Here is a 55,552-nt window from a genome sequence, read left to right as displayed (position 1 = left end):
AGCTTGCGCATTGCGGCCACGGCGCCTTACTACATCCTCGACCTGGTGAAGGTCTACCGTGAGCGCCTGCCGCAGGTGGAAGTGGCGGTGGAGATCGGCAACTCGCAGCAGGTGCTGGAGATGCTCGAGGACTACCGCGTGGATCTCGCCGCTTCATCGCAGTTGCTGGAAGATGCACGCTTGGTGCGGCGGGTGCTGGGGGCCGACCCGTTGGTGGTGGCCGTGCACCGCAACCACCCGTTGGCCCATCGCCAGGCGGTATCGATCGACGTCGTGGCTGGGCATTGCCTACTGATGCGCGAGAAGGGCTCAACCACGCGCAAGCTGACCGAGCAAATGATGCAGGAGGCCGGGGTGAAGGCTGGGGCGTTGCTGGAAATTGGCAGCCGCGAGTCGATCCGCGAAGCGGTGCTGCGCAACATTGGCATCAGCGTAATTGCCCGGCACGAGGTGCCGCACAACCCCGAACTGCGGGTGCTGGCGTTGGAGCATGCGCCGGTGATGCATGAGTACCTGTATTGCCTGAAGGAGCGGCGCCAGGCCCGGTTGCCGGCGGCCTTCCTTGGGGTGGCGCAAGAGGTGGCGGGTTCGCACTTCTAACGTTGCGTTGGCTTCTTCGCGGGCAAGCCCGCGCCTACACGTTCTGCGTACACGCAGCCCGTTGTAGGCGCGGGTTTACCCGCGAAGAGGCCACCATAGGCATTACAAAATCTGCCTATACCACTATCACCCGCTTTTGCCTTAAAGCCACAGTACCTTCGCACAGCCTTCCTAGCATGGCCCCATCTCTTCGATGAGGCCCTGCCATGAACCACACCGCCCCCGGCGCACAGATGAAAGTGCGCAATATCCACAAGCGCTTCGGCGCCTTTACGGCGCTTAACGATGTCTCACTGGACATCGCCGCCGGCGAACTGGTGTGCCTGCTCGGCCCATCTGGCTGTGGCAAGACCACGTTGCTGCGCTGCATAGCCGGCTTGGAGCGCCAGGACCGTGGCACGCTGTACATCGGCCAGCGCGATATCTCCGAGCTGCCGCCGCAGGCCCGTGACTACGGCATCCTGTTCCAGTCCTACGCGCTGTTTCCCAATCTCACCGTCGAAGCCAATATCGCCTACGGCCTAACCGGCACTGGCCGTGAGCAGGCCCGCCAGCGGGTGGCCGAAATGCTTGACCTGGTGGGCCTGACTGGCAGCGAGAAAAAATACCCCGGCCAGCTCTCCGGCGGCCAACAGCAGCGGGTGGCCCTGGCCCGCGCACTGGCACCGTCGCCTTCGCTGTTGCTGCTCGATGAGCCGATGTCGGCCCTCGATGCCCGGGTGCGCGAACACCTGTGCACCGAACTGCGCCAGTTGCAGCGCCAGCTGGGTATCACCACGTTGATGGTGACCCACAACCAGGACGAGGCCATGCTGATGGCCGACCGCATTGCGGTGATGAATAACGGCCAGGTCGAGCAGTACGCCACCCCGCGGGATATCTACGACCAGCCAGCCACGCCATTCGTCGCCGAGTTCGTTGGCCAAGGCAACTGGCTGCCGTTCCAGCGCAGCAGTGACAGCCATGCCCAGGTCGGCGCCATGAGCATGCGCCTGGCGCCGGGCTCGGCCATGGGCCGCAGTGGCCGGCTGTTCTGCCGCCCGGAGGCAATCACGGTCAACCCGGCGATGCACGAAGAAAACCTGTTCCCGGCCAGGGTCCGCGAAATCACCTTCCTCGGTAATCGCTGCCGTATGAGCTTCGAGCTCAAAGCCTTGCCAGGCCATGCACTGCTGGCTGAGCTGGCCCCCGAGGCCATGCCGCGCCTGGGCGCGCAGGACATCTGGGTGGCACTGCCGCCGCAGAGTCTGCAGGTGTTCGCCTAAGATGGCCGCGCCAATGCCCCTGCCGTTGAGCCAAGCCAAAGCCGCGCCGCGTGCTGGTGTTGCCCTGGGTGACCGGTTGTTCGTCGTCGGCGGCAAGAGCCTGCTGCTGATCCTTCTGGTGCTGGCAGTGTTGATGCCGCTGCTGGCGATCTTCTGGCGCGGCTTCAGCGCTGAGGCGGGCCAGGGTGGCGGCCTGTTGGCGGCCCGCGAACTGTTCGCCAGCGCCAACTTCCACTGGTTGCTGGGCAACAGCCTGTCGGTGGCCATCACGGTTGCAGTCATGGTGGTCCCACTGGCCTACCTGTTCGCTTATGCCCTGCAACGCACGCTGATCCCGGCCAAAGGCCTGTGGCGGGGGATTTCCCTGCTGCCGCTGCTGGCGCCGTCGATGCTGCCAGCCATCGCCCTGGTCTACCTGTTCGGCAACCAGGGGCTGCTACGTGGATTGCTCAGCGACAACATCTACGGCTTCTGGGGCATCGTGCTGGGCGAGGCCATCTACACCTTCCCGCATGCGCTGATGATCCTGCTGTCGGCGCTGTCGCTGGCTGATGCCCGGCTGTTCGATGCAGCGTCCAGCATGGGCGCTGGCTCATGGCGGGCGTTCACCAGCATCACCTGGCCGGCCACGCGCCAGGCTGTATTCGCAGCATTCTGCCTGGTGTTTACCCTGACCATCACCGATTTCGGTGTACCGGTCGTGGTCGGCGGCGACTATCAGGTGCTGGCACTGGAAGCCTACAAGGCAGTGGTTGGTCAGCAACAGTTTGGCCGTGGCGCCCTGATCGGTATGGTGCTGCTGCTGCCGGCCTTGTTCAGCTTTACCGTCGATGCCTGGCTGCGCCGGCGCCAGGGCGAGACTATGAGCGGCCGTGCGCAAGTGTTCGAGCCCAAGCCATCACGGGGCCGGGATGCCTGTTTCCTGGTCATCGTGCTGCTGGTGTGCGCGGCGTTGCTGCTGGTAATTGGCATGGCGGTTTACTCGTCGCTGATTACCTTCTGGCCCTACAACTTGTCGGTGTCGCTGCGCCACTACCTGTTCGAGGACACCGCCGGGGGCGGTTGGTTGGCCTACCGCAACAGCGTGACCATGGCCATTGGCACCGCGCTGATCGGCAGCGTCGTGATCTTCACCGGCGCTTACCTGATGGAGAAAACCCAGGGCCATCGCCTGCTCAACCAGGCATTGCGTCTGCTCAGCTTCATCCCCATGGCTGTGCCTGGCCTGGTGCTTGGCCTGGGCTACGTGTTCTTCTTCAACCTCAACGGCAACCCGCTGCATGTGTTGTATGGCGGCATGGGGCTGTTGGTGGTGTGCACCATCGCTCATTACCTGACCACCGCGCAGATGACCGCGACCACCGCGCTGCGCCAGCTGGACGGCGAGTTCGAGGCTGCCGCGCTGTCGCTGAAGGCGCCGCTGTACATGCACTTCCTGCGGGTGACCGTGCCGATCTGCCTACCGGCGCTGCTGGACATCATCCGCTACCTGTTCGTCTCGGCGATGACCACCGTGTCAGCGGCGATCTTCCTGTACAGCCCTGACACCATCCTGGCTGCTGTCGCCGTGCTGAACATGGACGATGCCGGCAACGTCGGCGGAGCCGCTGCCATGTCCACCCTGATCCTGCTGACCAGTGCCGGCGCTTCACTGCTGCTGGCCGCAGCCTCACGCGGCCTGCTGCGCCGCTCCCAAGCCTGGCGCCAACGCGCCGCGACCGTCTGACCTGTAAGGAACCTACCCATGTACAAGCACCTTGCACTCGCCGTTGCCGTTTCCGCCGTTTCCGCCGTGTTCAGCCTGCAGGCTGCGGCCGCTGGTACCCCGCTGACGGTTTACACTGCCTTGGAAGCCGAGCAGCTGAAGCGCTACAAGGAGGCCTTCGAGAAGGCCAACCCAGACATCGAAATCAAGTGGGTGCGTGATTCCACCGGCATCATCACCGCCAAGCTGCTGGCCGAAAAAGACCGCCCGCAAGCCGACGCCGTGTGGGGTCTGGCGGCTTCCAGCCTGGCTATCCTCGACCAGAACGGCATGCTCGAAGCCTATGCGCCGAAGGACCTGGGCAAGATTGCCGCCAACTACCGAGACGCCGCCAACCCGCCAGCTTGGGTTGGCATGGACGTGTGGGCCGCGACCCTCTGCTTCAATACTATCGAGGCCGAGAAGCAGGGCCTGAGCAAGCCGGTGAGCTGGCAGGACCTGACCAAGCCCGAGTACAAGGGCAAGATTGTCATGCCGAACCCGGCTTCGTCCGGTACTGGCTTCCTGGATGTCAGCGCCTGGTTGCAGACCTTTGGCGAGCCGCAGGGCTGGGCCTACATGGACGCGTTGCACCAGAACATCGGCCAATACGTTCACTCTGGTTCCAAACCGTGCAAGCTGGCGGCGGCGGGCGAGTTCCCGATCGGTATCTCGTTCGAGTACCCGGCCGTGCAGCTCAAGCGCCAGGGCGCGCCGCTGGACATCGTGCTGCCGAAGGAAGGCCTGGGCTGGGAGATCGAGGCGACTGCCGTGATCAAGGGTTCGCCCAAGGCGGATGCGGCCAAGCGCCTGGCTGATTTTTCGGCCAGCCCGGCGGCCATGGAACTGTACAAGGAGAACTTCGCCGTGCTGGCCGCGCCGGGCATTGCCAAGCCGCAGACCGAGCTGCCGGCGGACTATGAACAGCGCCTGATCAACAACGACTTTGCCTGGGCCTCGAAGAACCGTGACCAGATCCTGGCCGAGTGGCGCAAGCGCTACGACGGCAAGTCGGAGAAGGTGGCCCAGCAGTAACCTGCCCCGGCCTCTTCGCGGGTGAACCCGCTCCTACAACGCCCTGCATCGCCTGTTGTAGGAGCGGGTTCACCCGCGAAAAGGCCAGTCCTGCCCACTCAAAACTGTGAAACCAGCGCCTCCAGCTGTTCCTGCCGCTCAGCCTGGTTCAGCTTTGCCCCAGGATTCAGGGTGGACCACTGCGGATGCGCCCGCGCCTTCACCAGCGCCTCAGGCAACTTGCCCTCGCGCCAAGCTTTCTCATCCAGTTCACCCAGACGAATACTGTCCTGCGCCGCATGCCCACGGTTATCCAGCGCCACCATCAACTGCTGCTGACGCAAGGCCAGTAAGCGCAATACCGTGTCGTCCACGGTCAGCTCACGCTTGCCCTTGAGCTTGCCCATCAACCGCGACCCATAGTTGCGCGCCGTCTGCAGCGCGCCACCGGCAATTGCCCCGGCCAGCGCTGCCGCACCGAGGGTAAGGCCACCCACCAGCAAATCGACCCCGGCACCGGCCGCAGCACCCGCAGCTACACCGCTGCCCAGGCGCACCCCGAGCAGCTTCAACGTCTCGGGGTTGAACAGGTCATCACCCCAGCGGCCATCCAGCAACGGCAGGTCACTGGCATGCGCATCCTCGCGGCGGAAGGCATACAGCTTGAGCAAGGCTTCGACACAGCGCTGTTCGCGCTGGCGCACCTCCTGGCGCAATGCCTCGATGGCCCGGGCCTCGGCAGCCGGTTCGGCCTCGACGCTGCGCCGGCAAGCGGCGCAGTCCAGCAGCAGCTCGGCGATCAGGCGTTTGCCGCTGTGCTGGCGCGCCAGGCGCTGTGCTTGCTGGTCGTCGATCAGCCGTTGCAAGGCTGGGCGTGCGTCCTCCAGCAGCAGGGCCAGGCTCTCGTACAAACGGCGCTCGCCATCCTCTGGCGGGGCCACGCTGTCGAACCGTACTAACGCGTGAAGGCCAAGCCGGGCAAGGGCTTCACGCCATTGCGGCTCGCGGTGCTGGTGGCTGGCAACGAAGTTGAGCACCGGCAGCAGCGGCTTGCCACAGCTGGCCAGCACTTCCAGTTCGTCGCGGTATTTGGCCAGCACCGGCTCGCGGGCGTCGATCACATACAGGCCGGCATTGCTGGCCAGCAACTGACGCAGCACCTTAGCCTCTTGCTCGAAACGCTGGCGCGCTTCGCTGCCTTGCAGAAAACGCTGCAGACGGGCCGGGCCGTCCAGGCGCTCGCCCGGGCGCTCCAGGCGTTCGAGGTAGTCGAGCAGGGCAATGGCATCTTCCAGGCCAGGGGTGTCATACAGCTCCAGCAGGGGTTCGCCGTCCACCGACAAGCGTGCCCCTTCCACATGGCGCGTGGTGCTGGGGCGATGGGAGACTTCGCCAAAGCCGACGTCGCGGGTAAGGGTGCGCAGCAGCGAAGTCTTGCCGACGTTGGTGTGGCCGACCACGGCCAGTTTCAGCGGCTCAGTCATGGCCATGCTCCAGCCAGTTCAGTGGCGAGGTATCGGCATGCGGCAGGCCAAGGCGGTCGAGGGCTTCGTGCCAGTCGCCCAGGCGCTGGGCGTCCAGGGCTTGGCCTGGGGCGGCCTGGAGTAGCCAAATACGGGTTGCGCCAGCGTTGCGCGCCAGTTCTGCGAGCAGTGCCAGGCTGCCACGGTCGGGCGAGCGCCGCGGGTCGCAGGCGATTGCCAGGCGTGCCGGGGGGAAGCGGCTGAGTTGCTCAAGTAACCGGTTGCGTGATTCGCGGCTGTCGAGCACGCCAGCATCGGTCACGCTTTTGGGTAGGGCCGGTGGCCAAGGGCGCTGGTCGTCCAGCTCCAGGCCGACCAGCAGGGCACCGCTGCTGCCGCTTTCCAGCTGGCCAGCGGCAAACTGCGGCAAGGCTTCGGGCGCGGCATCCTGCACGCCGATACGCTCACTGCGTGGCATCAGCGCGTCACGCAGTTGTGCGTAACCGGGCAGGTTCAGGTCCAGCGCCAGGCGTTGCCGGCCCTGGCGCCAGCGCCACAGGCACAAACCGGCCAGCAGTAGGCGCGGCAGCAGGCCATACACCAGCACCACGCCGAGCAGCCAGCTGGCCCAGGCCTGGCGCGCCAAGTCCAGGGCCGGCAGGCTGTCGCCGCTGGCGCGGATCATGGCCTCGTCGGGTACCGCGAAGCCCAGCAACGCAGGCAGCGCCCCAAGGGCCTGGGTGAGGTGGATGAACGGGTCGGCGGCGAGCAGGGTGGTTTCCCAGACAAAGCCATAGCGCCGGGTCGCCAACAAGGCCAGTAGCATCCCCAGCGCAGTCACCATCGCCAGCAGCCACAGGCCGTGCACCAGCAGGCCGAGCAGCCAGCGGTTGAGCCGTTGGCGTTGCAGCAGCACCAGCAGCGCTGGCGCCAAGTGCATGGCCTTGGCGTCGCGGGCAAAGCGTTCGCTCAGCCACAGCCACACACGGCCCAGCCCGGCGCCATGCTCGCCGCTCAGGGCAAAACCGATGGCCCAGCCCAGCAGCATCAGCAGGTTCAGCCCAAGCAGGCTGCCTAAAGCCCAGAACACATTCACTGGGCGCTGCCCGTCACCCAAGGCGGCCAGTGCCAGCCCCGCACCGCTGAGCACAGCCAGCAGCAGCAAGGCCAGCAGCGCCAAGCGGGCGCCCTGCTTCCAATGGCGCAGGGCGGTGCTGATACCGTCGCGTTCGGCCAGGAACAGCGCGCGGGTTTCCAGGCGCGTCGCCAGGTCACCACCTGCCTGGCGGGCGCGGCGGTTGGCTTCCTGGTCTTCCAGGGGGCCGGCATGTTCTTCGCGCAGGCGTATCGCTTCGGTGAGCCAGCGCTTGTCCAGTGAAGTGGGTGCGGTCACAAGGTCTGCCATTGCACAGGTCAGGGCAGAAGCATAACCCACACGCCCGGTGCTATCCTCGCCGGCATGAATACATCACTCCCCCTTAGCCTGATCGCGGCTCACGCCGAGAACCGCGTGATCGGCATCGACAATTCCATGCCCTGGCACCTGCCGGGGGACTTCAAGTACTTCAAGGCCACTACCCTGGGCAAGCCGATCATCATGGGGCGCAAGACCTGGGATTCGCTGGGGCGGCCGTTGCCTGGGCGGTTGAACATCGTGGTCAGCCGGCAGGCAGGGCTGCAACTGGCGGGGGCCGAGGTGTTCGGCTCGCTGGAAGACGCGCTGGTGCGGGCCGAGCAATGGGCACGTGAGCAGGGTGTCGATGAGTTGATGCTGATTGGCGGGGCGCAGCTGTATGGGCAGGCGCTGGAGAAGGGGCTGGTTAGCCGGATGTACCTGACGCGGGTGGAATTGGCGCCGGAAGGGGATGCGTGGTTTCCTGAGTTTGACCGAGGGCTGTGGCGGCTGGTTTCGAGCGAGGCACAGGTCGAGGAAGGTAAGCCCTGCTATCACTTCGAGGTTTGGGACAAGGTGTGAGATTGCTGGGGCTGCTTTGCCGGCGATAGGGGCGCAACGCGCCCCCGGCAATCTGTCAGGAATGACTCAATTCGGCATGTTCATCGCCGGCCAGCACATCCTTGTCGGTCTCTTTCAGCAACTGGCTGGTCACCACCCCTGCCGTCATCGAACCGTTCACGTTCAACGCCGTACGGCCCATGTCGATCAGCGGTTCCACCGAAATCAGCAACGCCACCAGCTCGACCGGCAAGCCCATCGCCGGCAGCACGATCAGCGCTGCGAAGGTCGCACCGCCACCTACGCCGGCAACCCCTGCCGAGCTAAGGGTAACAATCGCCACCAGGGTGGCGACCCACAGTGGGTCGAAGGTATCGATGCCCACCGCCGGTGCCACCATTACCGCCAACATGGCGGGATAGAGCCCGGCGCAGCCGTTTTGGCCGATGGTGGTGCCAAACGATGCACTAAAGCTGGCAATCGACTGCGGCACGCCTAGGCGGCGCGTTTGTGCTTCGATGTTCAGGGGAATGCTGGCGGCGCTGGAGCGGCTGGTAAAGGCGAAGGTCAGCACCGGCCACACCTTGCGGAAGAAGCGCAGCGGGTTCACGCCGGTGGCGGCGAGGATCAGGCCGTGTACCACGAACATCAGCGCCAGGCCCAGGTACGACACCACCACGAAGCTGCCCAGCTTGAGGATGTCTTCCATGTTCGAGCTGGCTACCACCTTGGTCATCAGCGCCAGTACGCCGTACGGGGTCAACTTCATCACCACCCGCACCAAGCGCATCACCCAGGCCTGCAGGGTGTCGATGGCCGACAGCGCGCGTTGGCCTTTCTCGGCATCGTCCTTGATCAACTGCAACGCAGCCAGGCCGACGAACACGGCAAAGATCACCACGCTGATGATCGAGGTCGGCTTGGCCCGCGCCAGGTCACCCACCGGGTTGCTGGGGATGAACGACAGCAGCAACTGCGGGAGGTTGAGGTCGGCCACCTTGCCGGCGTAGTCGCTGTGGATAACCTGCATGCGTGCGCTTTCCTGGGCGCCGGCCACCAGGCCTTCAGCGCTGAGGCCGAACAGGTTGGTCAACACGATGCCGATCAGCGCGGCAATGGCGGTGGTCAGCAGCAGGGTGCCGATGCTCAGCACGCTGATGCGGCCCAGCGACGAGGCATTGTGCAGGCGCGCCACGGCACTGAGGATCGAGGCGAAGATCAGCGGCATGACGATCATCTGCAACAGGCCGACATAGCCGTTGCCGACCAGGTCGAGCCAGGCGATGGTGGCTTTGAGCACGGGGTGGCCGGCACCGTAGATTGTGTGCAGGGCCAGGCCGAAGACCACGCCCAGCACCAGGCCCAGCAATACTTTCTTGGCCAGGCTCCAGTCGGTGTGGCGGGTTTGTGCCAGGCCCAGCAACAGGGCCAGGAACGCCAGCAGGTTAAGGGACAGCGGCAGGTTCATTGAAGCTCCAGCAGAAAAAAGCAGAAGAGGCATCGCCTCTGTGAGCGATTGCGAACGGAAATGCTAACAGCCTGAAAACAAACGAATTTATACCCAAATGGAATTTACATAGTCGTTTATGGAATAACGGCGTGTCGCAAATTGCAATGAACGCGGCGTTTGCAGCTGCATGGAGGTCGCTATAGAGGGCTGCCGGAAGGGGTTGTTGCACTAGCGTTTCTGGGTCATTTCAGGAGATTCGTACATGAAAGTCGCTGCGAAAGCCGCCGTCATCGGTCTGTCCCTGTTGTTCAGTATCGAAACCTTCGCCACCGAGCTTAAGCACTGGCCCACCGAAGCCGCCAAACAGCTCGATAGCATGATCGCCGCCAATGCCAACAAAGGTAACTACGCGGTGTTCGACATGGACAACACCAGCTACCGCTATGACCTTGAAGAAGCCTTGCTGCCGTTCATGGAAAACAAGGGCCTGCTAAGCCGCGACAAGCTTGACCCGTCGTTGAAGCTGATGCCGTTCAAAGACACCGCCGAGCACAAGGAAAGCCTGTTCAGTTACTACTATAGGCTGTGCGAAGTCGACGACATGGTCTGCTACCCGTGGGTGGCCCAGGTGTTCTCCGGCTTTACCCTGCAGGAGCTGAAGGTGCAGGTGGATGAGTTGATGGCCTCCAGCACGCCGATCCCCAGCACCTATTACGAAGGCGACCAGGTCAAGGCTATCGAGGTGCAGCCGCCCAAGGTCTTCAAGGGCCAGGCCGAGCTGTACAACAAGCTGATGGAAAACGGTATCGAGGTCTACGTGATTTCAGCTGCCTCCGAGGAGCTGGTGCGCATGGTCGCCTCGGACCCCAAGTACGGCTACAACGTGAAACCGCAGAATGTGATTGGCGTGAGCCTGCTGCTCAAGGACCGTACCAGCGGTCAGCTAACCACCGCGCGCAAGCAGATCAGTGCCGGGCACTACGATGCCAAGGCCAATCAGGGGCTGGAACTGACCCCCTACCTGTGGACCCCGGCCACCTGGATGGCGGGCAAGCAGGCGGCGATCCTGACCTACATCGATGAATGGAAGAAGCCGGTGCTGGTGGGCGGCGATACGCCGACCAGCGACGGCTACATGCAGTTCCATGGTGTGGATGTGGACAAGGGCGGCATCCACCTGTGGATAAACCGCAAGGCCAAGTACATGGACCAGCTGAACGGGATGATTGCCAAAAATGCGGCGGCGCAAGCCAAGGAAGGCTTGCCGGTGACGGCGGACAAAAACTGGGTGATCGTGACGCCGGAGCAGATTCAGTAACCGGGCTTATCAGCCGTTGCGGCCCACAATGATAGTACGGGCCGCATCCTGATCAATGTTCTGCGCCAGCAAGGTTACTGCTTCGATGGCAGTTGCACGGGCGTCGGCCCCCGCAGGGCCAAGCGTCCGTTCGACCACGACACTGTGCACCTGGTTTATCCCGACGAAGCGAAACCAGGTATCCATGAAGGGTTTTTCCAGGCCAAAAGCGTGGTCGGGTGTCTGTGAGTCAGCGCCATAACCGAGCCCGCGGGTGTAGATCGCAACCGCTCGACGTCCGCCTAGCATGCCATTCAACCCTTGCTCATCGAAGGTGAACAAAACGCCTTTGTGCGAAATGGCGTCAATCAGATGCTTGAGCTTGTACGGAATACCGAAATTCCACAGCGGCGCGCTGAAAACCAAGGTATCGGCCTGGTGGAACCGTTCAGCGAGCGCCTTGATCTGCGCCCATGCCGCCGCCTGGGCGGTTGAAAGTGGGGCATCGGCAAGCCCTGCGTACTTTGCCGCGAGCAAAGCACCCTCTAGTTCGGGAAGCTCACATTCCCAAGGATCAAGGCGATCAATCTCCACGGTTCTGCGCTCGGCCAGCGCTGTCAGGAACGCTTCGGCAAGTTGAGTGGAAACGGACCGCTCGCCTCTCGGTGAGGCGCAAACATACAAGATACGTTCAACCATGGGCTTCTCCTTTGCAGTACAGGTGTTCAGTGCAAAGTTTGATTCAGAATTCATATTTTTAGAAATGACGTATGCTCGGCCTATTAAGTGAGATAGGTGATTAATCTGTGTTCGATACGGTGCTTTTGCGTAGCTTGCTGGCGGTTGCCGACAGCGGTGGTTTCACGCGCGCTGCGCAAAGGCTGCACCTTACGCAGTCGGCAATCAGCGCTCACATCAAGCGGCTGGAGAGTGAAGCTGGGCACAAACTGCTGGAACGTACCACCCGTTCGGTCAGCCTGACGCCAGCAGGCGCCCGCCTGGCCGGCTATGCCCGCACTATCTTGGCGCTGCATGATGATGCTCGCGCGAGCCTTGGGGCAGGCCGTCGAGTTTCAGGCATGGTATTGGTGGGGTTGAGCGAGGAGATGGTGAAAGCACCCATCATCGACTGCCTGCGTCGATTCTCGGTGGCACACCCCGATGTAGAGATTTCCCTGAAAGTCGGCCTGACCGGCGAGCTGCTTGCGCTTCTGTATTCGGGTGGGCTCGATATCGTGTTGGGGAGCCGCTGCGGCGATGAAGAGCGTGGCGAATTGCTTTGGTCCGAGCCGTTGATCTGGGCGAGAGGGCCGGTTGCCCTGGCCACCGATGACGCAACTACCCCAATACCCTTGGCGGTGTTTTCCGAGCAATGCCCCTACCGTGCTGCCGCCATCGAAGCCCTGGCGCGTGCGGGGCGGCAGTGGCGGATCGTTTGCCAGAGCCCAAGTGCCGGAGGGCTGATAACCGCCGTCAAAGGCGGGCTTGGTATAACGCCAGTCACCCGGTCAACCGCACTGGCTGCAGGTTTACAGGAAGTACCAACGCTGCCAGCCCTTCCTCAAGCGCAGTTCATCTTGACGTCAACAGCGAAGCCGAAGCGCTCAGTTGCGCTGCTGCTGACGCAACTGCGTCAATGTGCTTCGCGGGGGGAGCTTTGACTCGGCATTTTTCCACGGCCAAAAAAACCGGCGCACAAGGCGCCGGTTTTCAAAAATGCTAAAAAGCCTTACAGCCCTTCCAGCATCGCCTTGTTACGCACAGCACCCTTGTCGGCACTGGTCGCCAGTAGGGCATAGGCCTTCAGCGCGGTGGTCACCTTGCGTGGGCGTACTTCAGCTGGTTTCCAGCCCTTTTTGTCCTGCTCGACGCGGCGCTGGGCCAGCTCTTCGTCGCTTACCAGCAGGTTGATCGAGCGGTTAGGGATGTCGATCAGCACCTTGTCGCCGTCGCGCACCAGGCCGATGGCGCCGCCAGCAGCGGCTTCCGGCGAGGCATGGCCGATCGACAGGCCCGAGGTACCGCCCGAGAAGCGGCCATCGGTGAGCAGCGCACAGGCCTTGCCCAGGCCTTTGGACTTCAGGTACGAGGTCGGGTACAGCATTTCCTGCATGCCCGGGCCACCTTTCGGGCCTTCGTAGCGAATGATCACGATGTCGCCGGCTTTTACTTCGTCGGCGAGGATGCCGCGCACGGCGCTGTCCTGGCTCTCGAAGATCTTCGCGTTGCCTTCGAATACGTGGATCGACTCGTCAACGCCAGCGGTTTTCACCACGCAACCATCCTGCGCGATGTTGCCATACAGCACGGCCAGGCCGCCTTCTTGCGAGTAGGCGTGCTCGAAGCTGCGGATGCAGCCGTTTTCACGGTCGTCGTCCAGTGTTTCCCAACGGGTCGACTGGCTGAAGGCAGTTTGGGTCGGGATACCGGCAGGGCCGGCCTTGAAGAAGGTATGCACCGCTTCGTCATCGGTCTGGGTGATGTCCCACTTGGCGATGGCTTCTTCCATGCTGCGGCTGTGCACGGTCGGCAGGTCGGTGTGCAACAGGCCGCCACGGGCCAGCGAACCGAGGATGCTGAAGATGCCGCCGGCGCGGTGCACGTCCTCCATGTGGTACTTCTGGATGTTCGGCGCCACTTTGCACAGCTGCGGCACTTTGCGCGACAGGCGGTCGATGTCGCGCAGGTCGAACTCGACTTCGCCTTCCTGGGCAGCAGCCAGCAGGTGCAGGATGGTGTTGGTCGAGCCGCCCATGGCGATGTCCAGCATCATGGCGTTCTCGAACGCCTTGAAGTTGGCGATGCTGCGTGGCAGTACCGACTCGTCGTTCTCGCCGTAGTAGCGCTTGCACAGCTCGACGATGGTACGGCCGGCGGTGAGGAACAGCTGCTCACGGTCGGCGTGGGTAGCCAGGGTCGAACCATTGCCCGGCAGGGCCAGGCCCAGGGCTTCGGTCAGGCAGTTCATCGAGTTGGCGGTGAACATGCCGGAGCACGAACCGCAAGTTGGGCACGCACTGCGCTCGTACTCGGCGACTTTCTCGTCGGAGGCCGAGGAATCGGCGGCGATGACCATGGCGTCGACCAGGTCCAGGCCGTGGCTGGCCAGTTTGGTCTTGCCGGCTTCCATCGGGCCGCCGGACACGAAGATTACCGGGATGTTCAGGCGCAGGGCAGCCATCAGCATGCCGGGGGTGATCTTGTCGCAGTTGGAAATGCACACGATGGCGTCGGCACAGTGGGCGTTGACCATGTATTCCACGGCGTCGGCGATGATCTCGCGGCTTGGCAGCGAGTACAGCATGCCGTCGTGGCCCATGGCGATGCCGTCATCGACCGCGATGGTGTTGAATTCCTTGGCCACGCCACCGGCGCGTTCGATTTCGCGGGCGACCAGCTGGCCCAGGTCCTTCAGGTGCACGTGGCCCGGGACGAACTGGGTGAACGAGTTGGCGATGGCGATGATCGGTTTCTTGAAGTCTTCGTCCTTCATCCCGGTAGCGCGCCACAGGGCACGGGCGCCGGCCATGTTGCGGCCTTGGGTGGAAGTCTTGGAACGGTAATCAGGCATGAAACACTCCTGGCGGCTTAATCAGGTCACAAAAAGGGGAGTGAGCTTCTCTTGTCCTCTGTACCGCAGGCCGGTTGCCACTGGCACGGATGGGGCCGAAGACGCCGCGGGATCGCCGCGTGCTTGGCCAGAGCTCATAAACCCGCCGGGGATGACTGGCGATGAATAAGCCGATTCTACACCGCTGGCGCGGCGAGGGAATGGTGATGTGTCTGGGCGGTGGCTTTGGCCGGGGCTCTGACGCAGGCTTATGCAGGCTTCACCGTATGCACGATGCCACGGTGAGGCCTGTGCGAATTAATTGGCCGCTATGCAATGCGCTGTTGTCGAAAAATAGGTGCCTTCGCTGGTTGGGACAAGCGCGGTTATGTTCGCAATCTTCCCGAGGATCGTATTTCTATTTAAATAAACGGTTTGAGAGTTTGACGTGTGGTCGATGGGTTGCTCGATGACCATCATTTGAATGTGGTCGGTTAAATTTTCCATGGTCTCTATTTCGACAACAGTAATCAGGTTGGTGTTTTCGTTCAAAGGTGAGGGAAGGGGCACTTCGAATGGGTAATAACCGTCAATGTCTGCTGTGCCGATATAGAAAGGCGCGCAACCTCCACCTTGGTAGGGTTGCCGGGAGGTTGGCTGGCCTAGCGAAACAAGACTTGTCACATGGTAGACATGAGAGGAGCGCAACAGGGTAATCGGTTGGTTAACAGGGTGTTCTGGCGGGCTATCAACTGTGTAAAAAACTCTCAGGTGGCCGCCCCCTGCATAACCGGATTTCAACGGTGTGATGGGCGCGGGTAGCGTTTCATGCAGGTTATCAGCTGTGACCGTAATTTCTACTCTATGGCAAAGTCCGGCTTCGGCACCTATGACAAATACCTGAACTCGGTCTCCGAGCTTCTTCTCTTTGTAGTTAGGGACGACGACTGTGAAGCCAGCGCGAGCGACCTCAAAGGTTAGCTGTGCATCGGCGAATTCTAGGGTGTATGGGCGAGGAAGCAACCCTTCGAAGACATAGAGGCTGCGTGGCGAATACAGCTTTTCTTCGGTGCTGCCATCCTCTACATACCTTACCACTTCATACGATAAAGTTGCCTCGCTTCCGCTAATGAAGAACAATTCAGCGGGCGTGAAGGCGAGTTCGACATCTTTATCCATGTCCTCCTCTTTCAAAGGCGTACCGCGCGATGCCTGTTGCCCGTCGGGCATAATCCAGTTTACCGAAACGTGGTCTTGTCCTTTTATGGCACTCATTGGGACGATGACGGTTAAGGTGTGCTCCAGCTTATCCAGGGGGATATAATTTTCACTTCCTGCTATCTCCCTGATTGTGGCGGGCGGCAGCGCGGAAATTTGTGGTTTAGTCATTGGCAGCTCCGTTTCCTTTCAGCAAGGGGTAATGTGCTCGTTGCGAACACAAGGGAGAGACTATTTGCTGCCTGATATTGGTGGGCGGATGCTTGATGGGCAACTAGCAGAAATGACAGGTACTTGGTTGTCTGGAGCGTTGAGTGGCACGGGCTTCACCCGTGTTCGCGGGCAAGCCCGCTCCTACAGGGGGCGCGAAAGCTCTTGGTTTTTTGATCAAGGCTGTTGCTTCCCCAGGAGTTCCACAGCTCTTGCGCATGTGGAACACCTTGGGGGGGCGGTGCAGGCCGTCTGGATTTTGGTCAGCTGTTAGGCAGCAACCGGCAGGTGATGCTCTTGATGTAGCGGGTTTCGGCGATGGCCGGGTGCACCGGGTGGTCCGGGCCCTGGCCGCCGCGCTCGAGCAGCTGCATATTGCGGTCGAGGTGGCGGGCGCTGGTCAGCAGGATGTTGTTCAGGTCATCCTCGGGCAGGTGCATCGAGCACGAGGCGCTGACCAGAATGCCGTCCTTGTTGAGCATGCGCATGGCCTGCTCGTTCAGGCGGCGGTAGGCCGCTTCGCCGTTTTTCAGGTCTTTCTTGCGCTTGATGAAGGCGGGTGGGTCGGCAATGATCACGTCGAAGCGTTCTTCGGCGGCTTTCAGCTCGCGCAGCGCTTCGAAAACGTCGCCTTCGATGCAGGTCAGCTTCTCGCTGATGCCGTTCAGCGCGGCGTTACGCTCCACGCCATCCAAGGCGAAGCCCGAGGCATCGACACAGAACACTTCGCTGGCGCCGAACGCGCCGGCCTGCACACCCCAACCACCGATGTAGCTGAACAGGTCGAGTACGCGTTTACCTTTAACGTAGGGCGCCAGACGTGCGCGGTTCATACGGTGGTCATAGAACCAGCCGGTTTTCTGGCCTTCGCGCACCGGGGCTTCGAACTTGACGCCGTTCTCTTCCAGCGGCACCCAGTCCGGCACTTCGCCGTAGACGGTTTCGACATAGCGCTGGAGGCCTTCGGCGTCACGCGCGGCGGAGTCGTTCTTGAACAGGATGCCGCTTGGCTTGAGCACCTGTACCAGGGCCGCGATCACGTCGTCTTTATGCGCTTCCATGGTGGCCGAGGCCAATTGCACCACGAGGATGTCGAAGAAGCGGTCGACCACCAGGCCTGGCAGCAAGTCGGAGTCGCCGTAGACCAGGCGGTAGCAAGGCTGGTCGAACAGGCGCTCGCGCAGGGACAGGGCGACGTTCAGGCGGTGCACCAGCAGCGATTTGTCCAGCGGCAGCTTGATGTCGCGCGACAGCAGGCGGGCGCAGATCAGGTTGTTCGGGCTCAGGGCGACGATACCCAGCGGTTTGCCGTTGGCCGCCTCGAGAACGGCCTGCTGGCCGGCCTGGAAGCCTTGCAGTGGGGTCGCGGTGACGTCGACTTCGTTGCTGTAGACCCACAGGTGGCCGGCGCGCAGGCGGCGGTCGGCATTGGCTTTGAGGCGAAGGCTGGGCAGGGACATGACGTCGCTCCGGGAAAAAAGAGCGGGATTATAACCTGTCTGCCCTGTTTCCGGTGCCGGCTCGACCAGTTGCCTGGCGTCATGCTCCGACAGGGAGCCCGTGCCGATAAACTAATAAACTCGCCGCAACGATTCAGTGGTTGGTCCCATTCTGGGTTAGAGGGTTAAAATCGCCGGTCCTAAACGAGTGTGTACGTATGTCCCAAGAACTCAGCGCCGAACAGATCCAGCAAGCCTTGCAAGGCATCACCATTCCGCCGCAACCGCAGATCATGGTCGACCTGCAGTTCGAGCAGTACATGCCCGACCCTGACCTGGAAACCATCGCCAAGCTGATTTCCCAAGACCCGGGCCTTTCAGGGGCTTTGCTCAAACTGGTCAACTCCGCGCAGTTTGGCCTTTCCAACAAGATTGGCTCGATCCAGCGCGCGGTGAACCTGCTGGGCAGTCGTTCGATCATCAACCTGATCAATGCCCAGTCGATCAAGGGTGAGATGAGCGACGAGACCATCGTCACCCTCAACCGCTTCTGGGATACCGCCCAGGATGTGGCGATGACTTGCCTGACATTGGCCAAGCGTACCGGTATGCAGGCGGCAGACGAGGCCTACACCCTTGGCCTGTTCCATGACTGTGGCGTGCCGCTGATGCTCAAGCGCTTCCCCAACTACATGGATGTACTGGAGGAGGCCTACGCCAAGGCCGGCGAGGATACCCGCGTGGTCGACACCGAAAACCGTGCGTTCAATACCAACCATTCGGTGGTTGGTTACTTCACCGCCAAGTCCTGGCGCCTGCCCGAGCACCTCAGTGCAGCCATCGCCAACCACCATAATGCCCTGGCGGTGTTCCGCGACGAGAGCTGCCGCAATACTCAGAGCCAGCTGAAAAACCTGTTGGCGGTGCTGAAGATGGCCGAGCACATCTGTGCGTCCTACCGGGTACTGGGTAACCAGGCCGTGGACCACGAATGGAATGTGGTCGGCCCGCTGGTGCTCGACTACATTGGCTTGTCGGAATACGACTTCGAAAACCTCAAGCAGAACATTCGTGAGCTGGGCGGGCACTGAACATGCCGGAATTACCCGAAGTAGAAACCACCCGGCGCGGTATCTCACCGCACCTGGTGGGCCAGCGCGTCAGCCGAGTGGTGGTGCGTGACCGGCGCTTGCGCTGGCCAATCCCTGAAGACCTCGATGTACGCTTGTCGGGGCAGCGCATCATCAGTGTGGAGCGGCGCGCGAAGTACCTGTTGATCAATGCCGAGGTCGGCACCCTGATCAGCCACTTAGGCATGTCGGGCAACCTGCGACTGGTCGAGTTGGGCTTGCCGGCGGCCAAGCACGAGCACGTCGACATCGAGCTGGAGTCGGGGTTGATGCTGCGTTACACCGACCCACGCCGCTTTGGCGCGATGCTGTGGAGCCTGGACCCGCTGAACCACGAACTGCTGCTGCGCTTGGGCCCGGAGCCGTTAACCGATCTGTTCGATGGCGAACGGCTGTTCCAGCTGTCGCGTGGGCGGTCGATGGCGGTCAAGCCGTTCATCATGGACAACGCGATAGTGGTGGGGGTGGGCAACATCTACGCTACCGAGGCGTTATTCGCCGCGGGTATCGACCCGCGGCGCGAAGCGGGCGGGATTTCCCGGGCGCGCTACCTTAAGCTGGCAATCGAGATCAAGCGGGTGTTGGCCGCGGCGATCGAGCAGGGTGGAACCACACTGCGCGACTTTATCGGTGGCGACGGGCAGCCGGGGTACTTCCAGCAGGAATTGTTCGTCTATGGGCGCGGTGGGCAGCCGTGCAAGGTGTGCGGCACGGAGTTGCGCGAGGTGAAACTGGGGCAGAGGGCCAGCGTGTTCTGCCCACGCTGCCAGCGCTAAACCTTTCAGGCGAGTACGCTCCCCTGTAGGAGCGCAGGCCTGTGGGTTCAGGCCTTGCCGGTAATCCGACGGTACTTGGCCATCAGCTGTTCTTCGGTTTCCGGGTGCGCTTCATCCAACGGAATGCAGTCGACCGGGCAGACTTGCTGGCATTGCGGCTCGTCGTAATGGCCCACGCACTGGGTGCACAGGTTAGGGTCGATCACGTAGATCTCTTCGCCTTGGGAGATGGCCTCGTTCGGGCACTCGGGTTCGCAGACGTCGCAGTTGATGCAATCGTCGGTGATGATCAGGGACATGGGGACTCCGGCCGGGGCTCAGCGCCCGGGCATGTTCAACGCAGTGGGCACAATTGTGCCGCATTCGCGCCCGCAGTGCACGCGGGCGCGACAATCAGGCGTCAGGCTTACTTCCTGAAGCGTTCGGTCAGCGCGTCAGCCACCACCGGGTGGACAAATTTGCTGATATCACCACCCAGTGCGGCAATTTCCCGGACCAAGGTCGAGGAAATGAACGAATAACGTTCTGACGGCGTCAGGAACAGGCTCTCGACATCGGGTGCCAGTTGCCGGTTCATGTTCGCCAGCTGGAACTCGTACTCGAAGTCGGACACCGCACGTAGGCCGCGCAGGAAGACGTTGGCGCCCTGTTCCTTGGCGAAATGCGCCAACAGCGAAGAGAAGCCGATGACTTCGACATTGGGCAGGTGCTTGGTGACCTCACGGGCTAGCGCCACCCGTTGCTCCAGTGGGAACAGTGGGTTCTTCTTGGGGCTGGCCGCCACCGCGATGATCACGTGATCGAACAGCCGCGAGGCGCGCTCGACCAGATCGCCATGGCCTTTGGTAATGGGGTCGAAAGTACCCGGGTACAACACTCGGTTCATCGCGTCATCCTGGCTGGAGTGCGTTGGGGAGTCGGATGGTAGCGCAGCGACGGCGCCTCGGCCAAGTCATGCGGCCGGCTGATGGCACTATAGACAGGCGGTGTATTCGTTGTCATGCGCTGTGTGCCAGGCGGGCGACCCGCGCTTCGCGGAGCGTGGCGCTGATGTGCAGGGGTCGGCCGTTAGCGGATAAACAGCTTGAAGACCAGGCGCTGCAAGGCTTTGCCATAAGGCGGGTAGATCAGCCGTGCGGCGTTGAAGCGCTGCTTGGCCAGCACGGCCTTGGTTTTGCTGAAGGTCAGGAACCCGTCATGGCCATGGTAATGGCCCATGCCGGAGGGGCCGATGCCGCCAAATGGCAAGTCATCTTGGGCCACGTGCAGCAGGGTGTCGTTCAAGCACACACCGCCGGAGTGGGTGTGGCGCAGCACCTGCTCCTGGCCGGCGCGGTCATAGCCGAAGTAATACAGCGCCAGCGGGCGAGGGCGCTGGTTGATGTAGGCCAGCGCTTGGTCGAGGCTGTCGTAGGGCACCAGCGGCAGCAGCGGGCCGAAAATTTCGTCCTGCATCACCTGCATGCTGTCGTTGACCCCCAGCAGCAAATGCGGCGGCAGCCGGCGCCCTTGGCGGGCTTCGCTGGGGTACAAGTCGAGCACCTGCGCACCTTTGTCGCGGGCGTCATCCAGTAGGTGCTGCAAACGCTGTAGCTGGCGAAGGTTGATGATGGCGGTGTAGTCGGGGTTGTCTGCGATGCGCGGGTACAGGCGGTGCACGGCGCGCTGGTAGGCGTCGCTGAAGGCCTCCAGGCGCTCGCGTGGCACCAGCACGTAATCGGGGGCGACACAGGTCTGGCCAGCGTTGAGGGCCTTGCCGAAGGCGATGCGCTCGGCGGCGCTGTCCAACGGCACATCGGCCGAGACAATCACCGGTGACTTGCCACCCAGCTCCAGGGTGACTGGGGTCAGGTTTTGCGCTGCGGCCAGCATCACCTGGCGCCCTACGCTGGTGGCGCCGGTGAACAGCAGATGGTCGAAGGGCAGGCGGGCGAAAGCCTGGCCCACTTCGACCTCACCGAGCACCACGCTGACCAGGTCGCTGGGAAACACCCGCTGCAGTAGCTGTTTCAACGCCTGGCCGGTGGCCGGCGTGGCTTCACTGAGTTTGAGCATGACCCGGTTGCCGGCGGCCAGGGCGCAGGTCATCGGGCCGATGGCGAGTAACAGCGGGTAGTTCCACGGCACGATGATGCCGACCACGCCCAACGGTTGATAGTGCACCTGCGCCCGGGCAGGTTGAAAGGCCAGGCCCACGCGGCGCCGGCTGGCGCGCATCCAACGTTGCAGGTGCTGTTCAGCGTGGCGCAGGCCTTGTACCGACGGCAGCAGCTCGGCCAGCAGGGTCTCGTCGGCGCTGCGCCCGGCAAAGTCTTGGCTGATCGCTTCGGTCAGTTCAGCCTGGCCGTCCAGTAAGGCTTGGCGCAGGCTTTTCAGCCACTGGCGCCGCTGCGCCGCCGGTGGCAGCGGGTTACCGGCAAAAGCCTGGCGCTGGGTAGCGAACGTCGCCGCCAGGTCGGTGTCGGATTGCACAGGAGGCAAGGCAGTGGGCGAGTTCATGGCGGCTTCGATCCAGGCAGGAAGTCCCTAGAGCCTATACTCTAATTTGTCCCGTGGTACGGATTTTTCCGCGCTATCGAGCGGTGCATTCCACCACCGATACGCCGTAAGATGACCCTTTGATGAAAGCCCGCAGACTGGGAGCTGAGCATGGCCCCGCGCATGAAGACCCGAGAGCGCATCGTGCAGAACAGCCTGGAGCTGTTCAACCAGCAGGGCGAACGCAGCGTCAGTACCAACCACATTGCCGCGCACATGGAAATATCGCCCGGCAATTTGTATTACCACTTTCCCAACAAGCAGGCGATCATCGCCCTGTTGTTCAGCCAGTACGAAGAGCTGGTGGACAGCTTTTTGCGCCCGCCGCAAGGCCGCACGGCGACCGTGGAGGACAAGCGTTTCTACCTGAAGGCCTTGCTGGCAGCGATGTGGAACTACCGTTTCCTGCACCGCGACCTGGAGCATTTGCTGGACAGCGACCTGGAGCTGGCCGCCCGATACCGGCGCTTTTCCGAGCGCTGCCTGCGCCAGGGCCAGGCGATCTACCGCGGCTTCGTCGAGGCAGGGATTCTGGCCATGGGGCCGGCGCAGATCGAATCGCTGACCATCAACGCCTGGATCGTGCTGACGTCCTGGGTACGTTTTCTCAGCACCACGCGAGAACATTCCGCGCACCTGGGTGAAGAAGCCTTCAAGCGCGGCGTCTACCAAGTACTGGTGCTGGAGCTTGGCTTTGTCACCGACAACGCTCGCAATGCCGTGGACGCCCTGTGCCAGGAATTCCATGTACCGTTCAACCAGGCTCTGGAGCAGTAGCCCAGGGCCCTAGCGCCATCGATCAGGAGATTGTCATGCCCCTTGCGCAATTGATCACCCCGCAGCAGTTGGCCGAGCGTCTGGGCTCGCCCAAGTTGGTGATCCTCGACTGCCGCTTTGCCCTCGAGGATGTGGACTATGGCCAACGCAGCTATGCCCAGGGGCATATCGCCGGGGCGCATTTTGCCGACCTGGAGCGCGACCTCAGCGGGCCGGTGAGCAAGGGGCGCACCGGGCGCCATCCACTGCCCGATGCCCAGCGTTTGGTTGAACGCTTGCGTGACTGGGGCGTGGACGATGACAGCGAGGTGGTGCTGTATGACGACGGCCCCGGCGCCTTTGCCGCCCGTGCCTGGTGGCTGCTGGCCTGGCTGGGCAAGCGCAGCGGTGTGGCGATCCTCGACGGCGGCCTGAAGGCCTGGCATGCAGCGCGCCTGCCGTTGAGCCTGGACCCGCCGCTAAAGCGTGAAGGCACCTTCAACGGTGCGCCGGACGGCAAACTGGTAATCGATGCCGAACACCTGGGTAAGCGCCTGGGTGCCACGGACCTGACGTTGATCGATGCGCGCGCCTTGCCGCGTTTCCGTGGCGAAATGGAGCCGATCGACCCTGTGGCAGGGCATATTCCGGGGGCCCAGTGCGCGGCGTTTACCGATAACCTAGGGGCTGATGGACGCTTCTTGCCGGTGCAGCAGCTCAAGCAGCGCTTTGCCGAAAAGCTGGCCGGGCGGGCGCCGGAGCAGTTGGTTTCTTATTGCGGGTCTGGGGTGACCGCTTGCCATAATCTGTTCGCCTTGGCACTGGCGGGGTACCCGCTGGGCAAGCTGTATGCCGGATCGTGGAGTGAATGGATCAACGATCCCGCTCATGGTGTAGCCACTGGCGAGTAAGTAGGCCGGGACTGCCAATGAAAGCTACGGCTTTTATTGGCCTTCGACCAACCACTGCGGAATCCGCCGCTCCAGGTAATACCCCGGGTTGCGCAGGCTGCCATCGACAAAGCCCACATGGCCACCCCGGCTGTGCAGTTCAAAGCGGGTCTGCCTTGCCAGTTCGCGCGCCGTTGGCAGGCTGTGGCTGGAAACGAACGGGTCATCGCTGGAGTGGATGATCAGCGTCGGCGTACGGTTCTGGCCCAGGAAGAAATGGCTCGATGAGCGGCGATAGTAGTCGTGCGCGTCGCGAAAGCCGTTTAGCGGTGCAGTGACCTTGCCATCGAAATCCCAGAACGTGCGCAGGTTGCTCAGTGGCCCCAGCCGCTCCAGTATCGCCAGCCGCTCATGTTGCCCGTGGTCGTGGAAGTGCCGTTGCTTGAGCTGCACATAGGTCAGCATCTCGCGCATGAAGTGCGCCTGGTACACCTTCGAAAAGCCCCGGGCGATGCGGTCGGCGCAGTGGTCCAGGCGAAACGGCACCGACACCGCAACTGCCGCCTGCAGTTGGCTGGCAACACCACTTTCGCCCAGGTATTTCAGCAGTACATTGCCGCCCAGCGAGTAGCCCACCGCGTACAACGGTGCCAGCGGGCGCTGGGCGCGCAGGTGGTTGACGATTTCGGCCAGGTCTTCGCTGGCGCCGGAATGGTAGCTACGTGGCAACAGGTTGGGTTCGCCCGAGCAACCGCGCCAGTTCACCGCCACGCTGGCCCAGCCGCGGCCTTGCAGTGCTTGCTGCAAACCTTTGACGTAAGGCGAGTGAGAGGACCCGGTCAAGCCGTGCAATACCAGCACCAGAGGCGCATGCGGCTGGTGCGGGCCATGCCAGTCCAGGTCGATGAAGTCGCCATCGGCCAGCCACAGCCGCTCGCGGTTGCGCGGCAGCTCCGGCAGCTTGCGCCACAGTGGTCCCCACAAGGTTTGCAGGTGGGGGTTGGTCAGGCCGATGGCCGGGCGGAATGTGGCGCTGGGGCTTGGCATGCTGGGTGGCTCGTGATGTGCCTGCCTAGAGTGCCATGAAACAGCGCCACTGTACCTGCGCTATTGGTCGGTAGCCGGCAGCGGCTGTTGCTCGGCGCGCGGGCCGACACTGACGAGCACCTTGTCATCCAACTTGAGCCGGCGCTGCATCACCGCGCGGATATCTGCTGGTGTCAGCCTGCCAATGCGCTCGATGTAGGTGTTCAAATGGTCGGCGGGTTGGTGTTGATGACTGATCACCGTGAGCAAGTCTGCGAGGCTTTTGTTCTGTGCAACGCCGCGCAGCAATTGCCCTGCCAGTCGTTTGCGTGCCAGCTGCAACTCGGCCTGGGTCGGGCCCTGGTCGATGAAGTCTCGTAGCAAGGCCTCTACCAACGCCTGCGTACCTTGGACATGCGCTGGCTCGATCTCCCACTCGATGGTGAACAAGCCGCCGGCCCTCATGGCCGATGCGCGGCTGTAGATGCCGTAGGTCAGGCCACGACGTTGGCGCAGCTCCATCATCAAGCGGGATTCGAGGCCTACGCCCAATACCTCGCTGGCCAGCACCATTGCGAGGTACTCCGGGTCATTGGCAGGTACGTTCATGGGCAGTGCCAGTACCACAGCACTGCTGGCACCGGCCTGTTCGACGTTGACCGTTGCAGTGGCTGCGCTCGGGACCGCGGGCAGGTCTATGGCGGACCAGCCTTGCGGCAGGGCCTGGCTGATCCGTTGCACGATAACTTGCGCATCGGTGAGGGAGAGGTCCCCCACCAGCACCATTTCCAGGTTGCTGGCGGAATAGGCGCGTTGGTGAAATGCCCGCAGGTTGTCAGGGGTGACGGTTTCTATGCCTTGAGCTGTGCTACCCAGTGGGTTGCCATAGGGATGGCCTTTGAACAAATGACGGAAGACTTCACTTCGCGCTCTCAACGTGGGCAGGCGTTCGCGTGCGGCGTCGTGTTGCAGTAGCTGGCGTTTTATTCGGTCCAGGGCAGGCTGGGGGAAGGCCGGGTGCGCCACGAGGTCGGTAAACAGCGCCAGGGCAGGATCGAGTATGGCTTTCGTGCTTACACTGCGCAGGCTCAGCGCCGCATGCTCCAGGCGAATCTGCTTCCCCATGATCGCGCCCAGGCGCTCCAGGTACTCGGCTTGCTGGGCAGCGGTGTAACGCTGGCTGCCCTCATCGAGCATGTACAGCGTCAAGGCTGCCAGGCCGGGCTGGGCTGTGTCCTGAGTGGTGCCTGCGCTGAACCGCAATATCACATCGACCAATGGCAGCCCACGGGCTTCGACGAATTTCACGTTAGTCCCCGCGTCCGTTGTCCAGGCCTGCACCTCTATCTGAACGGACTCGAGCTGGTCCAAGTCCAGCCCTTGAGCTGAAACCAGGCCACCGTAAATGTTGTTGGGGGCGGCAGGCTGCTGTTCGGCCGAAATCGAGTCATTCATCAACGCTCTCCTTGTGGTGCATGAAGGTGATGGCTACGCGGGACTCGATCAGGAAGTCCAAAGCAGCCTGGCCGACCTGTTCGGCTGTCACGGCTTCGATGGCTTGCCGCTCGTCCTCCAACGCTATGGGGTCCAGGCCACAGGCGGCCTGCTTGCCGATCGCCTGGGCTTGTTGTGCGATGTCATCTCTTTCGTACAGCTGCCTGGCCAGCAGGCGCGCCTTGGCGCGCTGAAGGTCTGGTTTGGTGGGCGCGGACTGGCGGAACGCTTCGATTTCCTGCAATAGCCGTTCGGCGGCCACCTCGGGTGTCACTTGGGGGCTGCAGAAGGCGTAGAGCGTCAGCAGGCTGTCACCGCGTTGCCAGGGTTCATAAGTAGACCTCAGGCCTTGCAGGATTGGGTCGTCCAGAACCAGCCGACGCTGCAGCGTGCTGGCGGTCCCGTCGGCAAGGATTTCGGGCAGTAGCCTCAGTGCATAGGCTTGGGCCACAGAGGAGGCAGTGCATTGGCTGGGGAGGCTGAAACTGATGATTACGCCCGTATACAGGCCTTGCAGGCGCAAGGTTTGGTTGCGTCTAACGCCCATGGGCGACGTGGGTATTGGTTGCACTGGCAGGCGGTGGGCGGGGATCGCCGCAAAGTGCCGAGCCACGAGTTTTTGCAGGCGTGGCAGCGCCATGTCGCCGGCCACGGCGAGCGTGGCGTTGTTGGGGTGATACCAGGTCTGGTACCAGGTGCGCGCGGCAGCCGCGGTCATATGGGCGAGGTCGGTCTTGTGGCCGATCACTGGAGTGCCATAGCCGCTGTTGCCATAGGCCAACAACTGATGATGTTCCTGGGCCAGTGCCAAGGGGCGGTTGTCAACGTCATCGCGTCGCTCGGCCATCACAACCGCCAGTTCACGGGCAAAAGGCGTATCGCTGAGGGTGGCGCTGGCCATGACGTCGGCCATGGCTTCCAGGGCAACCTCCAGGCGGCTGGCTGGCAATGTCAGCGGAAAGACCGTGGCGTCTGCCAGGGTGAAGGCATTCGGGTCGCCGCCCAGGCGAGTCATGAGGGTCGAATACTGGCCTGGGGCCAATTTGCTGCTGCCTTCGAACAGCAGGTGTTCCAGGGCGTGGGACAGGCCGGTGTGGCCTTCAGGCTCGTAGCTGGCGCCGACGTGATAGCACAGCTGTACGCTGACCAGGGGCGCGCGGTGGTCTTCACGCAGGTAGATGCGCAGGCCATTGTCGAGGGTGAAGGTGTGTAGCCCGTCTGGCGGGGAGGGGTGTTCGGTCATGGTTGAAGTGCTCCTGCAGGAAAAGGAGGAGCAGCTTCAGCCATGGTGCAGGTGGGGTTGCGGTAACTAAGTACGTCAGCCCCAGGTTACCGGGTCAGCCCCGCTGCCAGAGTGCATAGTGCACCTGACCGGTCTTCTTCTCGCGGTGCAGGCGCCAGTTGCCCGGCAACTGCAAGGTCGATGGTGCCGCCTCGCTTTCGGTGTAGACCCAGGCCTGTTCGCGCAGCCACTGGTTCTGCTCCAGCAGGTTGCAGGTGTTGGCCAGCAGGTCCTGATGGAACGGTGGGTCGAGAAACACCACATCGAACTGCTGCTTGGCCGGGCCTTGCAGATAGCGCAGGGCGTCGGTCTGCAGGATTTGCCCACGTGGGCAGCGCAGGATCTCGAGGTTGTTCTTCAAGTTGGCGATGGCGGCGGCGTTGCTGTCCAGTGCCACGGCATCTTCGGCCCCGCGGGACAGCGCTTCGAGCACCAGGGCGCCGCTGCCGGTGAAGGCGTCCAACACGCGGGCACCTTCGATGTAGGGGGCCAGCCAGTTGAATACGGTTTCCCGCACGCGGTCGGGCGTTGGCCGCAGGCCTTCGCCTTCCGGCACCGCCAGGCGACGGCTGCGCCACTCGCCGGCGATGATGCGCAGGTGGCCCTGGCCCTTGCTTTGGCCCGGTTGCGGGCGGGCAGGTGGGGTGGATCTTGGCATTAGTGCTCCGGTACCCCGAGCGGTTGCTCGGAGGGCTTGTCAGTGGGGGCTGGCAGCGGTTTTTGCGGCACTTTCGGGCCAACGGTGACGATCACCAGTTTATCGGCTGACAGGTGTTTGTTCATGGCGGCCTTGACCTGCTCGACGGTGAGCGCCTGGGACTGCTGCATGAAGTCCTCCAGCCAGGTCAGCGGCAGGTTGTAGAAGCCAATGGCGCCCAGTTGGCCGACGATGCTGGCGTTGCTGGCATTGGACAGCGGGAAGCTGCCTGCCAGTTCGCGTTTGGCATCGTCCAGCTCCTGCTGGGTAGGGCCGTCCTTGAGGTAGTCGGTGAGAATGCCCTGCACCAGTTTGAGGGTCCCTTCGCTGAGCTCGGCGCGGGTCTGCAGGTTGATCATGAACGGGCCACGCACCTGCATGGGGCTGAACACCGAGTACACGCCGTAGGTCAGGCCGCGCTTTTCACGCACCTCGCTCATCAGCCGGGTGCCGAATGCACCACCGCCGAGGATCTGGTTGCCCAGTGACAGGGCCGGCCAGTCTGGGTCCTGGCGGTCGATGCCGAGCTCGGCCAACATCAGGTGGGTCTGCTTGGATGGGAAATCGATGTGGGTCATGCCTGCCGTGGCATCATTCGGTTGGGCAGGGGCGGTCAGCGCCGGGCCCTTGGGCAGGCCGGTAGATACCTGTGCGGCAATGGCTTCGGCTTCGGTGCGGCTGAGGTCGCCGACCAGGGCGATGACTGCGTTGCCACCGGTGTAGGCCTTGGCGTGGAAGGCGCGCAGTTGGGCCAAGGTGATGCCATTGATGGTTTCCGCGGTGCCGTCGCTGGGGTGGGCGTAAGGATGGTCACCGTAAAGCTTGCCGAACAGCGCCTTGCCAGCGATTTTGCCGGGGTTTTGCTTTTCGTATTCGAAGCCGGCCAGCATCTGGTTCTTGATGCGTTTGAGGGCGTCTTCGGGGAAGGTCGGCTTGCCGGCCACCTCGGTGAACAGCTTGAGTGCTGGTTCGCGCTTGTCCTTGGCGCTGAGGCTGCGCAGCGAGGCCACGGCCATGTCGCGGTACGAACCATTGCCAAAGTCTGCGCCCAGGCCTTCGAAGCCTTCGGCGATAGCGGTTACGTCTTTGCCAGCCACACCCTCGTTGAGCATGGCGTTGGTCAGGGCCGCGAGGCCTGGCGTACCGCCGTCCTGGCTGCTGCCAGCGGCGAAGGTGACGCGCAGGTCGAACATCGGCAATTCGCGGGCTTCGACGAACAGCACCCGGGCACCTTCGGCGGTGTTCCAGTGCTGGATGTTCAGCTGGCGCCGGCTGGGTGCCTTGCCGTCCAAGTCAGCCAGCGACTGCAGCGTGTTGGCCGGGCGGGCTGCGCTGCTGTCAGCCTTGGTGGCGTTGTCGGCCATGGCCGGGCCGACCAGCACTGCCGCCAGCGCCAGGGCACGGGCGCCGGTGGCCAGCAGGGTTGGGCGTGGTGCGCGGCGATCACTCATGAGCGGACTCCTCGGGCAGTACATGGGCAACGCTCAGGCGTTCGCGGGTGAAGTAGGTGCGCGCGGCGTTCTGGATGTCCTGCGGGGTGACGCGCTTGAGCTCGTCCAGCTCGCTGTCGATCAGCTTCCAGGACAGGCCGACGGTTTCTAGCTGACCGATGGTGGTGGCTTGGCTGCTGATGGAGTCGCGGTCATAGACCAGGCCGGCGATGACCTGGGCGCGTACGCGCTCCAATTCTTCGGCGCTGGGCGGGGTGGTCTTGAGCTCGTCAAGCAGTTGCCAGACGCCTTTCTCGACATCGGCGAGGGTTTTCTGCTTCTGCACGTTCGGCGTGGCCGAGATCAGGAACAGGCTGTCACCACGGGTGAAGGCGTTGTAGCTGGAGGAGGCACCCGCCACCAGCTCCTGGCCGCGCTCCAGGCGGGCCGGCATACGGGCGCTGTAGCCGCCGTCGAGCAGCGCCGAGATCAGGCGCAGGGCGTGCACGGTACGCGGGTCCTTGGCGGTGGCCAGGCCGGGGGCGTTGAAGCCATAGATCAGGCTGGGCAGCTGAGTGCGTACGTGCAGGGTCAACTGGCGTTGCCCCGGTTCGGCCAGCTCCAGTGGCAACTTGGCCGGCGGCACCGCCCGCTTGGGGATGTTGCCGAAGTATTTCTGTGCCAGGCCCTTTACCTCGTCGGCGGTAACGTCGCCGACCACTACCAGGGTGGCGTTGTTGGGGGCATACCAGGACTCGTACCAGTGTCGCAGCTCCTCGACCTTCATGCGTTCCAGGTCGGCCATCCAGCCAATGGTCGGGGTGTGGTAACCGCTGGCCGGGTAGGCCATGGCGCGGAACAGCTCGAAGGCCTTGGAATTGGGCTGGTCGTCGGTGCGCAGGCGGCGTTCTTCCTTGATGACCTCGATCTCGCGGCTGAACTCGTCGGCGGGCAGGCGCAGGCTGGCCAGGCGGTCGGCTTCCAGTTCCAGGGCCACCGGCAGGCGGTCGCGGGCCAGCACCTGGTAATAGGCGGTGTAGTCGTCGCTGGTGAAGGCGTTTTCTTCGGCGCCAATGTCACGCAGGATGCGCGAGGCCTCGCCGGGGCCGACCTTGGCGCTGCCCTTGAACATCATGTGCTCCAGCGCATGGGACAAGCCGGTCTGGCCCGGAGTTTCGTAGCTTGAGCCAACCTTGTACCAGATCTGCGAGACTGCCACCGGGGCGCGATGGTCCTCGCGCACGACCACTTTCAGGCCGTTGTCGAGGATGAACTCGTGGGTGGGTTGCACATCGGCGGCGAAGGCCGCGAGCGGCAGGCACAGCGTGCCAAGCAACAGGCCAGCGGCGCGGCGGGCTAGAGCATTCATACGGTGTTTAACCTGTTCGGCGGCCCGCTGGGTTTAGCGTCGGCGGGCCAGGAGGTGCTAGGATACTGATCCGGTTGCCTGGCGACCATGCCTGTCGCCGTTCTGGCCCACAGGACACTAAGACAAAACGTTGCGCATGAACCAGCCGGCTTCAAGATAGTCTGTTCTGCGTAGAGAGAATTCCCGATGCGCCATAGCTGGCCCATCGCTACCCTGAGATAGCCGTCTTCCATGTTTGGTTCCAACGACGACAAAAAAGCGCCGGCCGAGGCTGGCGAAAAGAAAGGCCTGTTCAGCTGGTTTCGCAAGAAACCGCAGCAACCTGCGGACGCAGGCGTGCCCGCGAATGAAGCCCCCGCTGTCGAGCAACCTGCAGCCGCTCCGGTCGAGGCACCTGCTGCTGAAGCGCCACAGGCCTCTGAGCCCGTTCCGGCTCCGGCAGCCGCATCGCTGGTTGCGCCAAAGCCCGCCGCCGAGCCAGCCCAGTACCCGGTAGTCGAGGCACCCGCGCCTGAGCCGGTTGCGTCCCAGCCGTTGCAGGCCCCTGAGCCCGAGCCGGTCGCTTCTCAGCCGCTAGTGGCACCGGCGCCGCAGCCAGTTGCTTCCGTGCCTTTGCAGGCAGCGCTGGTCGAGGTTGCCCAAGCCGAGGCAGTTCCCGTCGTCGAGCCAGCCGCGCCAGTCAGCAACCTGGTGCTGCCGGTTGCCGAAGAGCCGGTGGCCCTGGTACCGGACCTAGAACCGAAAGCACCGCCGGCAATTCCAGAGCGCCCGGCACCGGCACCTGCTGCACCTATTGCTGCACCCGTCGAAGCTGCACCGGAACCTGCACCCGCGCCGGTTGAGCAGGCCAAGCCCGGCTTCTTCGCCCGCCTTAAGCAGGGCCTGTCCAAGACCAGCGCCAGCATCGGCGAGGGCATGGCCAGCCTGTTCCTGGGCAAGAAGGTCATCGATGACGACCTGCTCGACGAGATCGAGACTCGCTTGCTGACTGCCGACGTCGGCGTGGAAGCTACTTCGACCATCGTCCAGAACCTCACCCAGAAGGTCGCGCGTAAGCAGCTGGCCGACGCCGACGCCCTGTACAAGTCGTTGCAAGAGGAGCTGGCCGCGCTGTTGCGCCCGGTCGAGCAGCCGCTGGTGGTAAAGGCGCAGAACAAGCCCTACGTGATCCTGGTGGTTGGCGTGAACGGCGCCGGCAAAACCACCACTATCGGCAAGCTGGCCAAAAAGCTGCAACTCGAAGGCAAGAAAGTGATGCTGGCTGCCGGTGACACCTTCCGTGCCGCTGCCGTTGAGCAGTTGCAGGTGTGGGGCGAGCGTAACCAGATCCCGGTGATCGCCCAGCACACCGGTGCCGACTCCGCCTCGGTAATCTTCGATGCCGTGCAGGCCGCCAAAGCCCGTGGTGTCGACGTGCTGATCGCCGACACCGCCGGCCGCCTGCACACCAAAGACAACCTGATGGAAGAGCTGAAGAAGGTCCGCCGGGTCATTGGCAAGCTCGACGCCGAAGCGCCGCATGAGGTGCTGCTGGTGCTTGATGCCGGCACCGGCCAGAACGCCATCAGCCAGGCCAAGTACTTCAACCAGAGCGTCGAACTGACCGGCCTGGCCCTGACCAAGCTGGACGGCACCGCCAAGGGCGGGGTGATTTTCGCCCTGGCCAAGCAGTTCAAGCTGCCCATCCGCTTCATCGGTGTCGGTGAAGGCATCGACGACCTGCGCACCTTCGAAGCTGAGCCGTTCGTCAAGGCTCTGTTCGCCGAGCGAGACTGACCATGATCCGATTCGAACAGGTTGCCAAGCGCTATCCCAATGGTCATGTCGGTTTGCATGAGCTGAGTTTCCGGGCGCGTCGGGGCGAATTCCTGTTCGTCACCGGCCACTCGGGGGCTGGCAAGAGCACCTTGCTGCGCTTGCTGCTGGCGATGGAGCGCCCGACCAGCGGCAAACTGATGCTGGCCGGGCAGGACCTGGGCCAGATCAGCAATGCGCAGATCCCGTTCCTGCGCCGGCAGATCGGCGTGGTGTTCCAGAACCACCAGTTGCTGTTCGACCGCACGGTGTTCAACAACATCGCCTTGCCGCTGCAAATTCTCGGCTTGTCCAAGGCCGAGGTCGCCAAGCGCGTGGACTCGGCCCTGGAGCGTGTGTCACTGGCCGACAAAGGCGAGCTGTTCCCCGCCGACCTGTCCACCGGGCAGCAGCAGCGGGTAGGTATCGCCCGCGCTATCGTTCATCAGCCGGCGCTGCTGCTGGCCGACGAACCTACCGGTAACCTTGACCCACGCCTGGCTGCAGAGATCATGGGTGTGTTCGAGGACATTAACCGCCTGGGTACTACGGTATTGATCGCCAGCCACGACCTGGCACTGATTGCGCGCATGCGCCACCGCATGCTGACCTTGCAGCGCGGCCGCTTGATCGGCGATGGGGAGGCCGGGCAATGAGCACTACACGTACGCCGAAGGTTTCCGAGCGGGTTGCGCCAAAACCGGCCGACCCGCAACCGACGAAGAAAAAGCGCGGTGAAGACGACGACGGCCCGGATTTCCGTACGCTGCTGCATGCCTGGCTGGAAAGCCACCGTGCCAGCATGGCTGACAGCCTGCGCCGCTTGGGCAAGCAGCCAGTCGGTAGCTTCTTTACCTGCCTGGTGATGGCCGTGGCGCTGAGCATGCCCATGGGCCTGTCGCTGTTGCTGAAGAACGTCGAGCAGCTTGGCGGCTCCTGGCAGCGCGCCGCGCAGATTTCGCTGTACCTCAAGCTCGATGCCGGTAGCCGCGAGGGCGAGGCGCTGCGCGACCAGATCAAGGGCATGCCCGGTGTGGCCGACGCACAGTATGTCAGCCGCGAGCAGGCACTGGAGGAGTTCCAGCAGCAGTCCGGGCTGGGCGAAGCCCTGCGTGAACTGCCCGAAAACCCGCTGCCTGGTGTGGTGGTGGTAACCCCGACCGAGGTCGACAAACCGGCGCTCGAAGCCTTGCGTCAGCGCCTGTCGGAGCTGCCGCGGGTGGAAGTGGCGCAGCTCGATTTGGTGTGGGTCGAGCGCCTGGCGGCCATCCTCAAGTTGGGTGACCGTTTCGTCTTCGGAATGGCCGTCATGCTGATTTCGGCCTTGCTGTTAGTAATCGGTAACACAATTCGTCTACATATTGAAAACCGCCGCACCGAGATCGAAGTGATCAAGCTGGTGGGTGGTACCGACGCCTACGTGCGCCGGCCTTTCCTGTACATGGGCGCCCTGTATGGCCTGGGTGCAGGCCTGCTGGCGTGGGGCATCCTGGCGTTTGGCCTGAACTGGCTGAACGAGGCGGTGGTAGGGCTTTCCGGGCTGTACGGCAGCGACTTCGCCCTGGGCGGGGTGCCAGCGTCCGATGGTCTGTCGCTCTTGATCGGAGCGGTGCTGTTGGGGTATATCGGTGCATGGATTGCAGTCGCCCGCCACCTCAACGAGTTGGCGCCGCGGTAGTTTTTACGTGCCAGCATTGACATTTTCTTCACTGTGGAACTTGTACCGTCGTTCCAGGTCAATGTTGGCAGCGCCCACAAGGCGCGAGTTTTGTAAGTCGGAGGTTCTTGAATGACCACATCGTTGCAACCTGCCTATGCCCTGGTGCCCGGTGCAAACCTGGAAGCCTATGTGCACACGGTCAACAGCATCCCGCTGCTGACGGTCGAGCAGGAGCGTGATCTGGGCGAGCGTCTCTATTATGAGCAGGATGTCGAGGCCGCTCGCCAAATGGTGATGGCCCACCTGCGTTTCGTCGTACATATCGCCCGTAGCTATGCCGGCTACGGCTTGGCCCAGGCCGACCTGATCCAGGAAGGCAACGTCGGCCTGATGAAGGCCGTCAAGCGCTTCAACCCAGAAATGGGCGTGCGTCTGGTGTCGTTCGCTGTGCACTGGATCAAGGCAGAGATCCACGAGTTCATCCTGCGCAACTGGCGCATCGTCAAGGTGGCCACCACCAAGGCGCAGCGCAAGCTGTTCTTCAACCTGCGCAGCCAGAAGAAACGCCTGGCCTGGTTGAACAACGACGAAGTGCATCGCGTGGCGGAAAGCCTTGGCGTCGAACCGCGTGAAGTGCGTGAGATGGAAAGCCGCCTCAGCGGCCAGGACATGGCTTTCGACCCGGCAGCGGAAGCTGACGACGACAGCGCCTTCCAGTCGCCTGCGCATTACCTGGAAGACCACCGCTACGACCCAGCGGTGCAGTTGGAAGATGCCGACTGGAGCGACAACTCCACCAGCAACCTGCACGAAGCGCTGCAAGGGCTGGATGAGCGTAGCCGCGATATTCTGTACCAGCGTTGGTTGGCGGAAGAGAAGGCCACGCTGCATGAGCTGGCAGACAAGTACAGCGTTTCGGCGGAGCGTATTCGCCAGCTGGAGAAGAATGCGATGAACAAGGTCAAGGCGCTGATCGCTGCCTGAGCGAGCCTTGGTTGCACAGAAAAGCCGCTGGCCCGGATCGGGTGAGCGGCTTTTTTATTTGCGTCGGCAGAGCATTCAAAGCTTTCGAGATGAGTCGAGTTGCATCAGGTAGCTGGGCCCGCCTAATTGGCTCATCTGCCGCCGAATCCAACCGGCACGACTGGCTACATAGGCACTTGGCCGGCTGGCGCTCCACCTGATCGGGCTCGGCAGCACTGCCGCCAGCTGCGCGGCCTGCTGGCGGCTAAGCCGGCTGGCATCGACACCAAAGTGATAGCGCGCCGCCGCCTGGGCACCGAACACACCCTTGCCCCACTCGGCACTGTTCAGGTAGACCTCGAGAATCCGTTCCTTGGGCCAGAACAGCTCGATCAACGCAGTGAACCAGGCCTCCAGCCCTTTGCGCAACCAACTGCGCCCAGACCACAAGAACAGGTTCTTGGCCACCTGCTGGGTCAGGGTGCTGGCACCGCGAATGCTGCCGCCGCGCTCGTTGAACGCCAGCGCCGCCTGGATGGCCGGGATGTCGAAGCCCCAGTGGCTGGCGAACTTCTGGTCCTCGCCGGCGATGACCGCGACCTTGAGCTCGTCGGAAATGTTTTCCCACGGCTCCCAATCGCGCTGCAGGTCGATAGGTTCGCCATTTACCCAGGACTGCACCTTGCGCTCGACCATCAGCGCCGTACCGGGTGGTGGCACCCAGCGGAACACCAGCACCAGCACGATGCTGCCGGCAGCGAACCAGAGCAGGGCGCGGGAGAGGCGGCGGAGAAGGGTTGGCAGCATGGTGATGGCTTGGCCGTACGGGTGGAAGGGGCCATTATACAGACCCGTTACAAGGAGTCGTCCCATGCTTCGCAGCTTCCTGATGCTTGCCGCCTTTTTCGGTTTTACCGGTGTCGCCTTGGGCGCCTTTGCCGCCCACGGCCTGAAAAACCGGCTGACGGCGGACTACCTGGCGATCTTCCAGACCGGTGTGACCTACCAATTGGTACATGCCCTGGCGCTCTTCGGCGTGGCCGTGCTTTCGGCGCACCTGCCTGGGCGCCTGGTTGGCTGGGCCGGCGGCCTGTTTGCCGTGGGCATCGTGTTGTTCTCCGGTAGCCTGTACCTGTTGACCCTCAGTGGCCTGGGCAAGCTCGGCATCATCACCCCACTTGGCGGGCTGTGCTTCCTCGCCGGCTGGTTGTGCCTGGGCCTGGCAGCCTGGCGGCTGGGCTGACCGACTGGTCCACAATCACGACTAATGGCGTGTGCCGCCCTTGGGTTGCAGGGTGGTTCGGCGCTAGAATGCTGGCCCCAAAGAACAACGGTGGCCGTGCGCATGCGCATTCAACTGAACGGTGAGCCTTACGAAGTGCCTGCTGGCGAAAGTGTTGCAGCCCTGCTGACCCGCCTGGACCTGACCGGGCGCCGGGTAGCGGTGGAGCTCAACCTGGATATCGTGCCGCGTAGCCAGCACGACAGCACGCTGCTCAATGACGGCGACCAGGTCGAAGTGGTCCACGCCATTGGCGGCGGCTGATTTCTACCAGGTACTTCACCCGCAAGCCCAGTAACCTTTTCCCGAGGAACAACGATGAGCAATGTTCGTAGCGACAAGCCCTTCACCCTGGCCGGGCGCACGTTCCAGTCGCGCCTGCTGGTGGGTACCGGCAAGTACCGTGACATGGAAGAAACCCGCCTGGCCATCGAGGCCTCGGGTGCCGAAATCGTCACTGTTGCCGTGCGCCGTACCAATATCGGCCAGAACCCGGGCGAGCCGAACCTGCTCGACGTACTGCCGCCAGACCGCTACACCATCCTGCCGAACACGGCTGGCTGCTACGACGCGGTAGAAGCCGTGCGCACTTGCCGCCTGGCCCGCGAGCTGCTGGATGGCCATAACCTGGTCAAGCTGGAAGTGCTAGCCGACCAAAAAACCCTGTTCCCCAACGTGATTGAAACCCTCAAGGCCGCCGAAGTGCTGGTCAAGGACGGTTTCGACGTGATGGTCTACACCAGCGACGACCCGATTATCGCCCGTCAGCTGGCCGAAGCCGGCTGCATCGCGGTCATGCCTCTGGCGGGCCTGATTGGTACCGGCCTGGGTATCTGCAACCCCTACAACCTGCAGATCATCCTTGAGGAATCCAAAGTTCCGGTACTGGTCGACGCTGGCGTGGGTACTGCCTCCGACGCCACCATCGCCATGGAAATGGGTTGCGAAGCGGTGCTGATGAACTCCGCCATCGCCCACGCCCAGCAGCCGGTGCTGATGGCCGAGGCCATGAAGCATGCCATCGTCGCTGGCCGCTTGGCCTACCTGGCCGGTCGTATGCCGAAGAAACTCTATGCCAGCGCCTCTTCGCCGCTGGATGGTCTGATCAAGTAAGAGCCCTAGATGACTGACTCGCAAGATACGCCGATCTCCGCCGACGGCGACCAGCGCCCACACCGCCGCATCAAAAGCTTCGTGATGCGCGCCGGGCGCATGACCGAAGGCCAGCAACGCGGCCTGGACCAGGGCGGCCCGCTGTTTGTCCTGCCACTGGCTGATAGCCCGGTGGACTACGACCAAGTGTTCGGCCGTTCGGCGCCACGCACCCTGGAGATCGGCTTCGGCATGGGCCATTCCCTGCTGGAAATGGCCGCTGCCGCGCCTGAGCAGGACTTTATCGGCGTGGAAGTACACCGCCCGGGTGTTGGCGCGTTGCTCAACGGCGTACTGACCCAGGGGCTGAAGAACCTGCGGGTGTACGACTGCGATGCCATCGAAGTACTGAACCGCTGCGTCGCGGACAACAGCCTCGACCGCTTGATGCTGTTTTTCCCCGACCCGTGGCACAAGGCGCGTCACCACAAGCGCCGCATCGTCCAGCTGGAGTTCGCCGAGCTGGTGCGCCGCAAGCTCAAGCCCGGTGGCGTGTTCCATATGGCCACCGACTGGGAGCCGTATGCCGAGTACATGCTGGAAGTGATGAGCGCTGCCCCGGGCTATCGCAACCGTGCAGCTGACGGTACCTACGTGCCACGCCCGCAAGAGCGCCCGATCACCAAGTTCGAACGCCGCGGCGAGCGGCTTGGGCATGGCGTGTGGGACTTGAAGTTCGAGAAGGTGGATTGATCGGCTGATACGGCCTTTCGATACGCTGAGCTTGCAGAAATGCCGGCAAAAAAAACCGCCTTGGAAAGGGCGGTTTTTTTATGCGAGCTTGCGCAACCATTGTAGGAGCGGGCTTGCCCGCGAACACGGGCGAAGCCCGTGCCGGCCACCGCGATGCCTGCTTCGCGGGCAAGCCCGCTGCTACGACGATCACCCTCGGCGGTCAGCCACCACGCCAATTATCACCAGCACCACCAGCAACACTGGCGCCAGCGCGTAGTTGTTGAATTGGCTCAATCCCTTCACTACCCACGGCGTGGCATAGATCAACGCTGCCCCGCTGCCGATCATCACCATCAAGGCCATGAACGGCACGCGCAGTGCGCCTGCTAGGCCGCCCAGGCGTTGCTCGGCCCAGGCTTTGACATCGGCGCCGAACAGCACCAGCAGGCAGCCTATCAAGGCCAGTGAAATCTCTGACAGGTTGCTGCGGCTCCAGCGGGAAACCGTCGCAAGCAGATCAAGTACCAGGTCCATGGGTCATCCTTAGGTCAAGAAGTACTGCAGCAGGTCATTGAGGAACAACTGGCCCCTTGGCGTGGCCACCAGTCGATCCGGTTCGACCTGCAAAAGGCCCTTTTGTTCGGCCGCACGGCGTGCTTCACGCAGCTGCTCCAGCGGTAAACCGGTGCGCTGCGAGAACAGTTCGGCTTCCACCCCATCGGTCAGGCGCAGCGCGTTCATCAAGAATTCGAACGGCAGTTCGTCGACCGGCAGCAGCTTTTCACCGGCCTTGAACGGCTTGGCCAGGTTCAGGTAGTCCTTGGGCAGCCGGGTCTTCCAGGTGCGCAGGATGCGACCGTCGGCGAAGGTCAGCTTGCCGTGGGCACCGGCGCCGATGCCGATGAAGTCGCCAAAGCGCCAGTAGTTGAGGTTGTGCTGTGCGGCGCGGCCTGCCTGGGCATAGGCCGAGACCTCGTACTGGCGGAAGCCGTGTTCGGCCATCAGCGCCTGGCCAGCTTCCTGGATGTCCCAGAGGATGTCGTCTTCAGGCAGCTCGGGTGGCTGGTTCCAGAACACCGTGTTCGGCTCCACGGTGAGCTGGTACCACGACAGGTGGGTGGGGCCCAGGTCGATGGCCTGGCGCAGGTCGCCAAGTGCATCGTCCAGCGACTGGTCGGGCAGGCCGTGCATCAGGTCCATGTTGAAGTTGTCGAAACCGGCGGCACGTGCCATGCCCGCGGCGCGGACCGCTTCGTCACCATTATGGATGCGCCCCAGCGCCTGCAGTTTGGCGGGTTGGAAGCTTTGCACACCAATGGACAGGCGGTTGATACCGGTCTGCCGGTAGGCCTTGAACTTGTCTTGCTCGAACGTACCCGGGTTGGCCTCCAGGGTGATCTCGATGTCTGGCGCGAACGCTATGCGTTGCTCCACGCCGCGCAGCAGGCGGCCCAGGGCTGCGGCACTGAACAGGCTGGGCGTGCCGCCGCCGAAGAAAATCGAGCTGATGATGCGGCCTTGTACGGCGGCCAGTTCCTGGTCGAGGTCGGTCAGTAGGGCCGCGACGTAGGCGTCTTCCGGCAGTTCAGGCCCGGCAGCGTGGGAGTTGAAGTCGCAGTAGGGGCATTTGCGCACGCACCACGGGATGTGGATATACAGCGCCAGCGGCGGCAGGCTGGTAAAAGCCACCACACCGGGAGCGGACAACGTTTCGATCATGCCAGGCCCAAACGTTGGCGCAGCAGGGCCATGGCGCGGGCGCGGTGGCTGAGCTGGTTCTTGTCCACAGGGGCCAGGTCGGCGCTGGAGCAGTTGCGCTCCGGTACCCAGAACAACGGGTCGTAGCCAAAGCCGTGTTCGCCGCTGGCCGCGAACAGGATGCGCCCGTGCCACAGGCCTTCGCACAGGATCGGCAACGGGTCGTCGGCATGGCGCACCAGCGCCAATACGCAAACGAACTGCGCGCCGCGCTCGGCTTCAGGCACGTCTTTCAGGGCTTCGAGCAGCTTGGCGTTGTTCGCCGCATCACCCTTGCCGTCGGCATAGCGCGCCGAATAGATACCCGGCGCGCCGCCGAGGAAATCAACGGCCAGGCCCGAATCGTCGGCCAAGGCCGGCAGGCCGGAAATGCGTGCGGCGTTACGCGCCTTGAGGATGGCGTTCTCGACGAACGACAAGCCGGTTTCTTCCGGCTCGACCTGGCTGAACTCGCCAATCGAGCGCAACTGCACCGACGCTCCGAGCATGGCCTGGAGTTCCTTGAGTTTGCCAGCGTTGTGGCTGGCCAATACGAGTTGCTGAAAATTCATAAGTCGCCTGGGAACACTTCCTGATTGAAGCTGAGGGAGTTGCTGACGCCGCCGGTTTCGATGTTCAGGTCGAAGGTGACGGTCTCTGGCTGGTCGATCTTGAACTGGGCAATGTAGTACACCGCGCCCTGTTCGGTGATCTGCTTGAACGACAGCGGGCTGCTGCGCCCCGTCAGGTCCTTGACCGTGCCGCTGACCAGCGCCGTGGTGGGTTTGTTGGCCTTGAGCACGGCAATGTTGAGCACGCCCTGGTTCTTGCTGCGCACCAGGCCGGTGGCTGCGGCCACCTCGGGCGTGAGCATGCTCGAAGTGAACGCGCTGTAGTGCACCGTCACGTCGCCAAACACTTCCTTGCGCTCGGGGCGGGCGGCATCGGCAGCCAGTACTGGTAGGGCCAGGCACAGGCTGATCAGGAACAGGGCTAGGCGACGCATGGGGTAACTCCTCCGGTGGGCGTCAGACTGCGAGCTGATGCTCTGGCAGGCCCGGGCTGCTGACGCGATAGATGCCGATCTCACCTAGAAGATTAGGCCAAAGCCGGCCACCCCACCCGTTACGGTGTAGGTGGTCGACCGCCAGGCGGTCAAGCACCTTGGCCTTGCGCTCGTGCACCAACTCTTCAAAGTCGGCAAAGGTGCAGAAGTGGATGTTCGGCGTGTTGTACCAGGTGTACGGCATGAAGTCCGACACCGGCATGCGGCCCTTGGTCGCCAGGTACCAGCGGCAGCGCCAATGACCGAAGTTGGGGAAGGTGATGATGCACTGGCGGCCCACGCGCAGCATCTCGTCGAGAATGCGGTCGGGGTACTCCACGGCCTGCAGGGCCTGAGTCATGATCACCACATCGAAACTATTGCTGGCGAAGTTGCCCAGGCCTTTGTCCAAGTCCTGCTCGATGACGTTCACGCCTTTGGCTACGCAGGCGGCGATGTTGTCGGCGTCGATCTCCAGGCCATAGCCGGTGACCTGCTTGCGGTCACGTAGCGAGGCCAGCAGTTCGCCGCTACCGCAGCCCAGGTCGAGTACCCGGCTGCCGGCAGGGATCCACTCGTGGATGATTTCCAGGTCGGCTCTCATGCTGTCCTCAGATGGCAATGCGGTTCATGTAGTTCGAGAAACCCTGCATGTAGCGAGGTGTGGGGATCAGGAAGGCATCGTGCCCGTAAGGCGAGTCGATCTCCAGGTAACAGACGTTCTTGCGCGCGGCCATCAGGGCGTCGACGATCTCCCGCGAACGGGCCGGGGAGAAGCGCCAGTCGGTGGTGAACGACATGATGCAGTAGTCTGCCTTGACGTGGGCCAGGGTGGCCGCCAGGTCGCCGCCTTGGGCTGCGGCCGGGTCGAAGTAATCCAGCGCCTTGGTCATCAGCAGGTAGGTGTTGGCGTCGAAACGGCCGGAGAATTCCTCGCCCTGGTAGCGCAGGTAGCTCTCGACTTGGAATTCGACGCTGTGGAAGTCGTAGTTGAGCTTGTCGCTCTTGAGCTCACGGCCGAATTTTTCGCCCATCGAGTCGTCGGACAGGTAGGTAATGTGGCCGACCATGCGCGCCAGCATCAGGCCGCGTTTGGGGATCACACCTTGGTCCTGGAACGAGCCGCCATGGAACTCGGGGTCGGTAAGGATGGCTTGACGCGCTACTTCGTTGAAAGCGATGTTCTGTGCCGACAGCTTGGGCGCCGAGGCGATGTCGACGCAATGGCGCACGCGCTCTGGGTAGCTGATGGTCCATTGCAGCGCCTGCATGCCGCCCAGGCTGCCGCCGACCACGGCGGCCCACTGCTGGATGCCCAGGCGCTCGGCCAGGCGCACCTGGCTGTGGACCCAGTCTTCCACGGTCAGCACCGGGAAGTCGGCACCATAGGGCTTGCCGGTGGCCGGGTTGATGCTGCTGGGACCGGTGCTGCCATTGCAGCCACCCAGGTTGTTCAGGCTGACCACGAAGAAGCGGTTGGTGTCGATCGGCTTGCCAGGGCCGATGCAGCTGTCCCACCAACCCGGCTTGCGGTCGCTGGCGGCATGGTAGCCAGCGGCATGGTGGTGGCCGGACAGGGCATGGCAGATCAGCACGGCATTGCTCGCGCTGGCATTCAGGGTGCCATAGGTCTCGTAGACCAGCTCGTAACTGGTCAGGGAGCGGCCGCAGGCCAAGGCCAGCGGTTCATCGAACCGGGCGGTTTGCGGTACTACCAGACCGACGGAATCTTCGGGAAAGACAGTGGACATCGACCCTGCTCACGCTTGACGGAGGCGTAAGTCTAAAGAGCGCTACCCCCAGCGGCAAGCAAAGGCTTGCCGCTGGAAGCATGCGGGGTCAGATCATCCGCCACAGCTCTTGTGGCATGCCGGCGTAGGCGGCCAGCGGCGGCATGACGAACGACTGGAGCACCTGGATCGCGATGAAGGCGAAGATCGGCGAAATGTCCATGCCGCCCAAGTTGGGCACGAGGCGACGGAACGGTGCCAACACCGGCTCACTGATCTGGTACGCCAACTCGGCTGCCGGGTTGTGGCTGTTGGGCGCAACCCAGGAAACGATCACCATGACGATCATCGCCACCCAGAAAATCTTCAGGAACAGCGAGGTGATGCCGATGATCGCCCACATCAGCAGGTGCAGCACATCACCGAACGTGCCATAGGTGACCATCAGTACAAAGGCCATCAGCAGTGCCTGGAGCAGCACCGCCAGCAGCAGGGACGAGGTGTCCAAGCCACCGATGCTGGGGATGACGCGGCGGATTGGCTTGAGCAGCGGCTGGGTCGCGCGCACAGCGAATTGGCACAGCGGGTTGTAGAAGTTGGCCTTGACCAACTGCAGCACGAAGCGCAGCAGGACGATCACCAGGTACAGGCTGACCAGGGTTTGCACCACGAAGATCGCGGCGCCGGACAGTGCATTCATCTAAAGCTCCTTATTTGCCCAGTTGTTCGGCCAGCTCGGCAGAGCGCGTGGCGGCAGCCTGCAGCGCCTGCTCGACGATGGCTTCGAAGCCGCTGGCCTGGAACGATTTGATCGCCGCCTCGGTGGTGCCGGCGGGCGAGGTGACGCGACGGCGCAGTTCGGCGGCATCGACATCGCTGGCCACGGCCATGCGCGCTGCGCCCAATGCGGTTTGCAGGGTCAGTTGTGAGGCGGTTTCGCGCGGTAGGCCGAGTTTTTCGCCAGCCGCGGTCATTGCCTCGATCAGCAGGAAGAAGTAGGCCGGGCCGCTACCGGAGACGGCGGTCACAGCGTCCAGTTGCTGTTCTTGCTCAAGCCACAGGGCGGTGCCCACGGCCGACAGCAGTTGTTCGGCCTGCTGGCGCTGTTCGCCGGATACTTCTGCAGTGGCATACAGGCCACTCACGCCTTGGCGCAGCAGCGCCGGGGTGTTGGGCATGCAGCGCACCAGCGGGCGAGCGCCCACCCAGCTTTGCAGGCTGGCACAGGTGATGCCGGCGGCGATGGACACGATCAGCTGGCTGTCCTGCAGGTTCGGTTGCAGGGCTTGGCACACGGCTTTCATTACCTGTGGCTTGACCGCCAGCACGATCACGTCGGCGCCGTCGATGGCTTGGGCATTGCTCTCGAAGGTTTCGATGCCGTGCTCGGCCTGGATGCGTGTGCGAGTCTCGGCGCCCGGGTCGCTGGCGCGGATCTGCGAGGCGTCCAGGCCCTGGGCGCGCAGACCGCCGATCAGGCTGGCGGCCATGTTGCCGGCGCCAATAAAGGCAATACGAGTCTTGCTCATGTCAGGTCCTTGTGGGAAAGAGTGAGTAAAGCATGGAATCAGGCGTGCCCGTAGTCGCGGGCGCCGAACAAGGCGGTGCCGATACGCACCCACGTCGCTCCCTGTGCAATGGCCGCTTCCAGGTCGTGGCTCATGCCCATCGACAGGGTGTCCAGGCCAAGGCCCAGGCCTTCCTGCAACTGGCGCAGGGTAGCGAAGGCGGCTTCTTGGGCTGCGCGGTCATCGGTGGGCTCGGGGATTGCCATCAGCCCACGCAGGCGCAGGTTGGGCAGCGCGGCGACTGCTTGCGCCAGGGCCGGCAGGTCGGCAGGGGCACAGCCGGACTTGCTGTCTTCGCCGCTGACATTCACTTGCAGGCAGATATTCAGCGGCGCCAGCCCGGCGGGGCGCTGCTCCGACAGGCGTTGGGCGATTTTCAGGCGGTCCACGGAATGTACCCAGTCGAAATGCTCGGCGATGGCTTTGGTCTTGTTCGACTGAATGGGGCCGATGAAGTGCCAGATCAAGGGCAAGTCGCTTAGCGACTGCTGCTTTGTCAGTGCTTCCTGTAGGTAGTTTTCCCCGAAATGGTACATGCCAGCGGCGTGGATCTCGCGGATGGCGCTGGCGGGCTTGGTCTTGCTCACGGCCAGCAACTGAACGCTGGCCGGTTCACGCCCGGCAGCCTGGGCAGCGCTGGCGATACGGGCGGAAATAGCGGAAAGGTTGTCTGCTAGGGTGGACATGGACTGAGGCCGGCGGCTGTAGGTCTGCGGCATTCTACCTACTTGAAGGCCTTTGGGGAGTCTCATGGATGTGACCGAGTTGTTGGCCCTGGCCGTGGGGGCGGGGGCTTCCGACCTGCACCTGGCGGCAGGCCAGGTACCGATGTTGCGCCTGGATGGCGAGTTGCAGCGCATGGCCCTGCCAACCGTGGGTTCGGTCGCCTTGATCGAGGCTATGGCGCCTGTGCTGGATGAAAACCAACGCCAGCAGTGGGCCCAGGGTGATGAACTGGACCTGGCGCTGGAGTTACCCATGCTCGGGCGCTTTCGGCTGAACCTGTTTCGCCAGTTGAATGGCCCGGCGGTGACCTTTCGCTTGATCCCAGGGCGCATCGCCACACTCGATGAGCTGGACCTTAAGGATGTGTTTCAAGCTGTTGCTCAATGCAGTGATGGTTTGATTTTGGTGGGTGGGCCGACCGGCAGCGGTAAGTCCAGCACCCTGGCGACGCTGCTCGACCAACTGAATCGCGAACGGGCGCTGCACATCGTCACCCTTGAAGACCCTGTTGAAGTTATCCACAGCTGCCAGCGCAGCCTGGTCAATCAACGGCAGGTGGGCCGCGACTCCGCCAGCTTTGCCCAAGGGCTGCGCAGTGCGCTGCGCCAAGACCCGGATGTGGTCATGATTGGCGAACTGCGTGACCTGGAAAGCATTCGCCTGGCTTTGCGCGCGGCCGAGACCGGGCACTTGGTGCTGGCGACCGTGCATACGCGTTCGGCGGCGAGCAGCATCGACCGGTTGGTAGAGGTGTTTGCTGCCGAGGAGAAGCCGCTGGTGCGGGCGATGTTGGCCGAATCGTTGCGCCTGGTGGTGGTGCAGGTGCTGGTCAAACGCGCGGGCGGTGGGCGGGTTGCTGCGCGGGAAGTGCTGGTGGCGACGCCGGCGGTGCGTAACCTGGTGCGAGAGGGGCGGATGGCGCAGTTGTATTCGGTGATGCAGGCGGGTGGTGCGCAAGGAATGCGAACGATGGAGGGGGCTTTGCGGGGGATGAGCGAGAGAGGGGTGATCGACGCTCTATAGTGCCTGTGCCGGCCTCTTCGCTGTAGGAGCGGGCTTACCCGCGAAGAGGCCGGACCTGTTTAGCGCTTGGCCAAGCTCAGTTGCTGCTGCTCTTTCGGCAGCACCCGTTTGGCTACGACGTAATGTTTCTGCCAGTAGGGCTTGCTCAGGGTATCGATGCTCACCCGCTTGCCACGGCGTGGCGCATGGATGAAGCGGTCGTTGCCCAGGTAGATGGCAACGTGGTTTACCCGACGGCTCTTGATGTTGAAGAAGATCAGATCACCCGGCTTCAAATCACCCTTGGCCACCTTCACACCGTGGCCTTGGGCCATAGCATTGGAGGTGCGCGGCAGATCGACGTCGGCGACGTCGTTGAAGGCGTATTTGACTAGCCCGCTGCAGTCGAAGCCTTTCTTCGGGCTGCTGCCACCCCACACGTAAGGGGTGCCGAGCACATTCACCGCACGGCTGAGTACATCGCTGCTCTGCTTTGGCGACATGGCGACGGTCGGCACGCTGCGGCTGCTGCTGGAAGCACTGCTCGGGCGGGTGCGCAGCGCGGCCTGCTTGAGCGGTACGTGTTTTACCGAAGCATTGGTGGTGTAGCCGGTAAAACCATTCGGAAGACGTTGCTCACGGTTGGTGGCGTGGGCGGCCAGGGGCAATAATAGACAGAGGGTCAGCCATGTCTTGAGTAAAGGCGGCATAGATGAAGCTCTTATGAATAGTTATGTGTTGGGCGCGCAACTTTATAACAGCTTTTTGATCAGTTTCTGATCCGTTGGTCGACTGGCAGGGTGCCATACGTCGGCCTGCGCCAGGAAAGTCACATTTTTTTTTAGAAAATTTTCAGATAACCCAAGGGGGCTATGAATGAACAGTTATCAACAGGGGGCGCCGTTTCACGATACTCACAGCAAGACCATTGGCTACCTGCTGTGGATTTTCGGCTTCACCGGGTCGCATCGTTTCTATTACGGCAAGCCCATCACCGGCACTATCTGGTTCCTTACCCTGGGCCTGCTAGGCATCGGCTGGTTGATCGACCTGTTCCTGATCCCGTCCATGGACCGTGAGGCCGACCTAAGGTTTCAGTCTGGGCGCGTTGACTACAACATCGCCTGGATCTTGCTGACCTTCCTCGGGGTGTTTGGCCTGCACCGGCTGTATCAGGGCAAGTGGGTGACGGCGATCATTTACTTCTTTACTGGTGGGCTGTTTTTGGTGGGGGTGCTGTATGACTTCTGGACGCTGAACAGCCAGGTGTCCGAGAGGAATGCTTTGCGTTGAAATCTTCGCGGGTAAACCCGCGAAGCGGTCGGAACCGTGCATGAAAAAGGCCTTGGCGCAGTTAAGCGGCAAGGCCTTTTTTGTTACTGGCGAGTCTGCCGCTGTTGCAGCAACAGGTTGCTGAAACCAGCCCCGGCCAGCTGCTTTTGCGCACTGGTCAGCTGTTCACGGTTGCTGAACGGCCCAACCAAGACCCGGTACCAGGTTTCGTCCTTGACCGTGCCCGACTCCACCTTCACCGACTGGCCCAGCAGGATGATCTGCGCGCGCACCTTATCGGCATCGGCTTGCTTGCGGAACGAGCCGGCCTGCAGGAAGTACTGAGTCGTCGCCGCCGGCTTGATCACTGGCGGTGGCGGTGGCGGGGTCTGGCCCAGCAGCGCCGCCTGTGCCCGTGCCGTGTCGATCTTCGCTGCCTCTGCCGGCGTTACCGGGGTCACCGGCTGGGCCGGGACCGGTGGCGTCTTCTCTGGCACAGCCTCCGGCGGCACGATCACTTCGGACTCCGGCAGCAGGGTGTAGAAGTCGTACTTCGGTTTCACCGGTTGCTGCGCGGTGGCCTGGGTCGACTTGCTGGCTTCGACCACTTTCTCTGGCTTTTGCTGCTCGGGCTTGGTGCGCTTGATGTCTTCGCCACCTGGCTCAAGCTTCATCAGGAAGACGATGAACGCGCCTACAGTCAGGCCGACAGCCAGCCACACCCAACCGGGGATCGGCTGTTTAGCCGGTGCGGTTTGGCGGCTGGCGCCGCGTTTGGGGGCAGGTTTTTTTTTGGCGGCCAACTTACATGCGCTCCAGGGTTTCCAGGCCGAGCAGTTCCAGACCTTGCTTGAGGGTACGGCCAGTCAGGGCCGCCAGGCGCAGGCGGCTTTGCTGCTGCTGCGGGGTTTCGGCGGCGAGGATCGGGCAGTTCTCGTAGAAGCTGGAGAACAGGCCGGCCAAGTCGTACAGGTAGCTGCACAGCACGTGCGGCGTGCCTTTTTCGGCGACGTTGTTGAGGATTTCGCCAAACTGCGCCAGGCGTGCGGCCAGGTCATGCTCGTGGGCGGCCTGCAGCACGATGTTGCCGTCGACTTCGTCAAAGCCCTTGCCCAGCTTGCGGAACACGCCAGCTACGCGGGTATAGGCGTACAGCAGGTAAGGCGCGGTGTTACCTTCAAAGTTGAGCATTAGCTCGAAGTTGAAGCTGTAGTCGCTGGTGCGGTGCTTGGACAAGTCGGCATATTTCACTGCGCCGATACCCACCACTTCACCGATGTGACGCAGATCTTCGTCGGCCAGGCCCGGGTTCTTTTCCTTGACCAGCGCGTAGGCGCGCTCCTTGGCCTCGGTCAGCAGGTCGATCAGCTTCACGGTGCCGCCGTCACGGGTTTTGAACGGGCGGCCGTCGGCGCCGTTCATGGTGCCGAAGCCCATGTGTTCCATCTGCATCGGGTGGCCGACGAAGCCGGCGCGGCGGGCAACTTCGAACACTTGGTTGAAGTGCAGGGCCTGGCGCTGGTCGACGAAGTACAAGGCGCGATCGGCCTTGAGCACGTTGCTGCGGTAGCGCACGGCCGCCAGGTCGGTGGTGGCGTACAGGTAGCCGCCATCGGCCTTCTGCACAATTACCGGCAGCGGTTCACCTTCGCTGTTCTTGAACTCTTCCAGGAAGACGCACTGGGCGCCCTGGTCTTCGACCAACAGGCCCTTGGCCTTGAGGTCGGCGACCACGTTGGCCAGGTCGTCGTTATAGGCGCTCTCGCCCATTACATCGGCCATGGTCAGCTTGACGTTGAGCAGCTCGTAGGTCTTCTGGCAGTGCGACAGCGAGATGTCCTTGAAGCGCGTCCACAGGGCCAGGCAGTCAGGGTCGCCGGCCTGCAGCTTGACCACCAGGCCGCGCGCGCGGGTAGCAAACTCTTCAGACTCGTCGAAGCGTTTCTTGGCCGCGCGGTAGAAGTTTTCCAGGTCCGACAGTTCGTCGCTGGTGATCGGGTTTTCCTGCAGGTAGGCCATCAGCATGCCGAACTGCGTGCCCCAGTCGCCCACGTGGTTCTGGCGAATCACGTCATCGCCCAGGAACTCAAGCACCCGCGCCACGCTGTCACCGATGATGGTGGAGCGCAGGTGGCCGACGTGCATCTCCTTGGCCAGGTTGGGTGCCGACATGTCGATCACCACCTTTTGCGCAGGGCCAGCCTTGCGCGCGCCCAGGTGGGCGTCGGCCAGCGCGGCATCCAGGCGGTTGGCCAGGGCGTCGGTGTTCTGGAAGAAGTTCAGGAAGCCGGGGCCGGCGATTTCGACCTTGCTGATGTCGGCGCTGACCGGCAGGGCGTTGATCAGTTTTTCGGCCAGGTCGCGCGGCTTCATGCCGGCCGGTTTGGCCAGCATCATGGCGATGTTGCTGGCGAAGTCGCCGTGGGTTTTGTCTCGGGCGTTTTCCACCTGAATCGCCGGCGACAGCCCTTCAGGCAGCACACCGTCGGTGACGAGTTGGGTGAGGGCTTGCTGGATCAGCTGGCGAATGGTGTCTTTCATGGGGGTCTCTTTTCGACCGCAAGCGCGGTGGAGCGCTTGGATGCGCAGGTGGAAAAACTGGGCATTATCCGTGGCTAGGCGCGGGTTGCCAACCTTTGAGCGGCAAGCCACAAGCCGCAAGCCGCAAGAAAAGGCCGATTACGGTTAGCCCACACTTGCAGCTCAGTACAGGTCAACCGGGTCGACATCCAGCGACCAGCGCACTTGGCGCCCGCTCGGGATCTGCTCCAACACTAGCAACCAGGCGCTGATCAGTCGATGCAAAGGCGCCCGCGTATTGGCCTGTATCAACAGTTGTGCACGGAAGCGCCCGGCGCGGCGTTCCATAGGGGCCGGCACCGGCCCCAGCAGCTCGATGCCTGGCAGACGCTGTTCGGCCACCAGGCGCTCGGCGGCGGCACAGGCTTCGTCGAGGAAGCCTTCGGCCTGCCCAGGCTTGTGTGCTTCGGCGCGCAGCAGGGCCAGGTGCGAGTAAGGCGGCAAGCCGGCGGCGCGGCGTTCGTCCAGGGCCTGCTCGGCAAAGGCGAAGTAGCCCTGTTCGGTCAGTTGCACCAGCAGTGGGTGGTCAGCCAGGTGGGTCTGGATGATGACTTTGCCAGGCTCTTCGGCGCGCCCGGCACGCCCGGCGACTTGTACGATCAGCTGCGCCATGCGTTCGCTAGCGCGGAAATCTCCGGAGAACAACCCGCCGTCGGCATCGAGGATGGCCACCAGGGTCACCCTTGGGAAGTGGTGGCCCTTGGCGAGCATCTGGGTGCCGACGAGGATGCTCGGTTGGCCGCGCTGGATGGTGCTGAACAGGTTGTGCATGGCGTCCTTGCGTGCGGTGCTGTCACGGTCCACACGCAGGATCGGGTAATCCGGGAAGAGCACTTTCAGGCGCTCTTCGGCCCGCTCTGTACCGGCGCCGACCGGGCGCAGGTCGACGTGGTTGCACTGCGGGCACTGGTGCGGCAGGCGCTCGTCATAGCCGCAATGGTGGCAGCGCAGCACGCCGGAGCGCTGGTGCACGGTCATGCGCGCATCGCAGCGTGGGCATTCTGACAGCCAGCCGCAATCGTGGCACAGCAAGGTCGGGGCGAAACCGCGGCGGTTAAGAAACACCAGCACCTGCTGGCCCGCTTCCAAGGTTTGGCGGATGGCCTGCTGCAACGGGCCGCTGATGCCGCTGTCCAGCGGCAGGCTCTTCACATCCAGGCGCAGCATGCGCGGTGGGCGGGCCCCGCCAGCGCGTTGGTTCATGCGCAACAGGCGGTAGCGACCGGTCAGGGCGTTGTGCAGGGTTTCCAGCGACGGCGTGGCAGACCCGAGCAGAATGGGAATGTTTTCCTGGTGGGCGCGTACCAGCGCCAGGTCGCGGGCGTGGTAACGCAAGCCTTCCTGCTGTTTATAGGAGCCGTCATGCTCCTCGTCGATGATGATCAGGCCGGGGTTTTTCATCGGCGTGAACAGGGCCGAGCGGGTGCCAATGATAATGTCAGCCTCGCCGTCCCGGGCGGCCAGCCAAGCATCCAAGCGTTCGCGGTCGTTCACCGCCGAATGCAGCAGGGCAATACGGGCATTGAAGCGTTGCTCGAAGCGCGCCAGGGTCTGCGGGCCAAGGTTGATTTCCGGGATCAGTACCAAGGCCTGCTTGCCGGCTTCCAAGGTTTCGCGGATCAGCTGCAGGTAGACCTCGGTCTTGCCGCTGCCGGTGACACCGGCCAGCAGAAACGCGCCGAAGCCGTCAAAGCCTTCGCGCACGGCGTCAAAGGCGTCGCGCTGCTCTTCGTTGAGCGGCAGTTCCGGCTGTGCCAGCCAGTGTTCGTGGCGCAGCGCCGGCAGGTGGCGGCGAACCTCGATCTGCACCAGGTCCTTGGCCAGCAGCAGGTCTAGGCTGTCCTTGTTCAGGTTGAGCTTGGCCAGCAGGCTGTGGGCGACGCCGTGCGGGTGCTGGGCCAGGGTTTTGAGGGCGTCGCGCTGGCGTGGTGCGCGGGCGATGCGCGGGTCCTCCAGGCGGGCACCGGGGGCCACGTGCCAAAAGCGCTCCTGGCGCATTTCGGCGGGTTCGCCCTGGCGCAGTAGCGTCGGCAGGGCCCAGCTCAGGGTGTCGCCCAGGCTGTGCTGGTAGTACTGGGCAGTCCACAGGCACAGCTTGAACAACGACGGTGGGATCGGTGACACCGGGTCGAGCAGGGCGCTGGCTGGTTTGAGCTTGTCTGCCGGTACTTCGCTTTGCGCGCACACTTCTACCAGCACCCCGATCATTTCGCGCCGGCCGAATGGCACGCGAATGCGCATGCCCGGGGCCAGGGCCTGACGCGCCATGCTCGCCGGCGCCTTGTAGTCGAACAGGCGGCGCAGTGGGGAGGGCAGGGCAAGGCGCAGGATGACGTCGGACACGCGGAAAGTCTCGGAGGGCGTTACAAGGACTGGCGAGCCTAGCAGACGACGGTCGGTGCAAGCGACAACTTGCACTGGCGCCGTGCTCTGGTATTATTCGCCGCCTAATTACGTGCGGTATTCAACAATAGGTGTTGGGTGGCGGCACGCAGCTCGAGGAAGTGACCATGAAAGAAGGTATCCACCCGAACTACGAAGTAGTTGCAGTCACCTGCAGCTGCGGCAACAAGTTCGAAACCCGTTCGACCCTGGGCAACACCCTGTCGATCGACGTTTGCAACCTGTGCCACCCGTTCTACACCGGTAAGCAGAAAGTGTTGGACACCGGTGGTCGCGTACAGAAGTTCGCCGATCGCTTCGGTATGTTCGGTACCAAGAAGTAATCATGCGCATGGCGAGCCCCTCGGGTTTCGCATTGCTGCAAAAAAAGGCGCCCCTTGTGGGCGCTTTTTTTATGGGCGTCATCTGGCATTTCCCAGCCCTGGCATTCTGCCCGCTGCCGGACAGGCCGCAGCAGGTAGCGGTGCGGCAGGTGGTGGATGGCGATACCTTGCGCCTGGTCGACGGCCGCAGTGTGCGGCTGATTGGCATCAATGCCCCGGAAATCGGCCGCAATGGGCGCACCAGCGAGCCCTATGCGGAGGCCGCCAAGCGGCGCCTGCAGGCGTTGGTCAAAGCCAGTGACGGGCGTGTCGGGCTGGTGCCTGGCATTGATGCCAAGGACAAATACGGCCGCACGTTGGCGCATATCTACAGTCGCAGTGGCGACAATCTGGAAGCACAACTGCTCGGCGAGGGCTTGGGCTATCGCGTAGCGGTCGCCCCCAATGTGCGCCTCAGCGGCTGCCAACAGCTCGCCGAGCAGGCGGCGCGCCAGGCCGGTCGGGGGCTGTGGCGGCGTTCGCCGGTGCTGCGAGCGGGCGAGGTGAGGCAGTCCGGTTTTGCGGTTATCGCTGGCCGTATCGAAGGTGTGGAACGCAACCGTGGCGGGGTTTGGCTAACCCTGGACAGTGCCGTAGTGCTGCAGGTTCCCGCTCGTCTACAACGCAACTTCCCTACCAGCTTCTTCGATAACCTCAAGGGACGCCAGGTTGAAGCGCGCGGCTGGGTGCTGGATCGGTCCCGCAAGGGCGGCCTCAAGCCCGGGCAGCGGCGCTGGGTGTTGCCATTGACCGATCCAAGTATGTTGCAGCGTATTTAAGGCTAAAAGATGTAGACATTTCGCTATCGGATTGTACACACTGTTAGCCGTATGCCCCCGTGGGTTATAGCGTAAAGTCGTAGGCTAAAGGCCTTGACACAAGTGACCGACCAGTCTTGTGGCTCCCCGGCTCTTTGCGTATCCTCGGCGGTCCGTCAGAACAGTAAATAGCGGAATGCCCACCATGTCAGACCTGAAAACCGCCGCTCTCGAATATCACGCTCAACCTCGTCCGGGGAAACTGAGCGTCGAGCTCTCCAAGCCCACTGCCACCGCCCGTGACCTCGCCCTGGCCTACAGCCCAGGTGTTGCAGAGCCCGTGCGCGAAATTGGCCGTGATCCAGAGCTGGCTTACAAATACACCGGCAAAGGCAACCTGGTTGCGGTGATTTCCGATGGCACCGCCATCCTCGGTCTGGGTGACCTCGGCCCACTGGCTTCCAAGCCGGTCATGGAAGGCAAGGGTGTTCTGTTCAAGCGTTTTGCCGGTATCGACGTGTTCGACATCGAAGTCGAATCGGAAAGCCCACAAGCGTTCATCGACACCGTTCGCCGCATCTCGATCACTTTCGGTGGTATCAACCTCGAAGACATCAAGGCACCTGAGTGCTTTGAAATCGAACGTACCCTGATCGAACAGTGCGACATCCCGGTGTTCCACGATGACCAGCACGGTACCGCTATCGTCACCGCGGCCGGCATGATCAACGCCCTGGAAATCGCCGGCAAGAAGCTGGAAGAAGCCAAGATCGTTTGCCTGGGTGCTGGCGCTGCCGCCATCTCCTGCATGAAGCTGCTGGTGAGCATGGGTGCTCAGGTCGAGAACATCTATATGATCGACCGCAGCGGCGTGATCCACGCTGGCCGTGACGATCTGAACCAGTACAAGGCCCAGTTCGCTCACGCTACCGACAAGCGCACCCTGGCTGACGCCCTTGACGGTGCCGACGTGTTCGTAGGCCTGTCGGGCCCGAACCTGCTGAGCGCTGAAGGCTTGAAGTCGATGGCTGCCAACCCGATCGTGTTCGCCTGCTCGAACCCTGATCCGGAAATCTCGCCAGAGCTGGCACACGCCACTCGTAACGACGTGATCATGGCTACCGGTCGCTCCGACTACCCGAACCAGGTCAACAACGTACTGGGCTTCCCGTTCATCTTCCGTGGTGCCCTGGACGTTCGCGCCAAGCGCATCAACGAAGAAATGAAGATCGCCGCCGCCATCGCCCTGAAAGACCTGGCCAAGCTGCCAGTACCGAAGGAAGTCTGCGATGCTTACGGCGTTCAGGCCTTGGAATTCGGCCGCGAGTACATCATTCCGAAGCCGCTGGACGCACGCCTGATCACCGTCGTTTCCGACGCAGTGGCCAAGGCCGCCATCGAATCCGGCGTGGCTACCCTGCCGTATCCGAAGCACTACCCGCTGACCAGCGTGGATGACGTGTTCAACGGCTGATTGCTGTTGTAGCTGTCATGAAAAAGCCCCGGTTCGTGAGAGCCGGGGCTTTTTTGTGGGCGATGGGGATGTGTCAGGGCTGCCAGGTGCTTGTCACAATATTGTTGGCGCCTATGAGATCGAGCGCCGCCCGCGCGGCGCTTCGCGGGGCAAGCCCGCTCCCACATTTGTTGCAACGTGCCGAACCTGTGAGGCCATGGTTGCCTGCCTTGGTACAGGTCTTGAGGCAGGTGGGGCGGCATCAATGCCCACCTCGAAATCCAGTCATGCCAACAAGGCTGACAACCATGGCCTCACAGGCATGGCCACGTTGCAACAAATGTGGGAGCGGGCTTGCCCCGCGAAGCGTGAGAGCCGGGGCTTTTTTGTGGGCGATGGGGATGTGTCAGGGCTGCCAGGTGCTTGTCACAATATTGTTGGCGCCTATGAGATCGAGCGCCGCCCGCGCGGCGCTTCGCGGGGCAAGCCCGCTCCCACATTTGTTGCAACGTGCCGAACCTGTGAGGCCATGGTTGCCTGCCTTGGTACAGGTCTTGAGGCAGGTGGGGCGGCATCAATGCCCACCTCGAAATCCAGTCATGCCAACAAGGCTGACAACCATGGCCTCACAGGCATGGCCACGTTGCAACAAATGTGGGAGCGGGCTTGCCCCGCGAAGCGTGAGAGCCGGGGCTTTTTTGTGGGCGATGGGGATGTGTCAGGGCTGCCAGGTGCTTGTCACAATATTGTTGGCGCCTATGAGATCGAGCGCCGCCCGCGCGGCGCTTCGCGGGGCAA

Annotated in this window: 54 protein-coding genes (1 of these 54 only partly in view); 24 read left to right on the top strand and 30 right to left on the bottom strand. The window is 62.9% G+C overall.

Annotation, left to right across the window (positions count from 1 at the left end; translation table 11 throughout):
- The 4 genes from DV532_RS23815 to DV532_RS23795 all read left to right on the top strand — a co-directional run.
- Positions 1–600: the 3' portion of a LysR family transcriptional regulator gene (locus tag DV532_RS23815; RefSeq protein WP_056794279.1), read on the top strand. It extends 270 nt beyond the left edge of the window; 600 of the gene's 870 nt are visible here — the last part of the coding sequence; its start codon lies beyond the left edge, outside the window; its stop codon occupies positions 598–600.
- Positions 601–806: 206 nt separating this feature from the next.
- Positions 807–1,865, top strand: coding sequence for a putative 2-aminoethylphosphonate ABC transporter ATP-binding protein (locus DV532_RS23805; protein WP_056794281.1), 1,059 nt, complete (start codon positions 807–809; stop codon positions 1,863–1,865).
- A gap of 1 nt (position 1,866) precedes the next feature.
- Entirely contained in the window at positions 1,867–3,591 is a 1,725-nt protein-coding gene (locus DV532_RS23800) for a putative 2-aminoethylphosphonate ABC transporter permease subunit (protein ID WP_056794283.1), read from the top strand.
- An 18-nt stretch (positions 3,592–3,609) separates the two neighbouring features.
- A complete protein-coding gene (locus DV532_RS23795; protein WP_056794285.1) occupies positions 3,610–4,644 on the top strand; it encodes a putative 2-aminoethylphosphonate ABC transporter substrate-binding protein in 1,035 nt (344 codons plus the stop codon).
- Positions 4,645–4,742: 98 nt separating this feature from the next.
- On the opposite strand, the gene DV532_RS23790 is transcribed toward DV532_RS23795, so the two are convergent.
- Together DV532_RS23790 and DV532_RS23785 are read right to left on the bottom strand one after the other, a co-directional pair.
- Positions 4,743–6,107, bottom strand: coding sequence for a GTPase/DUF3482 domain-containing protein (locus DV532_RS23790; protein WP_056794287.1), 1,365 nt, complete (start codon positions 6,105–6,107; stop codon positions 4,743–4,745).
- Entirely contained in the window at positions 6,100–7,491 is a 1,392-nt protein-coding gene (locus tag DV532_RS23785) for a DUF2868 domain-containing protein (RefSeq protein ID WP_056794289.1), read from the bottom strand. Before DV532_RS23785 ends, DV532_RS23790 begins: the two co-directional genes overlap by 8 nt.
- 54 nt (positions 7,492–7,545) lie before the next feature.
- Here DV532_RS23785 and DV532_RS23780 point away from each other — a divergent pair, with 54 nt between their 5' ends.
- Positions 7,546–8,061 carry a dihydrofolate reductase gene (locus tag DV532_RS23780; protein WP_056794291.1) on the top strand — a complete coding sequence of 172 codons (516 nt, stop codon included), beginning with the start codon at positions 7,546–7,548 and terminating at the stop codon, positions 8,059–8,061.
- 55 nt (positions 8,062–8,116) lie between these two features.
- Here the strand turns inward: DV532_RS23780 and DV532_RS23775 are convergent, their stop codons facing one another.
- Positions 8,117–9,508: an L-cystine transporter gene (locus tag DV532_RS23775; protein WP_056794293.1), complete on the bottom strand. Its 1,392-nt coding sequence runs from the start codon at positions 9,506–9,508 to the stop codon at positions 8,117–8,119.
- 244 nt (positions 9,509–9,752) lie between these two features.
- Between DV532_RS23775 and DV532_RS23770 the strand changes: the two genes are divergently transcribed.
- A complete protein-coding gene (locus DV532_RS23770) occupies positions 9,753–10,808 on the top strand; it encodes a phosphorylcholine phosphatase (RefSeq protein ID WP_056794295.1) in 1,056 nt (351 codons plus the stop codon).
- A gap of 9 nt (positions 10,809–10,817) precedes the next feature.
- Here the strand turns inward: DV532_RS23770 and DV532_RS23765 are convergent, their stop codons facing one another.
- A complete protein-coding gene (locus tag DV532_RS23765) occupies positions 10,818–11,486 on the bottom strand; it encodes an FMN-dependent NADH-azoreductase (protein ID WP_082476729.1) in 669 nt (222 codons plus the stop codon).
- Between the two features lie 107 nt (positions 11,487–11,593).
- On the opposite strand from DV532_RS23765, the gene DV532_RS23760 reads away from it, so the two are divergent.
- Positions 11,594–12,448, top strand: a complete 855-nt coding sequence (locus tag DV532_RS23760) for a LysR family transcriptional regulator (protein WP_056794296.1) — start codon at positions 11,594–11,596, stop codon at positions 12,446–12,448.
- A gap of 68 nt (positions 12,449–12,516) precedes the next feature.
- On the opposite strand, the gene ilvD is transcribed toward DV532_RS23760, so the two are convergent.
- The 3 genes from ilvD to DV532_RS23745 all read right to left on the bottom strand — a co-directional run bounded on the left by ilvD (position 12,517) and on the right by DV532_RS23745 (position 17,225).
- On the bottom strand, positions 12,517–14,358 hold the full coding sequence (gene ilvD / locus DV532_RS23755; protein WP_056794298.1) for a dihydroxy-acid dehydratase: 1,842 nt from the start codon (positions 14,356–14,358) through the stop codon (positions 12,517–12,519).
- Between the two features lie 297 nt (positions 14,359–14,655).
- Positions 14,656–15,726 carry a hypothetical protein gene (locus DV532_RS23750; RefSeq protein ID WP_056794301.1) on the bottom strand — a complete coding sequence of 357 codons (1,071 nt, stop codon included), beginning with the start codon at positions 15,724–15,726 and terminating at the stop codon, positions 14,656–14,658.
- Positions 15,727–16,028: 302 nt separating this feature from the next.
- Positions 16,029–17,225 carry a class I SAM-dependent rRNA methyltransferase gene (locus tag DV532_RS23745; RefSeq protein ID WP_016489666.1) on the bottom strand — a complete coding sequence of 399 codons (1,197 nt, stop codon included), beginning with the start codon at positions 17,223–17,225 and terminating at the stop codon, positions 16,029–16,031.
- Positions 17,226–17,476: 251 nt separating this feature from the next.
- On the opposite strand from DV532_RS23745, the gene DV532_RS23740 reads away from it, so the two are divergent.
- Both DV532_RS23740 and mutM read left to right on the top strand, forming a co-directional pair.
- Positions 17,477–18,295 carry an HDOD domain-containing protein gene (locus DV532_RS23740; RefSeq protein ID WP_177339520.1) on the top strand — a complete coding sequence of 273 codons (819 nt, stop codon included), beginning with the start codon at positions 17,477–17,479 and terminating at the stop codon, positions 18,293–18,295.
- A 2-nt stretch (positions 18,296–18,297) separates the two neighbouring features.
- Positions 18,298–19,110 carry a bifunctional DNA-formamidopyrimidine glycosylase/DNA-(apurinic or apyrimidinic site) lyase gene (gene mutM, locus DV532_RS23735; RefSeq protein WP_056794305.1) on the top strand — a complete coding sequence of 271 codons (813 nt, stop codon included), beginning with the start codon at positions 18,298–18,300 and terminating at the stop codon, positions 19,108–19,110.
- Between the two features lie 47 nt (positions 19,111–19,157).
- On the opposite strand, the gene DV532_RS23730 is transcribed toward mutM, so the two are convergent.
- The 3 genes from DV532_RS23730 to DV532_RS23720 all read right to left on the bottom strand — a co-directional run bounded on the left by DV532_RS23730 (position 19,158) and on the right by DV532_RS23720 (position 21,609).
- On the bottom strand, positions 19,158–19,409 hold the full coding sequence (locus tag DV532_RS23730; protein WP_009683359.1) for a YfhL family 4Fe-4S dicluster ferredoxin: 252 nt from the start codon (positions 19,407–19,409) through the stop codon (positions 19,158–19,160).
- Positions 19,410–19,516: 107 nt separating this feature from the next.
- The gene (gene coaD, locus DV532_RS23725; RefSeq protein ID WP_056794307.1) at positions 19,517–19,996 is read right to left on the bottom strand and encodes a pantetheine-phosphate adenylyltransferase; all 480 of its coding nucleotides are present in this window, start codon (positions 19,994–19,996) and stop codon (positions 19,517–19,519) included.
- Positions 19,997–20,178: 182 nt separating this feature from the next.
- Positions 20,179–21,609, bottom strand: a complete 1,431-nt coding sequence (locus tag DV532_RS23720) for a coniferyl aldehyde dehydrogenase (protein ID WP_056794309.1) — start codon at positions 21,607–21,609, stop codon at positions 20,179–20,181.
- Between the two features lie 150 nt (positions 21,610–21,759).
- Between DV532_RS23720 and DV532_RS23715 the strand changes: the two genes are divergently transcribed.
- Positions 21,760–22,425, top strand: a complete 666-nt coding sequence (locus DV532_RS23715) for a TetR/AcrR family transcriptional regulator (RefSeq protein ID WP_056794310.1) — start codon at positions 21,760–21,762, stop codon at positions 22,423–22,425.
- Between the two features lie 35 nt (positions 22,426–22,460).
- Positions 22,461–23,315: a sulfurtransferase gene (locus tag DV532_RS23710; RefSeq protein ID WP_056794312.1), complete on the top strand. Its 855-nt coding sequence runs from the start codon at positions 22,461–22,463 to the stop codon at positions 23,313–23,315.
- Between the two features lie 33 nt (positions 23,316–23,348).
- Here DV532_RS23710 and DV532_RS23705 read toward each other — a convergent pair whose 3' ends face one another.
- From DV532_RS23705 to DV532_RS23680, 6 genes are all read right to left on the bottom strand, one after another.
- Positions 23,349–24,341, bottom strand: coding sequence for a hydrolase (locus tag DV532_RS23705; protein ID WP_056794313.1), 993 nt, complete (start codon positions 24,339–24,341; stop codon positions 23,349–23,351).
- Between the two features lie 60 nt (positions 24,342–24,401).
- Positions 24,402–25,775 (bottom strand): pitrilysin family protein, encoded by a 1,374-nt coding sequence (locus tag DV532_RS23700; protein ID WP_056794315.1) that lies wholly within the window; start codon positions 25,773–25,775, stop codon positions 24,402–24,404.
- The gene (locus DV532_RS23695; protein WP_056794317.1) at positions 25,768–27,057 is read right to left on the bottom strand and encodes a pitrilysin family protein; all 1,290 of its coding nucleotides are present in this window, start codon (positions 27,055–27,057) and stop codon (positions 25,768–25,770) included. Before DV532_RS23695 ends, DV532_RS23700 begins: the two co-directional genes overlap by 8 nt.
- Positions 27,058–27,151: 94 nt before the next feature.
- Entirely contained in the window at positions 27,152–27,754 is a 603-nt protein-coding gene (gene rsmD / locus DV532_RS23690; protein ID WP_056794318.1) for a 16S rRNA (guanine(966)-N(2))-methyltransferase RsmD, read from the bottom strand.
- A complete protein-coding gene (locus tag DV532_RS23685) occupies positions 27,754–29,244 on the bottom strand; it encodes a pitrilysin family protein (protein ID WP_056794320.1) in 1,491 nt (496 codons plus the stop codon). Before DV532_RS23685 ends, rsmD begins: the two co-directional genes overlap by 1 nt.
- On the bottom strand, positions 29,237–30,592 hold the full coding sequence (locus tag DV532_RS23680) for a pitrilysin family protein (protein WP_056794322.1): 1,356 nt from the start codon (positions 30,590–30,592) through the stop codon (positions 29,237–29,239). Before DV532_RS23680 ends, DV532_RS23685 begins: the two co-directional genes overlap by 8 nt.
- A 231-nt stretch (positions 30,593–30,823) precedes the next feature.
- On the opposite strand from DV532_RS23680, the gene ftsY reads away from it, so the two are divergent.
- From ftsY to rpoH, 4 genes are all read left to right on the top strand, one after another.
- Positions 30,824–32,368 carry a signal recognition particle-docking protein FtsY gene (gene ftsY, locus DV532_RS23670; RefSeq protein WP_056794326.1) on the top strand — a complete coding sequence of 515 codons (1,545 nt, stop codon included), beginning with the start codon at positions 30,824–30,826 and terminating at the stop codon, positions 32,366–32,368.
- Positions 32,369–32,370: 2 nt separating this feature from the next.
- Positions 32,371–33,042: a cell division ATP-binding protein FtsE gene (ftsE, locus tag DV532_RS23665; RefSeq protein ID WP_056794328.1), complete on the top strand. Its 672-nt coding sequence runs from the start codon at positions 32,371–32,373 to the stop codon at positions 33,040–33,042.
- Positions 33,039–34,064 carry a permease-like cell division protein FtsX gene (ftsX, locus tag DV532_RS23660; RefSeq protein ID WP_056794330.1) on the top strand — a complete coding sequence of 342 codons (1,026 nt, stop codon included), beginning with the start codon at positions 33,039–33,041 and terminating at the stop codon, positions 34,062–34,064. The genes ftsE and ftsX overlap by 4 nt, the downstream gene beginning before the upstream one ends.
- A 111-nt stretch (positions 34,065–34,175) precedes the next feature.
- Positions 34,176–35,030: an RNA polymerase sigma factor RpoH gene (gene rpoH, locus DV532_RS23655; protein ID WP_003249083.1), complete on the top strand. Its 855-nt coding sequence runs from the start codon at positions 34,176–34,178 to the stop codon at positions 35,028–35,030.
- 75 nt (positions 35,031–35,105) lie between these two features.
- Here rpoH and mtgA read toward each other — a convergent pair whose 3' ends face one another.
- On the bottom strand, positions 35,106–35,816 hold the full coding sequence (gene mtgA / locus DV532_RS23650) for a monofunctional biosynthetic peptidoglycan transglycosylase (protein WP_056796617.1): 711 nt from the start codon (positions 35,814–35,816) through the stop codon (positions 35,106–35,108).
- Between the two features lie 64 nt (positions 35,817–35,880).
- Here mtgA and DV532_RS23645 point away from each other — a divergent pair, with 64 nt between their 5' ends.
- The 4 genes from DV532_RS23645 (at position 35,881) to trmB (ending at position 38,136) form a co-directional block, all read left to right on the top strand.
- Entirely contained in the window at positions 35,881–36,252 is a 372-nt protein-coding gene (locus DV532_RS23645) for a DUF423 domain-containing protein (RefSeq protein WP_056794332.1), read from the top strand.
- A gap of 102 nt (positions 36,253–36,354) precedes the next feature.
- Complete coding sequence (gene thiS, locus DV532_RS23640) at positions 36,355–36,555, top strand: sulfur carrier protein ThiS (RefSeq protein WP_056796621.1); 201 nt, start codon at positions 36,355–36,357, stop codon at positions 36,553–36,555.
- A gap of 54 nt (positions 36,556–36,609) precedes the next feature.
- Complete coding sequence (locus tag DV532_RS23635) at positions 36,610–37,404, top strand: thiazole synthase (protein WP_027592333.1); 795 nt, start codon at positions 36,610–36,612, stop codon at positions 37,402–37,404.
- Between the two features lie 9 nt (positions 37,405–37,413).
- Positions 37,414–38,136 carry a tRNA (guanosine(46)-N7)-methyltransferase TrmB gene (gene trmB, locus DV532_RS23630; RefSeq protein WP_056794334.1) on the top strand — a complete coding sequence of 241 codons (723 nt, stop codon included), beginning with the start codon at positions 37,414–37,416 and terminating at the stop codon, positions 38,134–38,136.
- Positions 38,137–38,325: 189 nt separating this feature from the next.
- On the opposite strand, the gene DV532_RS23620 is transcribed toward trmB, so the two are convergent.
- The 9 genes from DV532_RS23620 to DV532_RS23580 form a co-directional block, all read right to left on the bottom strand.
- Positions 38,326–38,652, bottom strand: coding sequence for a DUF3392 domain-containing protein (locus DV532_RS23620; protein ID WP_056794335.1), 327 nt, complete (start codon positions 38,650–38,652; stop codon positions 38,326–38,328).
- A gap of 9 nt (positions 38,653–38,661) precedes the next feature.
- The gene (gene hemW, locus DV532_RS23615; protein WP_056794337.1) at positions 38,662–39,837 is read right to left on the bottom strand and encodes a radical SAM family heme chaperone HemW; all 1,176 of its coding nucleotides are present in this window, start codon (positions 39,835–39,837) and stop codon (positions 38,662–38,664) included.
- A complete protein-coding gene (gene rdgB / locus DV532_RS23610) occupies positions 39,834–40,427 on the bottom strand; it encodes an RdgB/HAM1 family non-canonical purine NTP pyrophosphatase (protein ID WP_056794339.1) in 594 nt (197 codons plus the stop codon). The genes hemW and rdgB overlap by 4 nt, the downstream gene beginning before the upstream one ends.
- Complete coding sequence (locus DV532_RS23605) at positions 40,424–40,861, bottom strand: DUF4426 domain-containing protein (RefSeq protein WP_056794341.1); 438 nt, start codon at positions 40,859–40,861, stop codon at positions 40,424–40,426. The genes rdgB and DV532_RS23605 overlap by 4 nt, the downstream gene beginning before the upstream one ends.
- Before the next feature lie 22 nt (positions 40,862–40,883).
- Positions 40,884–41,504: a methionine biosynthesis protein MetW gene (gene metW / locus DV532_RS23600; RefSeq protein ID WP_056794342.1), complete on the bottom strand. Its 621-nt coding sequence runs from the start codon at positions 41,502–41,504 to the stop codon at positions 40,884–40,886.
- A 7-nt stretch (positions 41,505–41,511) separates the two neighbouring features.
- Complete coding sequence (locus tag DV532_RS23595) at positions 41,512–42,651, bottom strand: homoserine O-acetyltransferase (RefSeq protein ID WP_056794344.1); 1,140 nt, start codon at positions 42,649–42,651, stop codon at positions 41,512–41,514.
- A gap of 88 nt (positions 42,652–42,739) precedes the next feature.
- Positions 42,740–43,330 (bottom strand): YggT family protein, encoded by a 591-nt coding sequence (locus tag DV532_RS23590; RefSeq protein WP_056794345.1) that lies wholly within the window; start codon positions 43,328–43,330, stop codon positions 42,740–42,742.
- A gap of 10 nt (positions 43,331–43,340) precedes the next feature.
- A complete protein-coding gene (gene proC / locus DV532_RS23585) occupies positions 43,341–44,159 on the bottom strand; it encodes a pyrroline-5-carboxylate reductase (protein WP_056794347.1) in 819 nt (272 codons plus the stop codon).
- A 38-nt stretch (positions 44,160–44,197) separates the two neighbouring features.
- On the bottom strand, positions 44,198–44,884 hold the full coding sequence (locus DV532_RS23580; protein ID WP_056796622.1) for a YggS family pyridoxal phosphate-dependent enzyme: 687 nt from the start codon (positions 44,882–44,884) through the stop codon (positions 44,198–44,200).
- A gap of 64 nt (positions 44,885–44,948) precedes the next feature.
- Here DV532_RS23580 and DV532_RS23575 point away from each other — a divergent pair, with 64 nt between their 5' ends.
- On the top strand, positions 44,949–45,947 hold the full coding sequence (locus tag DV532_RS23575; RefSeq protein WP_056794349.1) for a type IV pilus twitching motility protein PilT: 999 nt from the start codon (positions 44,949–44,951) through the stop codon (positions 45,945–45,947).
- Between the two features lie 59 nt (positions 45,948–46,006).
- Here the strand turns inward: DV532_RS23575 and DV532_RS23570 are convergent, their stop codons facing one another.
- The gene (locus tag DV532_RS23570) at positions 46,007–46,636 is read right to left on the bottom strand and encodes a C40 family peptidase (protein ID WP_056794350.1); all 630 of its coding nucleotides are present in this window, start codon (positions 46,634–46,636) and stop codon (positions 46,007–46,009) included.
- Positions 46,637–46,802: 166 nt separating this feature from the next.
- Here DV532_RS23570 and DV532_RS23565 point away from each other — a divergent pair, with 166 nt between their 5' ends.
- A complete protein-coding gene (locus tag DV532_RS23565; RefSeq protein WP_056794352.1) occupies positions 46,803–47,219 on the top strand; it encodes a TM2 domain-containing protein in 417 nt (138 codons plus the stop codon).
- A gap of 83 nt (positions 47,220–47,302) precedes the next feature.
- On the opposite strand, the gene DV532_RS23560 is transcribed toward DV532_RS23565, so the two are convergent.
- The 3 genes from DV532_RS23560 to DV532_RS23550 all read right to left on the bottom strand — a co-directional run bounded on the left by DV532_RS23560 (position 47,303) and on the right by DV532_RS23550 (position 52,121).
- Positions 47,303–48,001 carry an SPOR domain-containing protein gene (locus DV532_RS23560; protein ID WP_056794354.1) on the bottom strand — a complete coding sequence of 233 codons (699 nt, stop codon included), beginning with the start codon at positions 47,999–48,001 and terminating at the stop codon, positions 47,303–47,305.
- Position 48,002: 1 nt separating this feature from the next.
- The gene (gene argS / locus DV532_RS23555) at positions 48,003–49,739 is read right to left on the bottom strand and encodes an arginine--tRNA ligase (RefSeq protein ID WP_056794355.1); all 1,737 of its coding nucleotides are present in this window, start codon (positions 49,737–49,739) and stop codon (positions 48,003–48,005) included.
- A 162-nt stretch (positions 49,740–49,901) separates the two neighbouring features.
- Positions 49,902–52,121 carry a primosomal protein N' gene (locus DV532_RS23550; protein WP_056794356.1) on the bottom strand — a complete coding sequence of 740 codons (2,220 nt, stop codon included), beginning with the start codon at positions 52,119–52,121 and terminating at the stop codon, positions 49,902–49,904.
- Between the two features lie 167 nt (positions 52,122–52,288).
- Here DV532_RS23550 and rpmE point away from each other — a divergent pair, with 167 nt between their 5' ends.
- The 3 genes from rpmE (at position 52,289) to DV532_RS23535 (ending at position 54,775) form a co-directional block, all read left to right on the top strand.
- Positions 52,289–52,504: a 50S ribosomal protein L31 gene (gene rpmE, locus DV532_RS23545; RefSeq protein ID WP_056794359.1), complete on the top strand. Its 216-nt coding sequence runs from the start codon at positions 52,289–52,291 to the stop codon at positions 52,502–52,504.
- A gap of 2 nt (positions 52,505–52,506) precedes the next feature.
- Complete coding sequence (locus tag DV532_RS23540; RefSeq protein WP_056794361.1) at positions 52,507–53,322, top strand: thermonuclease family protein; 816 nt, start codon at positions 52,507–52,509, stop codon at positions 53,320–53,322.
- Positions 53,323–53,506: 184 nt separating this feature from the next.
- Entirely contained in the window at positions 53,507–54,775 is a 1,269-nt protein-coding gene (locus DV532_RS23535; RefSeq protein ID WP_056794363.1) for a malic enzyme-like NAD(P)-binding protein, read from the top strand.
- Positions 54,776–55,552: the final 777 nt, after the last annotated feature.

The organism is Pseudomonas sp. Leaf58 (assembly GCF_003627215.1).
Taxonomy (GTDB): domain Bacteria; phylum Pseudomonadota; class Gammaproteobacteria; order Pseudomonadales; family Pseudomonadaceae; genus Aquipseudomonas.
Note: the sequence above shows the minus strand (reverse complement) of the source record. Positions and strands in the feature narration are given on the sequence as shown.

Coding starts and splice junctions, on each gene's coding strand:
- DV532_RS23710 (WP_056794312.1), top strand. CDS start 22,461: ATGCCCCTTGCGCAATTGATCACCCCGCAGCAGTTGGCCGAGCGTCTG.
- DV532_RS23645 (WP_056794332.1), top strand. CDS start 35,881: ATGCTTCGCAGCTTCCTGATGCTTGCCGCCTTTTTCGGTTTTACCGGT.
- DV532_RS23745 (WP_016489666.1), bottom strand. CDS start 17,225: ATGTCCCTGCCCAGCCTTCGCCTCAAAGCCAATGCCGACCGCCGCCTG.
- rdgB (WP_056794339.1), bottom strand. CDS start 40,427: ATGAATTTTCAGCAACTCGTATTGGCCAGCCACAACGCTGGCAAACTC.
- DV532_RS23540 (WP_056794361.1), top strand. CDS start 52,507: ATGCGCATGGCGAGCCCCTCGGGTTTCGCATTGCTGCAAAAAAAGGCG.
- hemW (WP_056794337.1), bottom strand. CDS start 39,837: ATGATCGAAACGTTGTCCGCTCCCGGTGTGGTGGCTTTTACCAGCCTG.
- DV532_RS23715 (WP_056794310.1), top strand. CDS start 21,760: ATGGCCCCGCGCATGAAGACCCGAGAGCGCATCGTGCAGAACAGCCTG.
- proC (WP_056794347.1), bottom strand. CDS start 44,159: ATGAGCAAGACTCGTATTGCCTTTATTGGCGCCGGCAACATGGCCGCC.
- trmB (WP_056794334.1), top strand. CDS start 37,414: ATGACTGACTCGCAAGATACGCCGATCTCCGCCGACGGCGACCAGCGC.
- DV532_RS23680 (WP_056794322.1), bottom strand. CDS start 30,592: ATGAATGCTCTAGCCCGCCGCGCCGCTGGCCTGTTGCTTGGCACGCTG.
- mtgA (WP_056796617.1), bottom strand. CDS start 35,816: ATGCTGCCAACCCTTCTCCGCCGCCTCTCCCGCGCCCTGCTCTGGTTC.
- DV532_RS23590 (WP_056794345.1), bottom strand. CDS start 43,330: ATGAATGCACTGTCCGGCGCCGCGATCTTCGTGGTGCAAACCCTGGTC.
- DV532_RS23785 (WP_056794289.1), bottom strand. CDS start 7,491: ATGGCAGACCTTGTGACCGCACCCACTTCACTGGACAAGCGCTGGCTC.
- ftsE (WP_056794328.1), top strand. CDS start 32,371: ATGATCCGATTCGAACAGGTTGCCAAGCGCTATCCCAATGGTCATGTC.
- DV532_RS23595 (WP_056794344.1), bottom strand. CDS start 42,651: ATGTCCACTGTCTTTCCCGAAGATTCCGTCGGTCTGGTAGTACCGCAA.
- DV532_RS23575 (WP_056794349.1), top strand. CDS start 44,949: ATGGATGTGACCGAGTTGTTGGCCCTGGCCGTGGGGGCGGGGGCTTCC.
- DV532_RS23580 (WP_056796622.1), bottom strand. CDS start 44,884: ATGTCCACCCTAGCAGACAACCTTTCCGCTATTTCCGCCCGTATCGCC.
- DV532_RS23535 (WP_056794363.1), top strand. CDS start 53,507: ATGTCAGACCTGAAAACCGCCGCTCTCGAATATCACGCTCAACCTCGT.
- argS (WP_056794355.1), bottom strand. CDS start 49,739: ATGAAAGACACCATTCGCCAGCTGATCCAGCAAGCCCTCACCCAACTC.
- DV532_RS23605 (WP_056794341.1), bottom strand. CDS start 40,861: ATGCGTCGCCTAGCCCTGTTCCTGATCAGCCTGTGCCTGGCCCTACCA.
- DV532_RS23730 (WP_009683359.1), bottom strand. CDS start 19,409: ATGTCCCTGATCATCACCGACGATTGCATCAACTGCGACGTCTGCGAA.
- DV532_RS23795 (WP_056794285.1), top strand. CDS start 3,610: ATGTACAAGCACCTTGCACTCGCCGTTGCCGTTTCCGCCGTTTCCGCC.
- coaD (WP_056794307.1), bottom strand. CDS start 19,996: ATGAACCGAGTGTTGTACCCGGGTACTTTCGACCCCATTACCAAAGGC.
- rsmD (WP_056794318.1), bottom strand. CDS start 27,754: ATGCCAAGATCCACCCCACCTGCCCGCCCGCAACCGGGCCAAAGCAAG.
- DV532_RS23570 (WP_056794350.1), bottom strand. CDS start 46,636: ATGCCGCCTTTACTCAAGACATGGCTGACCCTCTGTCTATTATTGCCC.
- DV532_RS23720 (WP_056794309.1), bottom strand. CDS start 21,609: ATGAACTCGCCCACTGCCTTGCCTCCTGTGCAATCCGACACCGACCTG.
- DV532_RS23685 (WP_056794320.1), bottom strand. CDS start 29,244: ATGAGTGATCGCCGCGCACCACGCCCAACCCTGCTGGCCACCGGCGCC.
- DV532_RS23765 (WP_082476729.1), bottom strand. CDS start 11,486: ATGGTTGAACGTATCTTGTATGTTTGCGCCTCACCGAGAGGCGAGCGG.
- DV532_RS23565 (WP_056794352.1), top strand. CDS start 46,803: ATGAACAGTTATCAACAGGGGGCGCCGTTTCACGATACTCACAGCAAG.
- ilvD (WP_056794298.1), bottom strand. CDS start 14,358: ATGCCTGATTACCGTTCCAAGACTTCCACCCAAGGCCGCAACATGGCC.
- DV532_RS23695 (WP_056794317.1), bottom strand. CDS start 27,057: ATGACCGAACACCCCTCCCCGCCAGACGGGCTACACACCTTCACCCTC.
- DV532_RS23770 (WP_056794295.1), top strand. CDS start 9,753: ATGAAAGTCGCTGCGAAAGCCGCCGTCATCGGTCTGTCCCTGTTGTTC.
- DV532_RS23775 (WP_056794293.1), bottom strand. CDS start 9,508: ATGAACCTGCCGCTGTCCCTTAACCTGCTGGCGTTCCTGGCCCTGTTG.
- DV532_RS23635 (WP_027592333.1), top strand. CDS start 36,610: ATGAGCAATGTTCGTAGCGACAAGCCCTTCACCCTGGCCGGGCGCACG.
- DV532_RS23705 (WP_056794313.1), bottom strand. CDS start 24,341: ATGCCAAGCCCCAGCGCCACATTCCGCCCGGCCATCGGCCTGACCAAC.
- rpoH (WP_003249083.1), top strand. CDS start 34,176: ATGACCACATCGTTGCAACCTGCCTATGCCCTGGTGCCCGGTGCAAAC.
- mutM (WP_056794305.1), top strand. CDS start 18,298: ATGCCGGAATTACCCGAAGTAGAAACCACCCGGCGCGGTATCTCACCG.
- DV532_RS23750 (WP_056794301.1), bottom strand. CDS start 15,726: ATGACTAAACCACAAATTTCCGCGCTGCCGCCCGCCACAATCAGGGAG.
- DV532_RS23800 (WP_056794283.1), top strand. CDS start 1,867: ATGGCCGCGCCAATGCCCCTGCCGTTGAGCCAAGCCAAAGCCGCGCCG.
- ftsX (WP_056794330.1), top strand. CDS start 33,039: ATGAGCACTACACGTACGCCGAAGGTTTCCGAGCGGGTTGCGCCAAAA.
- rpmE (WP_056794359.1), top strand. CDS start 52,289: ATGAAAGAAGGTATCCACCCGAACTACGAAGTAGTTGCAGTCACCTGC.
- DV532_RS23700 (WP_056794315.1), bottom strand. CDS start 25,775: ATGAATGACTCGATTTCGGCCGAACAGCAGCCTGCCGCCCCCAACAAC.
- DV532_RS23620 (WP_056794335.1), bottom strand. CDS start 38,652: ATGGACCTGGTACTTGATCTGCTTGCGACGGTTTCCCGCTGGAGCCGC.
- DV532_RS23790 (WP_056794287.1), bottom strand. CDS start 6,107: ATGACTGAGCCGCTGAAACTGGCCGTGGTCGGCCACACCAACGTCGGC.
- DV532_RS23780 (WP_056794291.1), top strand. CDS start 7,546: ATGAATACATCACTCCCCCTTAGCCTGATCGCGGCTCACGCCGAGAAC.
- DV532_RS23805 (WP_056794281.1), top strand. CDS start 807: ATGAACCACACCGCCCCCGGCGCACAGATGAAAGTGCGCAATATCCAC.
- thiS (WP_056796621.1), top strand. CDS start 36,355: ATGCGCATTCAACTGAACGGTGAGCCTTACGAAGTGCCTGCTGGCGAA.
- metW (WP_056794342.1), bottom strand. CDS start 41,504: ATGAGAGCCGACCTGGAAATCATCCACGAGTGGATCCCTGCCGGCAGC.
- ftsY (WP_056794326.1), top strand. CDS start 30,824: ATGTTTGGTTCCAACGACGACAAAAAAGCGCCGGCCGAGGCTGGCGAA.